34 protein-coding genes (1 of these 34 running past the window's edge) are annotated in these 43496 nt (G+C 71.0%); 20 read left to right on the top strand and 14 right to left on the bottom strand.

Annotated features, from left to right (window positions below; translation table 11 throughout):
* Positions 1-104: 104 nt before the first annotated feature.
* A complete protein-coding gene (locus ACFWDO_RS06750; protein WP_380315095.1) occupies positions 105-2450 on the bottom strand; it encodes a hypothetical protein in 2346 nt (781 codons plus the stop codon).
* A 436-nt stretch (positions 2451-2886) separates the two neighbouring features.
* Here ACFWDO_RS06750 and ACFWDO_RS06745 point away from each other — a divergent pair, with 436 nt between their 5' ends.
* The 10 genes from ACFWDO_RS06745 to ACFWDO_RS06700 all read left to right on the top strand — a co-directional run bounded on the left by ACFWDO_RS06745 (position 2887) and on the right by ACFWDO_RS06700 (position 20651).
* Positions 2887-3912 carry a LacI family DNA-binding transcriptional regulator gene (locus ACFWDO_RS06745; protein ID WP_380315098.1) on the top strand — a complete coding sequence of 342 codons (1026 nt, stop codon included), beginning with the start codon at positions 2887-2889 and terminating at the stop codon, positions 3910-3912.
* Positions 3913-4030: 118 nt separating this feature from the next.
* Positions 4031-7129: an alpha-mannosidase gene (locus ACFWDO_RS06740; RefSeq protein WP_380315101.1), complete on the top strand. Its 3099-nt coding sequence runs from the start codon at positions 4031-4033 to the stop codon at positions 7127-7129.
* Positions 7130-7133: 4 nt separating this feature from the next.
* Positions 7134-8441: an ABC transporter substrate-binding protein gene (locus ACFWDO_RS06735; RefSeq protein ID WP_380315104.1), complete on the top strand. Its 1308-nt coding sequence runs from the start codon at positions 7134-7136 to the stop codon at positions 8439-8441.
* A gap of 173 nt (positions 8442-8614) precedes the next feature.
* On the top strand, positions 8615-9427 hold the full coding sequence (locus tag ACFWDO_RS06730) for a carbohydrate ABC transporter permease (protein WP_380315108.1): 813 nt from the start codon (positions 8615-8617) through the stop codon (positions 9425-9427).
* Positions 9424-10260, top strand: a complete 837-nt coding sequence (locus ACFWDO_RS06725; protein ID WP_380315111.1) for a carbohydrate ABC transporter permease — start codon at positions 9424-9426, stop codon at positions 10258-10260. Before ACFWDO_RS06730 ends, ACFWDO_RS06725 begins: the two co-directional genes overlap by 4 nt.
* Entirely contained in the window at positions 10257-11558 is a 1302-nt protein-coding gene (locus ACFWDO_RS06720) for a glycosyl hydrolase (RefSeq protein ID WP_380315114.1), read from the top strand. The genes ACFWDO_RS06725 and ACFWDO_RS06720 overlap by 4 nt, the downstream gene beginning before the upstream one ends.
* Entirely contained in the window at positions 11555-13768 is a 2214-nt protein-coding gene (locus ACFWDO_RS06715) for a glycoside hydrolase family 3 N-terminal domain-containing protein (RefSeq protein WP_380315117.1), read from the top strand. Before ACFWDO_RS06720 ends, ACFWDO_RS06715 begins: the two co-directional genes overlap by 4 nt.
* 139 nt (positions 13769-13907) lie before the next feature.
* The gene (locus ACFWDO_RS06710) at positions 13908-16508 is read left to right on the top strand and encodes a hypothetical protein (protein WP_380346858.1); all 2601 of its coding nucleotides are present in this window, start codon (positions 13908-13910) and stop codon (positions 16506-16508) included.
* A gap of 161 nt (positions 16509-16669) precedes the next feature.
* Positions 16670-19834 carry a hypothetical protein gene (locus ACFWDO_RS06705; protein WP_380315123.1) on the top strand — a complete coding sequence of 1055 codons (3165 nt, stop codon included), beginning with the start codon at positions 16670-16672 and terminating at the stop codon, positions 19832-19834.
* Entirely contained in the window at positions 19827-20651 is an 825-nt protein-coding gene (locus tag ACFWDO_RS06700) for an SDR family NAD(P)-dependent oxidoreductase (protein WP_380315126.1), read from the top strand. Before ACFWDO_RS06705 ends, ACFWDO_RS06700 begins: the two co-directional genes overlap by 8 nt.
* Before the next feature lie 77 nt (positions 20652-20728).
* Here the strand turns inward: ACFWDO_RS06700 and ACFWDO_RS06695 are convergent, their stop codons facing one another.
* From ACFWDO_RS06695 to ACFWDO_RS06660, 8 genes are all read right to left on the bottom strand, one after another.
* Positions 20729-21772 (bottom strand): mannonate dehydratase, encoded by a 1044-nt coding sequence (locus ACFWDO_RS06695; protein WP_380315129.1) that lies wholly within the window; start codon positions 21770-21772, stop codon positions 20729-20731.
* An 87-nt stretch (positions 21773-21859) separates the two neighbouring features.
* On the bottom strand, positions 21860-22627 hold the full coding sequence (locus tag ACFWDO_RS06690) for an SDR family NAD(P)-dependent oxidoreductase (RefSeq protein WP_380315132.1): 768 nt from the start codon (positions 22625-22627) through the stop codon (positions 21860-21862).
* Positions 22624-23562, bottom strand: a complete 939-nt coding sequence (locus ACFWDO_RS06685) for a DUF4432 family protein (RefSeq protein ID WP_380315135.1) — start codon at positions 23560-23562, stop codon at positions 22624-22626. Before ACFWDO_RS06685 ends, ACFWDO_RS06690 begins: the two co-directional genes overlap by 4 nt.
* A gap of 2 nt (positions 23563-23564) precedes the next feature.
* Positions 23565-24227: an RraA family protein gene (locus ACFWDO_RS06680; protein WP_380315139.1), complete on the bottom strand. Its 663-nt coding sequence runs from the start codon at positions 24225-24227 to the stop codon at positions 23565-23567.
* Positions 24224-26710, bottom strand: coding sequence for a hypothetical protein (locus tag ACFWDO_RS06675; protein ID WP_380315142.1), 2487 nt, complete (start codon positions 26708-26710; stop codon positions 24224-24226). The genes ACFWDO_RS06680 and ACFWDO_RS06675 overlap by 4 nt, the downstream gene beginning before the upstream one ends.
* A gap of 14 nt (positions 26711-26724) precedes the next feature.
* Positions 26725-27564, bottom strand: a complete 840-nt coding sequence (locus ACFWDO_RS06670; RefSeq protein ID WP_380315145.1) for a carbohydrate ABC transporter permease — start codon at positions 27562-27564, stop codon at positions 26725-26727.
* Complete coding sequence (locus ACFWDO_RS06665) at positions 27561-28355, bottom strand: carbohydrate ABC transporter permease (RefSeq protein WP_380315148.1); 795 nt, start codon at positions 28353-28355, stop codon at positions 27561-27563. The genes ACFWDO_RS06670 and ACFWDO_RS06665 overlap by 4 nt, the downstream gene beginning before the upstream one ends.
* Before the next feature lie 167 nt (positions 28356-28522).
* Positions 28523-29812 (bottom strand): ABC transporter substrate-binding protein, encoded by a 1290-nt coding sequence (locus tag ACFWDO_RS06660; protein ID WP_380315151.1) that lies wholly within the window; start codon positions 29810-29812, stop codon positions 28523-28525.
* Positions 29813-29955: 143 nt separating this feature from the next.
* Between ACFWDO_RS06660 and ACFWDO_RS06655 the strand changes: the two genes are divergently transcribed.
* Positions 29956-30732, top strand: coding sequence for an IclR family transcriptional regulator (locus ACFWDO_RS06655; RefSeq protein ID WP_380315154.1), 777 nt, complete (start codon positions 29956-29958; stop codon positions 30730-30732).
* A gap of 278 nt (positions 30733-31010) precedes the next feature.
* Here the strand turns inward: ACFWDO_RS06655 and ACFWDO_RS06650 are convergent, their stop codons facing one another.
* From ACFWDO_RS06650 to ACFWDO_RS06630, 5 genes are all read right to left on the bottom strand, one after another.
* Entirely contained in the window at positions 31011-31943 is a 933-nt protein-coding gene (locus ACFWDO_RS06650; protein ID WP_380315157.1) for a DUF4862 family protein, read from the bottom strand.
* A gap of 69 nt (positions 31944-32012) precedes the next feature.
* Entirely contained in the window at positions 32013-32954 is a 942-nt protein-coding gene (locus tag ACFWDO_RS06645) for an NAD(P)-dependent oxidoreductase (protein WP_380315160.1), read from the bottom strand.
* 25 nt (positions 32955-32979) lie between these two features.
* A complete protein-coding gene (locus ACFWDO_RS06640) occupies positions 32980-34338 on the bottom strand; it encodes an MFS transporter (RefSeq protein ID WP_380315163.1) in 1359 nt (452 codons plus the stop codon).
* A 125-nt stretch (positions 34339-34463) separates the two neighbouring features.
* Positions 34464-35717, bottom strand: a complete 1254-nt coding sequence (locus ACFWDO_RS06635; protein WP_380315166.1) for a mandelate racemase/muconate lactonizing enzyme family protein — start codon at positions 35715-35717, stop codon at positions 34464-34466.
* A 65-nt stretch (positions 35718-35782) separates the two neighbouring features.
* Positions 35783-36451, bottom strand: a complete 669-nt coding sequence (locus ACFWDO_RS06630; RefSeq protein ID WP_380315169.1) for an RraA family protein — start codon at positions 36449-36451, stop codon at positions 35783-35785.
* A gap of 72 nt (positions 36452-36523) precedes the next feature.
* Between ACFWDO_RS06630 and ACFWDO_RS06625 the strand changes: the two genes are divergently transcribed.
* From ACFWDO_RS06625 to ACFWDO_RS06585, 9 genes are all read left to right on the top strand, one after another.
* Positions 36524-37243: a FadR/GntR family transcriptional regulator gene (locus ACFWDO_RS06625; protein ID WP_380315172.1), complete on the top strand. Its 720-nt coding sequence runs from the start codon at positions 36524-36526 to the stop codon at positions 37241-37243.
* 475 nt (positions 37244-37718) lie between these two features.
* Positions 37719-38630, top strand: coding sequence for a bifunctional DNA primase/polymerase (locus ACFWDO_RS06620; RefSeq protein ID WP_380315175.1), 912 nt, complete (start codon positions 37719-37721; stop codon positions 38628-38630).
* 397 nt (positions 38631-39027) lie between these two features.
* Positions 39028-39816, top strand: coding sequence for a hypothetical protein (locus ACFWDO_RS06615; RefSeq protein ID WP_380315178.1), 789 nt, complete (start codon positions 39028-39030; stop codon positions 39814-39816).
* Positions 39809-40813 (top strand): ParB N-terminal domain-containing protein, encoded by a 1005-nt coding sequence (locus ACFWDO_RS06610; RefSeq protein WP_380315181.1) that lies wholly within the window; start codon positions 39809-39811, stop codon positions 40811-40813. The genes ACFWDO_RS06615 and ACFWDO_RS06610 overlap by 8 nt, the downstream gene beginning before the upstream one ends.
* A 59-nt stretch (positions 40814-40872) precedes the next feature.
* Positions 40873-41526, top strand: a complete 654-nt coding sequence (locus ACFWDO_RS06605) for a hypothetical protein (protein WP_380346856.1) — start codon at positions 40873-40875, stop codon at positions 41524-41526.
* Between the two features lie 10 nt (positions 41527-41536).
* Positions 41537-42727 carry a M23 family metallopeptidase gene (locus ACFWDO_RS06600; RefSeq protein WP_380315187.1) on the top strand — a complete coding sequence of 397 codons (1191 nt, stop codon included), beginning with the start codon at positions 41537-41539 and terminating at the stop codon, positions 42725-42727.
* A complete protein-coding gene (locus tag ACFWDO_RS06595) occupies positions 42724-43017 on the top strand; it encodes a DUF6112 family protein (RefSeq protein WP_380315190.1) in 294 nt (97 codons plus the stop codon). Before ACFWDO_RS06600 ends, ACFWDO_RS06595 begins: the two co-directional genes overlap by 4 nt.
* A gap of 33 nt (positions 43018-43050) precedes the next feature.
* On the top strand, positions 43051-43359 hold the full coding sequence (locus tag ACFWDO_RS06590; RefSeq protein WP_380315193.1) for a DUF6112 family protein: 309 nt from the start codon (positions 43051-43053) through the stop codon (positions 43357-43359).
* A 1-nt stretch (position 43360) separates the two neighbouring features.
* On the top strand, positions 43361-43496 hold the start of the coding sequence (locus tag ACFWDO_RS06585) for a conjugal transfer protein TrbL (RefSeq protein WP_380315196.1). 1172 nt of this gene lie beyond the right edge of the window; only the first 136 of its 1308 coding nucleotides appear in the window; its start codon is at positions 43361-43363; the stop codon falls past the right edge of the window.

Genomic DNA, 43496 nt, shown 5'->3' with positions numbered 1-43496 from the left:
GGCTCGCAACGCCGCGACCCGATCCGCGAAGAGCCCTCCGAGTTGTTGCCGCCTTCCGAAGCCAGCGGCTGACGGCGCTTCATCCGCGAGAGCGCACGCCGTGGCTATCGGATAGTCACGACAGCCGGATTGCTCTCGGTACCGTCGGGAGCGACTGCCACGACCGCGACGCGCGTGCCGGGCTCGACGTCGTCGAGTACGTACGCGTCACCGGAGACCCGTCCCAACCACCGAGGAGACGTGGTGATGGTGCGCAGGTCGTAGTACCAGATCTCCGGGGTCGACCGCCACCGAAGGCCGGCGGTCAGGCCGCTCCCGCCGCTGCTCGGCGCGCTCGTGTCGATGCGGAGCCCCGCCGGCGGCGGAGGGGTCTGCGCGGTGCGCGGCGCGGCGATCCGCAGCTCGCCGATGTACACGCGATAGTCGTCGACGCTGACACCGGACGGCGCAACCACGCCCACGGAGACCGCGGTCACCAGCGTCCCGCGGCGCGGAGCAACCCTGAACTCGAGCCGTCGCCATCCGTTGGCCACGGCCCGCCGGGACCGCGCAGTCAGCCACGTGGTGCGTCCCGGGGCGTCGTCGTAGCTGACCCCCAGCCGTACGAGCCCGCTCGCGTCGACCGAACCGTCATGGACGATGAGCGACATCACCGCCGGTCGATCCGCGTCGATGGCGGTCTTGAACAACCGCACCTCGGTGCCCGCACCGTCGCCGACAGGACCGTCGAGGCGCAGCGAGCTGCCCCCGTCGAAGGCGACCGTGTGGTCGTAGTCGACGCGGAGGAGGCCCGGGACACCGGTCGCCCCGTCGAGGTCACGCGTCCACCACTGCCAGGTCGGCAGCACGTCCTGGACGCCCATGCTGTACCAGACACGCTGGTGGGCTGACGCGCCCCGGAGGAAGAAGCGGTGCCCCTGCCCGGTGTTGAACCGGGTGGTGAACGGCAGCTCGGCGATGACCGACCGCTCCGGGATGAAGTTGGCCACGCCGTACTGCGGCACCCAGTCCGGGCTCACTGCCTCCTCGACAGAGGGATGGACCGGCGCAGGGAGGACTGCCGGGTTCTCGGCCCTGCCGGCCCAGAACTTTCGGTCGGCGACGTGGATCGCCTCCTGCATGACCAGAGGGTCGGTCGCCTGCGCACCGACCTGGGCCTGGGTGCGCCGGACCACGCGGTCCGACTGGCTGTACAGCGCCAGGCTCGCCACCGGCGGACGTTCCCCGTTGAGGGGAACCACTTGGTCGGCGTAGTAGTCGAGGGCGTTGGCGTGCTTCCCGTCGTTCTCCTCACCCATGTCGAGCGCGAAGAAAAGTGTCTCAAACGGGTCCAGCCCGCGGCTCTTGGCAAGCGCCACCGACGGTGCGACGTAGTCCGCGTCGTGCGCCCAGTCCGGCTCCGCGAACTTCTGCGGCCATGCGTAGTTGATGAACATGCTGTCGACGACGCGCCCCGGGTCGATCCACCCCGCGTTGTCCTCGGTGAAACGGTTCCGATACTTGGCCGAGCCGTCACGCAGGAGCGCGTCGTAGATCTGCAGGTAGAAGTCGGGCATCCCCTTCTTCCTCGCGCGGTCGTGCATCGCGTCGAACATGGCCGCGAGGTCGTCGGCCTGAGCGCGGGTGAGCCTGGTTCCCTCGATGTTGAGGAAGTACCCGTCATACCCGAAGTGGTGCGCGAGGTCGACCAGCTTGTCCCCGACGACGAAGTGGCCCTCGGCATCCTTGGCGATGAAGTCCGTGACCGCACCCGGCGTCGCAGAGAAGTAAGGTTGGAAGACCGTGCCCAGGGCCAACGCGCCGTTGCGGTGCGCGACGTCGACCCGTGCCGGGTTCGGGATGGTGTCCAGGCGACCCGACAGGCCCAACCAGTCGCCCATGTAGTCGACGTACTGGGCGAACCTGCTGATGTAGGGGTACTGGTCGAAGCCGTAGCGCGTCTGGCGGAAGGACGGCGCGTCTGCGACGACCGGCCAGTAGAAGGTGTCGAGACTGAAGACCTCGGGCCTCGGGCTGAGGCGCGGGTTGGCCTGCGTGGCGGCCGGCAGGTCGATCCGGCGGGCACGCGCCACCTGGCTGCGCATGTAGGCCGCGTTGGGGTCGGAGGCGGGGTCGTAGTCCAGGAACGTCTGGAGCTCTTCAGGAGTCAGCAGCCGCAGCTCCGTCTGGGTGGGAGGGAAGGTCGGCGCCGCGCTGGGCGCCGTCGTGGCACCGGGCGCGGTGACGGCATCGGCCGCGGCGGCGGCCTGCCGGTCCCAGGAGCCCGTCGCGGTCAGTGCCAGCGTCGCCCCCGCAGTCGTGAGGAACGCTCGCCGATGCATGGTGAAGGTCAGGCGGGGATCGTTGGTGGTCATTTCCATCCGTTTCGTCAGATGAATCGGAGTCGTGACGGCGTGGGATCGGACTCCCGTTCGTGTCACCGCCAGCGCCTGGCCGCGAACGAAAGTCAAGGTCATTCCGTCGACATGCCGAGCCCGCAGCGCGACTCCGTTGAGGCGCTGGCGTGGCCTTCGGCCGAACATGTTGACAGCGACGTGTCGGTGTACACGCAGCTCCACATGGTCGAGATCCAGGGAACTAATCCCCTTTAGTTCGGCACGCTAGCGTCATTGCTTGAGGCAGTCAACGGCCACTGCGCCGCGCGTCGTTGGTATGGGCGTCGCCCTCGTAGGGGAAGCGCCGTAGCCTCGGATCGCTCCCGATGACCACGGCCACCGCCAAGGGGGTGGCCGCCGTCACCCGCAGCCCCGTCGGCGCCCTGGACGAGACGAGTCCGCATCCAGAAGCGGGCTCGGCTGCGCCCCACGTCGGCCAATCAGGCCCCAGAATGGCACCAAGATGTGGCCTGGGCACCGTGCCTGCCACGCGACGCACAAAGGGGACTCGGTGAGCTCCAACACGAAGCGCCCTCTGCTGCGGGACATCGCAGCCCGGGTCGGGGTCTCCGAGACGGCGGCATCGTTCGCGCTGAACGGTCGTCCCGGCATCTCCGACGAGACGCGACGGCGCGTCCTCGCCGTGGTCGAGGAGATGGGGTGGCGCCCGAGCTATGCAGCCCGCGTCCTGACGGGCGCCCGATCGCGAACGATCGGCCTCGTGCTGTCACGCACCTCGGCCACCGCCGACTCGGACCTGTTCTTCATGCGACTGATGACCGGAATGCAGGCGACGCTCCGATCCGCACAGTACGGGCTTCTCATCCAGGTCGCCGAGACGCTCGATGAGGAGATCGAGGTCTATCGCACTTGGCACGCCGAACGTCGCGTCGACGGCGTCGTGCTGGTCGACCTTCGCGCCGACGATCCGCGCCCCGGCGCCGTGGTCGACCTCGGCCTGCCCGCGGTCCTCGCGGGCGGACCGGACCCGGAAGGCCTGATCCCCTCGGTGTCCATCGACGACACCGCGGCGATGAACCTGGTCCTCGACCACGTGCGAGCTCTCGGCCACGAGCGAGTCGCCTACCTGTGCGGCCCGCAGGACCTGCTCCATGTGCAGCGCCGGGTCAAAGCGTTCGACGAGGCTGTGCACCACCACCGGCTGCGCCAGGGTCGCGTCGTCGGAACAGACTTCACCTCGCGCTCCGCCGCCGAGTCGACGCGAGCGCTCCTCGCGGACCCCGCACCCCCGGAGGTGATCATCTGCGACAACGAGGTTCTGGCCGTCGCCGTGGTCGCAACACTGCGCAACCTGGGCTTGAGCGTGCCCGACGACGTCGCGGTCGCCTCGTGTGAGGACACCCCCGTGTGCACGGCCATGCAGCCGCAGCTCACTGCGCTCCACCGCGACACCCACGGGTTCGGCACAGACGTCGCCCAGCACCTTCTGCGCATCCTCGACGGCGCCCCGCCGGCCGACAGCCAGGAGCAGACGCCCGAACTGATCGTGCGGGGCAGCACGGCCGCCGCCGACTGACCCGCCCGCACTCGCACATTGACTCCTCAGCCCACGACGGCTAGTGTCGCGCCAACTAAAGGGCATTAGTTGCTCTCGGTCCGGCACCGCCGCCTCCCCCCGAGCCACAGGAGTTCCCGTGCACTCGCACCCCCAGCAGACGCTCGACCGGCTCGAGCGGGTGCTGCGCGAACGCATCCAGCCGCAGGTCCATCTGCCGCTCGCCGGTGTCACCCTGCACGCCTGGCAGGTCGACGGGGACGGCGAACCCGTCCCGGCCGGGCACGCCATCGGTTTCGCACCGTTGCCGGGGCGCGCGACCCCTCGGTACGAGCCGTTCCAGGAGGGCTCCACCTGGGGTCCCGCGTGGAGCACGACCTGGTTCCGCGTCGAAGGCCGCGTGCCCGTCGACGCGCCAGAGGTCGTCGAGCTCTGCGTTGATCTCGGCTGGGAGGCACACTCCGTTGGAGGCCACGGCGAGGCGCTCGTCCACCGGGCCGACGGTTCCGTTGTCAAGGCGCTGCACCCTCGCCACGGCACGCTCCGGTTGCGCGGCCCCGGCGCGCACGATCGCCTCGTCGACAGCGACGGCTCATTCACCCTGTACGTCGAGGCTGCCGCCAACCCGCTCGTGCTCGGTCTCCCCCCGTTCGAGGTCACTGACGTCGGCGACAAGGACACAGCGGCGAGCTTCGCACCGTACGTGCTGCGCTCGGCCGCGGTCTGCGAGTTTCGGACCGAGACGTGGGAGCTCGTGCGCGACCTCGAGGTGGTGGGCGGACTGGCCGGCGAGGTGCCTTCCGAGGACCCACGCTACTGGCGCCTCGTCGACGCGCTCGGCCGGGCCCTCGACGCCTTCGACCACACCGACCCGGCAACCGCGACGGCAGCGCGCGCGGAGCTCGCCGAAGTTCTCGCCCAGCCGGCCCATGCCAGCGCCCACCGCATCACCGCCGTCGGTCACGCCCACATCGACACCGCGTGGCTCTGGCCGCTGCGAGAGACGCGGCGCAAGGTCGCCCGCACCGTCTCCAACGTCCTGGCCCTCATGGACTCGGACCCGTCGCTCGTCTACGCCATGTCGTCGGCGCAGCAGTTCGCGTGGCTCGAGGAGGACCAGCCTGAGCTGTTCGACCGCATGTTCGAACGGGTCCGGGAAGGACGGTTCGTTCCGGTCGGCGGCATGTGGGTCGAGTCTGACGCGATCATGCCGACCGGCGAGTCGATCGTGCGGCAGTTCACCTACGGGCGGCGATACTTCGTCGAGCGCCTCGGCGTCGAGCCCGACGGCGTATGGCTGCCCGACAGCTTTGGCTACTCAGGTGCCCTGCCGCAGCTCGCTCGGCGGGCCGGCTTCCGGTGGTTCCTCACGCAGAAGATCTCGTGGAACGACACGAACACGTTCCCCCACCACAGCTTCGACTGGGAGGGCATCGACGGCACGCGGATCTTCACGCACTTCCCGCCGGTCGACACCTACGCCGCCGAGGTCTCTGCCGCCGAGCTGCACCACGCGTCGGCTAACTTCCGGGACAAGGCCCGCTCGTCCCACTCCCTCGTACCCTTCGGCTACGGGGACGGCGGCGGCGGCCCGACGCGGGAGATGCTCGGCCGCGCCCGCCGTTTTGCCGACCTCGAGGGCGCGCCGCGCGTCGAGGTGCGCAACCCGTCGGAGTTCTTCGCCGAGGCCCAAGCGGAGTACATCGCCGCGGGCGGCCCACCGTTGTGGCACGGTGAGCTCTACCTCGAGCTGCACCGCGGCACCCTCACCTCGCAGCTCGCGATGAAGCAGGGCAACCGGCGCTCGGAGGCCATGCTCCGCACCGTCGAGCACCTCGCGACTCTCGCCGCTCTCCGGGGCGCCCCGTACCCCCGCGCGGAGCTCGACGACGTCTGGAAGACCGTCCTGCTGCACCAGTTCCACGACATCCTGCCCGGGTCGTCCATCGCCTGGGTGCACCGTGAGGCGCGGGAGACCTACCGCGGCCTGGACGAGCGCCTGCGCGCCCTCGCCGCACAGGCCGCGAGCGCACTCGCCGCCAACGGCGGCTGCTCCCCCGCGCGACTCACGCCGACGGCGCACGGGTCGTGGGCCGTGGAGCGCCCCTCCGAAGCCGACCCCGTCGTCGTGGAGACCACGGAGGGTCGCACCGTCCTCGACAACGGGCTGCTGCGCGTCGTCGTCGACGCCTCCGGCCACGTGACCTCGCTGCTCGACCTCACCGCGGACCGCGAGCTCGTCCCGGACGGCGCCCGTCTCGGTGCCCTCGCCCTGTTCCGTGACGTGCCGATCCGCTGGGACGCGTGGGACGTCGACCGGCACACCCTCGGCCTCGGCGAGGACGTCGAGACGGTCGAGAGCCTCGCCGTCGCCAGCGACGAGGACGGGGCCGCGCGCGTCACCGTCGTACGCACGCACGGCGGCTCCCGCTTCACGCTCACCCACGTGCTGCGCCCAGGTCTTGCGGCGCTCGACGCCACCCTCGACGTGGACTGGCAGGAGCGCGAGCACCTGCTCAAGGTCGCGCTGCCCCTCGACGTGCGGGCTCCCGGAGCGCGTTATGAGACGCAGTACGGTTGTGTCGAGCGTCCCGTCGGCACCAACACGTCATGGGACGAGGCGCGGTACGAGGTCAACCAGCACCGCTATCTGCACCTCGCCGAGCCCGGGTACGGCGTCGGCGTCGTCAACGACTCGAGCCACGGCGTGGACGTCACGCGACTCGACGCAGGTGGCACACTCGTGCGGCTCTCGCTGCTGCGCGCGGCCCGCTACCCCGACCCGGGTGCCGACCTGGGCAGGCACCGCATGGCCTGGTCCGTGGTGGCCGCTGACCAGCCGTCCACCGTCACCGCCGCCTACGCCCTGAACGCCCCCGTCCTCGACGCGGTGCCTCAGATCGACCCGGCGGTGAGCCTCGCACTCGACGCGGGCTCCGCCGTCGTCGACTGGGTCAAGCTCGCCGACGACGACAGCGGTGACGTCGTCGTTCGTGTGGCCGAGGTCGCCGGCGGGCGGGCCCGCGGCGCCCTCGCGGCAAGCCCCGACCTGCGGGGCGCGACCGTCGTCGAGACCGACCTCCTCGAGCGTCCGCTCGACGAGCACCCCGACGACCTCTCTCGGGCCCTGGGATCCACCGACCCCGCTCCCCTCGACGGAGCGCGGCTTCGGCTCGCCCCGTTCCAGGTCACCACCCTGCGGATCCGGCGCGCCGGATCCTCGACTACGAAGGAGTAATCACATGCGCAGGTCCTTCCCCAGGTTCGCCGCGGCGGGCGCCGTCGCGGCCGCCGCCCTCGCCCTCGGTGCGTGCGGCATCGCCGGCGGGTCGACCGACTCCGGCGGCTCGACCGACTCCGGCGACGGCGAGATCACCGGCGAGATCACGTTCCAGACCTGGAACCTCAAGGGCGGCTATGAGGACTATCTGACCGACCTCGTCGCGGCGTTCGAGAAGGAGCACCCGGGCACCACCGTCAAGTGGATCGACCAGCCTGCCGAGGGGTACCAGGACAAGCTCTCGGCGGACGCCGCGGCCGGCAACCTGCCCGACGTCATGGACATGGGCCCGGAGTCCGCCTACACGCTCGCGCAGGCGGGCACGCTCCTCGACATCGCGAAGGCGGACCCGGAGGCGAAGGATCTGTACCTGCCCAAGGCATGGGAGTCGATGACCTTCGCCGGGGTCGACGGGGGCACTTACGGTTATCCCTGGTACCTGAACACGGGCCCGTCCTTCTTCAACACCGCGCTCTTCGACGAGTGCGGCCTCGACCCGAAGGATCTTCCCGAGACGTACGACGACCTGTTCTCCCAGGCGGGGGTCATGGCCGAGAAGTGCGGCAGCGACCCGACGATGATCGGCCGCCTGCCGAGCATCGAGACGTTCGGCGAGTACGGCGTCGAACTGATGAACGACGAGGGCACCGAGTTCACTTTCAACAACGCCAAGGGCGTGGAGTACGTCCAGCGGTACGTGGACCTCTACAACCAGAAGGGCCTCTCGGAGGAGGCGGTCAACGCCCTGCAGACGGCCGAGGTGGACGGTTTCAAGTCGGGCGAGCTTGCCTGGATGCTGGGGAGCTCCTACACCCTGAACGACCTGAAGGACACCGCTCCGAAGATCTACGAGAACCTCGGGATGGGGCCGCGCATCGCCAACGTGGCGCCGAACATGTACATCGAGTCCCTGGTGATCAACTCCCAGTCGAAGAACACCGCGACGGCGCAGGCCTTCGCGAAGTTCGTCACCAACTCGGAGAACCAGCTCGCCTTCGCCAAGGCGGCGTCGGTCTTCCCGTCGTCGGCCGGGACCCTGGACGACCCGTTCTTCACCGACGACGACGGCACCGACCTGGCACAGGTCCGCATCGCTTCGGCCGAGCAGGTCGCCGACGCGGCGGTGTGGTGGCCGCCGGCGTTCTCGGGGGGCGCCGACTCGGAGTACCTGCGTGAGCAGATCGCGCAGGCCGTGCTCGGCAAGAAGTCCGCGCAGGAGGCCCTCGACGACGCCGTCAAGTACTCGAACGACCGGCTCGCGAATCAGTGAGCTCCGTGACCAACCCCTTGAGCACCACGGCGTCCGTACCTGGACGTGACGCCGATCGGCCGGGTCCCCTGCGACCCGGCCGGTCGGCCGGCCGCACGCGGCACTGGTCCCACGGCCCCTGGTACGCGCCCTGGATCTTTCTCTCCGTCGCTCTGCTGGTCGTCCTGACGTTCGTGATCTTCCCCTTCGTCAACACCCTGCTGCTCGCGTTCACGGACGCCACGCTCCTCAAACCTGGCAAGTTCATCGGGCTCGACAACTTCACGCGGTTGCTCGAGGACCCCCGCTTCACCACGGCGCTGCTGAACTCCACGCTCTACGTGATCTGCGTCGTGCCCGTGATGGTCGTCCTGCCCCTCGTGCTCGCCGCGCTCGTGGCGGGCAAGGGGCGCCTGCTCGGTTTCTTCCGGACGACGTACTACCTGCCGGTGGTCATGTCGCCCGTCATCGTCGGGCTCATCTGGACGAACCTGCTCGACCGCCGCGGGATGGTCAACCAGGTGCTCTCCTGGCTGTCGGTCATCACGGAGCCCGTGCCCTTCCTCACCGATCGCTGGCTGCTGCTGTTCAGCGCGATGTTCGTGACCGTGTGGATGGGCATGGGCTACTACATGGTCATCTACCTGGCGGCGCTGGCGAGCATCGACCCGACCTTGTACGACGCGGCGGCGGTGGACGGCGCGGGCACGGTGCGGCAGTTCCTGCACGTCACGATGCCCGGCGTGCGCAGCACGATGGGGCTGATCGGGCTGTTCTCCTCCATCGCGGCGTTCCGCGTCTTCGGCGAGATCTACGTCCTGTCGAACGGGACGGGCGGCCCGGGAGGGGGCGACCTCACCATGACCATGCTCATCCAGCGCGAGGGCACCGGCCTGCAGGCTCAGACCGGCTACGCCGGCGCGATCAGCCTCGTGATGTTCGTGATCATGGCCGCCTTCCTGGTGCTCCAGCTCGTCGCCCAGAACCGTCAGGGGAGGAAGCCGTGAACGCCACCAAGCGCATCCGGGGCGGTGCCGTCGTCCGGTACACCATCCTCGTCCTCATGCTGGTCCTGCTCGCAGGACCGCTGCTGTGGCAGCTGTCCCTGTCGTTCAAGGGTGCGGGCGACGATCTCTACGCGCAGCCCCCGCAACTGATCCCCGCCGACCCCACCCTGGAGAACTACACCGGGGTGCTCGACCGGGTGCCGGTGCTGAAGTTCGTCGCGAACTCCGCACTGGTCGCCGTCATGGTCGTGGGCGGCAACGTCGTCTTCGCCACAGCCGCCGGCTTCGCCCTGTCCCGGCTGCGGTTCCGCGGTCGCGCCCTGGTCACCACACTGTTCGTCGCGGCGCTGCTGGTGCCGGTCGAGGCGATCATCGTTGCGCAGTTCCTGCTGGTGCGGTCTGCGGGGCTGACCGACAGCCTCGTCGGCGTCGCTCTGCCCGCGCTGGTCGCGCCCCTGAACGTGCTCCTCATGCGTAACGCCTTCGCCGGAATCCCCGACGAGCTCGAGGAGGCGGCCGTCCTGGACGGGGCCGGCGTCTGGCAGCGCTTCCTGCGCGTGTGCCTGCCCCAGGTCAAGGGCGTGATGACGGTGGTCGCCATCTTCGCCTTCGTCGGCTCGTGGAACGACTTCCTGTGGCCGCTGATCGTGCTCTCCAGCGAGCAGAACTACACGCTCACCGTCGGGCTCAACATGCTCAAGGGCACCTTCTACGACGACCCGCGCCTCATCGCCGCCGGGACGATCGTCGCCCTCGTGCCGATCATCGTGTTCTTCGCGGCCCTGCAGCGGTACTTCATGCGCGGCCTCGAGCAAGGAGGAATCAAGGGATGACCACGCCGCGCTTCGGCGTCAACTATGTTCCCCGCCAGGGCTGGTTCTACTCCTGGCTGGAGCCGTCCTGGGACGAGATCCGCAGAGACCTCGACGCGATCGCGTCCCTCGGTCTGGACCATGTCCGCGTGTTCCCGTTCTGGCCGGTGCTGCAGCCCAACCGCACCCTCATCCGGCCACGCGCCCTTGCGGACGTGCGACGCGTCGTGCAGCTGGCGGGCGAAGCAGGGCTGGACGCGTCGGTGGACGTCATCCAGGGGCACATGTCGAGCTACGACTTCGTCCCGGCCTGGCTCACGTCGTGGCACGCCACGAACATGTTCACCGACCAAGGTGCGCTGACCGCCCAGGCGGAGCTCGCTCGTGCGCTGGACGCAGCCCTGTCCGATCAGCCGAACTACCTGGGTCTCACGCTCGGCAACGAGGTCAACCAGTTCTCGGGTGACCCGCATCCCAACCCGATGCGCGCCACCCCGACGGAGGCCGAGCGGTGGGTGCGGACGCTGCTGGACGCCGTCCCTGCGGACGGCGACCGGCTGCGCCTGCACGCCGAGTACGACGCGGTCTGGTATCTCGACGACCACCCGTTCCTGCCGACGCACGCGTCGCGCCTCGGCGACGTCACCGCCATCCACTCGTGGATCTTCAACGGCACCGCGCAACGCTACGGCGGGATGTCCACCGAGAGCCTGCGGCACGGCGAGTACCTGGTGGAGCTGTCCCGCGCGTTCGCGACCGACCCGAGCCGCCCGGTCTGGCTGCAGGAGATCGGGGCACCACTGAACTGCCTGGACGAGGCTGACGCTCCCTCGTTCTGCGAACAGGCCGTGCGTCACGCGGCCGACAGCCCCGCCCTCTGGGGAGTGACGTGGTGGTGCTCGCACGACGTCGACCGATCCCTCGCCGACTTCCCGGAGCTGGAATACTCCCTCGGTCTCTTCGACGCCGACGGGGAGGTCAAGCCGATCGGGCTGGCGTTCGCGTCCGTCGCCGAGGATGTGCGACGGCGAGCAACGAGCCCCGCGGTCCGCTCCGACGCCGTGGTGATCGAGGTCGACGAGAACGACGTGCCCCTGCGCCGGGCCGACCTCGCTCCCGGTGGCGCTGTGTTCGCCGCCTGGATGGACCTCGCCCGGGAGGGGCGCCGGCCCACCGTCGTGACCTCGCGGTCGGCGGCGTCGGCCGCGGATGTCGCGGCACGCGGCGTCACCGCGCAGCACCGCCCGGGACCGGGCGGCACCAGCGCCTACTCGGCGGTCAGTGACGCCGAGGCCCTCACCCCGGGCCGCGTGGTATGAGCCCACGTGTCGAGGCGCTCCTCGCCGCGATGACGGTCGAGGAGAAAGTTGGGCAGGTCAACCAGCGGCTCCTCGGCTGGAAGGCGCTGGAGCGCGACCCGCGCGGCGGCTTCCGCGTCACCGACGAGGGTCGCGATGAGATCGAGCGCTGGGGCGGCCTGGGTGCCCTGTACGGCCTCTTCCGGGCGGACGCCTGGTCCGGCCGGTCGTGGGCGAACGGCATACGACCCGAGGAGCGGGCCGAGGCCGCCCAGGTGGTGCAAGAGGCCGTCGCCGCCGTCGACCGGCACAGCGTCGGCACGCTCCTGGTGGAGGAGGCACCGCACGGCCACCAGGCCCTCGGCGGTACGCTGCTGCCCGTCAACCTCGCGGTAGCGGCGGGCTGGCACCCGGAGCGGTTCGCGGAGGCTGGCCGCGCGGTCGCGGCTGAGCTCTCGGCGAGCGGCGTGCATGTCGCCCTCGTGTCTGCTCTCGACGTCCTCCGCGACCCGCGTTGGGGCCGCGCCGAGGAGACCTTCGGCGAGGATCCCTTGCTCGCCGCCGAGCTCACGCGCGCTGTTGTCGAGGGGATGCAGGGGCCCGACCGATCGCGGGTCGGCGGGGAGGGCGTCGCCGTCGTCCTCAAGCACCTCGCCGCGCAGGGCGAGGCACTGGGAGGCCGCAACGGCCAGTCCGCCCACCTGGGCCCCCACGACCTCGCCGAGATCCACCTGCCACCTGTCGCGGCGGGTGTGGCCGCCGGGGTGCTCGGCGTGATGGCGGCCTACAACGACATCGACGGCGTGCCCTGCTGCGCCAACCCGGACCTGCTGACGACCTACCTGCGCCGCGAGCTCGGCTTCGACGGCATCGTCATGGCCGACGGCCACGCCGTGGACCGGCTGGAGGGGACGACCGGCAACCTCCCCGCGGCCGCCCGTGCGGCATTGCTCGCGGGCGTCGACCTCTCGTTGTGGGACACCGCCTACACGATGCTCGCCGACCTCGCGGTCGAGGACGCCGAGGTCTCGTCGGCGCTCGACCTCGCCGCGGGGCGGGTCCTCACGCTGAAAGAACGGCTCGGCCTGTTGGGCAATCCGGGCGTGCCGACGGCACTGGACGCCGAGCGGTCCGTCGTCCGACTCACCCGGGCGCGCCAGGACGCCGAGAGGTCGTCGCGCCAGCTGGCTGCCGACTCCCTCGTCCTGCTGAGCAACAACGGTCTCCTCCCGCTGCACCCGGGCGTGCGCCGGGTCGCGGTGGTGGGCCCGTACGCCGACGATGTCCCGGCCCTCCTGGGCGACTACGTGCCGCCGCTGCCCGCAGGCTCGGCAGCGACCATCGCCGGCGCGCTGCAAGCCGCGCTGCCGGACGCCGAGGTGGCCATGGGCGAGGACGTCACGGCGCCGGACGGCGACGTTCTCGAGCCGGCCTTGCTCCGGGCAGCCGACCTCGTCGTGGTCGTGGTCGGCGGCACCAGTCACCGTTCGTACGACGACGCGTTCGCCGACAACGGCGCGATCGTCGGGCGCCCCGGAGAGGCCACGGGCGGGGAGGGCGTGGACCTCGCCGACGTCTCGCTGCCCGGCGGGCAGGACGACCTGATCCGTGCCGTCCGCGCGGCGACCGACGCACCCGTCGTAGCCGTGGTCGTCTCGGGTCGGCCGCACGTGCTGACGACCGTGCTGGACCTCTGCGACGCCGTGCTGTGGGCCGGGTACCCGGGCCCGTGGGGCGGCGAGGCGGTGGCCGACGCCCTCACCGGGCGGGCCGAACCCACCGGCCGGCTCCCCATGACCCTCCCCCGGTACCCCGGTGTCGTCCCGGTGCGCTACAACGATCGCCAGTCCGCCGCCGACGTCTACCGTGACGCGCCCGACCCGGTTCTCTTGCCCTTCGGGCACGGGCTGCGCTACCTCGATGTCGCCGTCACCGACCTCGAGGTGTCCACCGGTGCGGGAACCGTGCGCGTCACGGCGACCGTCGCCAACCGCTCCGACGAGCCGGCCGACGCCCTTGTCCCCGTCGTCGCGCACCGGACGGGCGGAACTCGCGTGCCGCGTCTGCGCGAGCTGGTCGCCTTCGGCCACGTCGACGTGCCCCCGGGCGACACAGCCCAGATCGCATGGGAACTTCCCGCCGAGCGTGCCTTCGCCGGGACCTCGCCCCTGGCGGTCACGACCGTGCACGTCGACGGCCTGAGCCGGACGGCGGGTCCCTGCGTTACCTGACTCCGGCCCTGTGCCGGTGACCATCACTCACGAAGGAGAGAGACGTATGGCCAGGCAACGACCAACTCGCCGCGCCCGTGGGGCGCGGACCGGAACGACGCTCGCCGCCGCCCTCGCGGTCACCCTTGCCGGTGCCGGCGTGGCCGCCGCGAGCGACACCCTCCCCTGGGAGGGCGACAGCGCGAAGGGCCCGAACCAGCCCTACCAGCACGGCTACAACCCGGACGGGCTGCTGGACTGGGATCCTCGCACGGACTCGGGCGCCGAGCTGTTGCGCGCCCGAGTACCCCTGCAGGAGCGCGCCGACACAGATCCGTCCACCCAGCGGGACCCGTCGCTCCCCGCGGACACTCAGATGCTCGCCCTCAGCGGCGACTACGGCAACGCGTCCTTCGAGTCGCACCCGTACACCAACGAGTTCAGCCAGCACCTGTTCAGCTTCTGGCAGTACACCGACGTGTACGCGGCCTGGCACGGGATGCCGACCGAGGGGGTCCCCGAGGACCTGTACGACCCGAGCGCCATCTGGACCCAGCGCTGGTTCGAGTTCGGCGCGGTGAACCTGCCCAACCCGGGGTACACCAACGCCGCGCACCGCAACGGCGTGCGCTCGCTCGGCTGCATCTTCTTCTCCGACAACGACCGTGGCTCCCAGACGTACAGCGAGTTGCTGGTGCGGGATGCGAACGGCGACTTCCCCGCGGCCGGCAAGCTCGCCGACATCGCCGAGTACTTCGGCTTCGACGGCTGGTTCATCAACCAGGAGCAGAGCAAGGTCGCGGCCGAGGACGTCGACGACTACCAGGACTTCCTCGCCGCGCTGCGGGCGGAGGGTCTCTACGTCCAGTGGTACGACTCGGTGGACGCCGCCAACGGTGACAAGCTCTACGAGAACGAGTTCACCCCGCGCAACAGCCCGTTCGTGCGCGATGCGGAGAAGGGCGACCTGGCCGACTCGATCTTCCTCAACTACTGGTGGAACCCGGCCAAGCTCACGGCCTCTGCCCAGCACGCGAGGTCGCTCGGCCTGGATCCGCGCCAGACCGTCTTCGCCGGGGTCGAGGCGGGCATGTACCAGTTCGACCAGCCCTACGACCTGCAGGACAATCTCGGAGCCGACGGCACCCCGATGAACGCGATCGCCACCCTCGGTGCCGACTTCGTGCACTCCGACTTCGCGGACAAGACCGACGACGCCGCACAGTCCCAGGTCTTCGACCGCGAGCGCCGTTGGTGGACCGGGTCGCCCACCGGCACGGACGCCACGCGCCCGGCGGACGGCGAGTGGCAGGGCATCTCCTCGTACGTGGCCGAGCGCACGGCCGTCACGGGCCGCACGTTCGCCACGACGTTCAACACCGGACACGGCCTCGGTTACTGGCACGAGGGCGAGCTCTCCTCCGACGCGGAGTGGGGCAACATCGGCGTGCAGGACCTCCCCGTGACGTGGCAGTGGTGGGTCGAGGCGAAGGACGGCGCCGACCCGCTGCAGGTGGACTACGACTACGGCCCGGACTACGTCGCTGCCGACCGGTTCGGTTACGAACACCTGGGTGCGTACGAGGGCGGCAGCTCCCTCGCGGTCTCCGGCGACCTCGCGAGCGACAACCTGCTCCGCCTGTTCAAGTCGGACCTCGAGGTGTCCCCGGGGACCGACGTCGAGCTCACCTACGCGAAGCCGAGCGCCGACGACGGCTCACAGCTGACGCTCGCGTTGGTCCTCGCCTCCGACCCCGACCGGGTGATCGAGGTGCCGGTCAAGCGCTCCGGTGCGCAGACGGACGGCTGGCGCACCGTGCACGTCGATCTGTCGCGGTTCGCGGGCGAGACGATCACGACGTTCGGGCTCGGCTTCCGTGCCGGCGACGGCCCCGTCGCGGACTACCAGGTGAACGTCGGCAAGATCGCCGTCACCGACGGCAGGGACCACACCCCCGACCGTCCGCGCGGCTTCGAGATCGACCGCGCGCTCACGTCCACCGACGAGCTCTTCCTGCGGTGGGACCTCGCCGACTACGACGACGTCGCCCGGTACGACGTGTACGCCGACGGCGAGTACCTGGGTGGCGTGTACGACGACGTGCTGTACGCCAAGCACTTCACGCGCTCGCGCGGCACGCTCGAGCTCGTCGCCGTGGGGCACGACGGCAGCGAGAGCACGCCGGCCGTGCTGCGGTACGACTTCTCCCGAGGGCCGGGGGACGTCACGGCGGAGGCCTCCGAGGACGGCACCGTCACGGTGTCGTGGAAGGAGCCGGTCGCGTCACCCACCGTCGTGACGCTCGCCGCCGAGGACGCCGGCCGGCGCGGCTACGAGGAGCAGACCGTGGCGCGTCGCGGCTCGACCGAGGTGACCTTCCGTCGGGCTCCCGTCGACGGCGGCGGCCTCGTCGCCACGGTCGCCCCTCGCTCCGGCACCGCGGTGTCGGCCACAGGGTCGTTCGCGGACACCCAGATCGAGGCCTACCCGGCTTCGGCGGCCGCTCTGGAGGGCACCTCGCTGAGACTCACTCGGCCCGCGCTTGCGGACTGGCACACGCTCACGGTGTACGAGGACGGCGAGCCGGTGCCGTTCGACACCACGTACAGCCAGGGCGAACGACCGCAGATGATCCGCGGGCGCACGACGTTGCCTTCACTCACCCGAGAACTGGCGAGTGAGCACAGCGAGGTCGTCGTCAGGATCGAGGACTACGCCGGCAACGTGGCGGACACCACGCTCCGGGCCGCCACGCGCTAGCCCCAAGAAGGGGGCGGGGCCGCCGTGCGCGCGCCCCGCCCCCAGGCTCCGCGGCGTCGCCCCCGCTCGTCGCCGCTCCATCCCCCCGAATCCAGCACCGACGCACGTGTCGAAAGAGGAAACTTCTCATGACTGCCAAGGCCCTCATCACGAGGCTTCCGATGAGCGGCGCATTCGCCATCGCCGGACTGCACGACTACGCGAGCGCCGTCCGCGTCGAGCGTGACGGCATCACCGTCCGCATCACGCCTGAGCAGCTGGCGCGCGGCAACGGCGCGGACCGCGAGCGCCCGATCCGTGTCGAGGTCACCGGGCCGGTCCGACCGACCGTGGCGCACGTGACGGTCGACGGCACCGACCTCGGCGGGGTCGAGCTGGTGGACGGACCCACCGGGTGCCAGCGCGTGTTCGTCCCCGCCGGCGACGAGGCTGCGACCGTCCAGCTCCGGCTTCCCGAGGTCCGGGACGAGGTCTACACGTTCCCGATGCCGCCGGTGCGTGACTGGACCATCCACCTCGTCCATCACAACCACTTCGACCTCGGCTACACCGACCCGCAGTCGGTCGTGTTCGAGAACCAGCGGTCCTACCTGGACTCCGTGCTCGACATCGTGCGCGCCACGCACGACGACCCCGACGACTCGCGATTCCGCTGGGTCGTGGAGTCGCTCTGGGCGTTCGAGCAGTGGGCGCAGAGCCGCCCCGAACACGTCGTCCAGGAGTTTGTCGACTACGTGCGGGAGGGTCACGTCGAGCTCACCGCCATGCCCTTCAACCTGCACGCGGACACCTGCTCCACCGAGGAGCTGCACGAGCTCCTCAGCGGAGCGCGTGCCATCGCCGACCGGTACGGCGTACCGTTCGACACCGCCATGCAGACCGACGTGCCCGGCACGCCGGTCGGTCTGCCCGACGCCCTGTCCGACTTCGGCGTGAAGTACCTGTCGGTGGCCCACAACTGGGCCGGCCGCTCCGTACCCGAGCGGCTCGGTGGGCAGCTTCTCCCCCGCCTGTTCCGCTGGGCGGCGCCGTCGGGCAAGTCGGTCCTGGTCTGGATGACGGACAGCCCGCACGGGCTGGCCTATCAGGAGGGCCCGATCCTCGGCTTCCACGAGGGGATCGAGCGGGTCGAACGGATGCTGCCGGTCTACCTGCAGTCGATGGTGACCAACCCGTACCCCTACCCGCCGGGTTCGCTCGGCTGGGCAGGCTACGAGGAGGCCGAGGGGCGCGAGCCCTACCCGTGGGACATCGTCCACCTGCGCACGCAGGGCTGGGGCGGCGACAACGGCCCCGCCCGCCTGCAGGCCTCGGACATCATCCGGGAGTGGAACGACACGTGGTCCTCCCCCCGGCTCGTGCACTCGACGAACGCGGAGTTCTTCCGCGCCGCCGAGGAGCGCCTCGGCGACGAGATCCAGACGTACGAGGGCGACTGGGGCGACTGGTGGGTCGAGGGCGTCGGCTCGTCCGCCCACATGATGAAGCTCGTGCGCGACGCACAGTTCCGGATGCCGGAGGCGCATGTCCTCGCGTCCCTGTACACGCATCGGACCGGGACGTGCCTCGCGGGCACGCGAGCAGACATCGACCGCGCCTATCGCAAGATCTCTCTGTTCAACGAGCACACCTGGGGCGGCGGTGAGTCGTGGCTCGCCCGCGACCACGGGTTCGAGTCTGGCGAGGTCCAGTGGTACTGGAAGGCCTCGCAGGCCCTCCAGGCGCAGGAGAACGCCCGCGCCTACCGCGAACGCGCCGCGGCGTATCTGGGCGAGACCCTCGGCACCGCCGACGGAGCCCTCGCGAGCTACTACGTCGTGAACGGTGACGGAGTGCGTCGCGACCGCGAGGTGCGCTTCCTGGTCCGCGAGAGCGTCGTCCCGTTCCGCGTGGGGTTCGAGGTCCGGGACCCCCGCACGGGCGAGAGCGTGCCGTTCCGCGTGGACCACCAGGAGCACCGCGAGCACCGCGAGGCCGGCCGCTGGGTCACGCTGCGTGCCCACGACCTGCCCCCCGTCGGGTTCTCGCGGTTCGACCTTCACCAGGTGTCCGACGACCCGGTCGACGCTGTCCCGTTCACCCTCGGCACCACCCCGGGCGGCGCCGGGCGGCCCGACGCGGCGGCCGTCGTTGAGGGTGGGGATGCCGCCGTCCGCGCCGGAGACCCGCTCGTGCTGGAGAACGAGTCGCTCACCGTGACCGTCGACCTTGCCCGGGCAGGCATCGTGTCGGTGATCGACCGCCGGAGCGGCCGCGAGCTGGTGAACCAGGACTCGTTGTTCGTCGGGAACGAGTACCTCTACGACGCGTACACGACGGCGCCCGGGTTCAACCACCACTCCAACCGGTCGTTCTCCGGCCCTGACCTGCCGTTCATCGGTACCCGCACGCGAGCCCGCACGGCGTCGTTCATCTCGCGCAGCGTGGACGACGTCGAGCAGCGGCTCGTGTACGAGTTCGTGGCCGACGGCGTCGACCGGGTCACGGTGACGCTGCGGCTGGCGCACGACGCGCGCCACCTGGTCGTCCAGAATCGGGTGGCCAAGCCCGCCACCACCGCGAAGGAGAGCGGGTACTTCATCTTCCCGTTCGCGACCGACGACGCCACGGTGCGGTACGAGATCACCGGAGGCGTCACCGGCGACGACCTACCGCACGTGCCCGGCGCTCCCGAGCACATGCGCGCGGTGCGCAGCTGGGTGACGGTCGACTCGCCGTCGGACGGCGTGCGCGCCGTGTGGGTCACGAAGGACGCACCGCTCGTACAGCGCGGCACCATCGCCCAGCCGTACGCCCCGTTCTACCCGAGCACGGCACCGAACGAGCCGGGCACGGTCATCTCCTGGTTCCACAACAACGTGTGGGACACGAACTTCCCGAACCAGCAGCGATTTGAGACGGACTTCACCTATGCCGTCGCCGCGGCTGACGAGCACGAGTCGCTCCCCTCGCTCGCCCTGGCGACTGCCTCGGCCGTGACGGGAGAGACCGTGGCCGTGCTGGGCGCTGCTAGAGGGAGTGCCGACGCGCCGGAGCAGGCGTCGCTCGTCGAGATCGACCGCGCCGACGTCCAGGCCGTGAGCGTTCTCCCCACCGACGACGGCGAGCTCCTTCTCAGGCTCCAGTCGTTCGTCGACGGCGAGGCCCCGGTGCGCCTCACGAGCGCCGCGGGGATCTCGTGCGCGCGCCGGGCGACGTTCCTGGGTACGCCCGGAGAACCCCTGGAGGTCACCGACGGCGTCACCGTGACGGTCCCGCGCCTGGGTACGATCGGCGTCCTGCTGCGCCTCGGCGACATGTCCGGACAGGTGGCAGGGCATGCCTGACCGCGGTCGACAGCATGCCGCCTGGGCCGGCCGCACCGCGGTGGTGACGGGTGCGGCCGCCGGGATCGGCGGCGGCGTCGCCGACCTCCTCGTGGAGCTCGGCGCCACAGTCGTCGGTATCGACCGTGACGGCGCCGCGCTCGAGGTCGCCGAGTCCCGGCACGCCGACAGCCCCGGCCGGTTCGTCGGCCTGGCGGCAGACGTCGCCCGCCCTGACGTGCTCGACGACGCGGCCCGCCGCGTGCGCGCCGAGCACGGCACGCTCGACGCCGTCGTCTGTGCGGCCGGCGTGCAACGCTACGGCGCGGTGGACGATACCGACCCCGCCACCTACGACGAGGTGATGGGCGTGAACGTCGGCGGGGCGTTCCACACCTGCCGCGCCATGGTGCCGCTGCTGCGCGAGAACGGCGGCGGCGCGATCGTCGTCGTGTCCTCGGCGCAGGCCTACGCCACCCAGACCGGTGTCGCGGCCTACACCGCGAGCAAGACCGCCCTGCTGGGGCTTGCCCGCGCGATGGCGGTCGACCACGCGGCCGACGGCATCCGCGTCAACAGCGTCAGCCCCGGGTCGATCGAGACGCCGATGCTGCGCTGGGCCGCCGGGCTGTTCGCCGGCGAGCGGGCCGCCGACGACGTCGTGGCCGAGTGGGGCCGCGCGCACCCGCTCGGCAGGGTCGGCACACCGTTGGAGGTCGCGGAGGTGGTCGAGTTCCTCCTGTCGGATCGCGCCGCTTTCGTGACCGGCGCGGACGTCAAGGTCGACGGCGGGCTCAGCGCCCGGCTCGCGGCGGCCCTGCCAGACGCGGACGCGTGAACCGTGGTCCCGGGCCGAGGTTCTCGTCAACCTCGGCCCGGGACGCGGCCGTGCGGCTTCGTTTCCTGCCGGTCAGCTCACGAGAGCCGCCCGGCGGGGTGCCCGTGGATCGCGTGCTGCAGGCCGCGCACGTACCCGGCGGCGAACAGTCGGCCCAGGACCGCGTAGCCCGGACGGTCGTTGACCTCGCCCGACATCGTCGGCACGTGGTCCGGGCGCATCGGCCCGTCGAAGCCCACGGCTGCATAAGCTCTCATGCACTCGGCCATGTCCGTCTGACCATCGTCGTGGAACGTCTCGACGAAGTCGTCCGCCGTTCCTCTCACGTCACGGAAGTGGACGAACGCGATGGCCCCGTCCCGCCCGAGCTCCCTGATCACGTCCGGTACGTCTGGCGTCATGAGCGCGAAATTCCCCTGGCAGAAGGTGATGCCGTTGCTGGACGATGTGTTCAGCGTCAGCAGTCGTCGGTAGGCGTCCACCGAGCTCATGATGCGAGGCAGGTCGCGCACGTTGGGGAGCGGCGGGTCGTCCGGGTGCAGGGCGAGCCTCACACCGGCGGCCTCGGCCTCCGGAACGACGGCGTCGAGGAAGTAGTCGAGCGCCTCCCACATCTGGTCGGCCGACACCTCCCCAGCGGGCACGAGCGGCCCGAGGGCGTCCGCGTCGGCGGCGCGGAATCCTGTGACGAGGGCCCCGCCTCGGGCCGGGATGTCGTTACGTGTGCGGGCCCAGCTGGAGCGGGCCATCCAGTTGTAGCAGAGGACCGGGATCCCGAGCCGGCCCATCGACCGGACCTGCGTGATGACGTGCTCGATCTGCTCGTCGCGGCCCGGCAGCCCGAGGCGGACGGCGTCCATCGGGGCCGTGTCCTCGACGGCGGTCACGGTGAATCCGTGCTCGGAGAACGTCGCCACGTCGGCGGCGAGCGCACGCTCGCCCCAGGGCTCCTCCCCCGGCTCGAACGTCGGGACCGGTCGGGCGCCCCCGACCGAGGCGAAGATACGCTCCTCCTGCTCCGCGCCCCGCATGATCGCGACGACGTTCTCAACGCCCGCCTGCCGGATCAGCGGCCACCACGGCTCGGGTCGGGGCGCGAGGAACTCGCTGAGCTGGAACATCAGACCTCCGTGTCACAAGGATGGTTCGCCGTCGACCGTCAGGAGCGGTCGCGGACACGCGGCCCCACAGGGCGGCCGCGCCGTGGACTAGGACGCGCCCGGGTCGGGTGCGTACCGGACAAGATGGTTCGAGTAGCCACCGTCGACGGTGAGCGTCGTGCCGGTGACGTAGGCGCTGTCGGCGCCGGCGAGGAACAGGGCCGCCCGGGCGACGTGGTCCACGCTTCCGGGGGCACCCAGCGGGATCCAGCGGGCGAACCGCTCGTGGCCCACGCGGGCGATGAGCTCGCGATTCATGTCGGTCACGATCGCGCCGGGCGCGAGGTTGTTGATGCGCACCCGGCGAGGTCCGAGCTCGACCGACGCCGTCCGCGTCCAGGCCGCGAGCGCGGCCTTCGCGGCGGCGTACCCGCCGTTGCCCGCGACGGGCACGGACTCGTGGATCGAGGTCACGTTGACGACCGTTCCCCGCCCGGATGCCTCGAGGAGCGGGACGGCGAGCCGCACGGTCTCGACCGGCGCGAGGAAGTTGACACGCATCAGGCGTTCGAGCGTCTGGCCGTCGAGATCGTCAAGGATCGCATGCTCCTCGAAGCCGGCGTTGTTGACCAGGATGTCGAGACCGCCCGTAGCCCGGGCAGCGGAGACCAGGGACGCGGGGGTGGCGGGGTCGAGCAGATCGCCGACGACGACGTCACCGTTGATCTCGGCGGCGAGCGCCGCCGCCCGTGAGGCGTCCCGCCCGTGGACGAGGACCCGCGCCCCCGACCCGGCGAACGCCCGGGCGATCGCCTCGCCGATGCCGGCGGTCGCACCGGTCACCAGCGCTCTCATGCCGCGCAGCTCCGTCGTCATGACTCCTCCACCAGGATGCTCAGTCGAGTCGTCCGCGACTCGCCGGGCACGAGCGCGGGCGCGCCCCGCCCCGGCTCGTCGACGCCCCCGACGACACAGTTCGCGGGCTCGATGCCCTGCACGTACGCGCCGGGCCGCCAGTTCCGCCAGGAATGGCACAGGGGGAGCTCGGCAGTCCTCCAGCGGACCGTGACACGTTGTCCGCGCGCGGGGGAGGTCACCGAGACGGCGGACCACCCGTCCACGGGCTCTGCCGACCAGGTGCGCACTTCGTCGTCGCGGCGCCGGGGCTCGCCCATCGGCCCGCACTCGACGTCCGCGCTTCCCACCACCCGTGAGCCGGGCTCCAGGAAGGGGTACCCGAGGTTGACGTGATAGAGCATCGGGACGATCACGGGCGCACCGGACTCGTTCGTCGTCACGTCCTGCAGCTCGACGTGCCCTTGCCCGAGGTGGAACGTCCATTCCCTACGCACGACCAGGAGTCGGCCGACGCCGTCGTTCTCCCGCACCACGCCTCGTACCTGCACGGTCCCGGCCTCGAGGTCGGTCTCCACGGCCACGCCCTGCGCGGCGTTCTCGGTGTACCGGCCGTGGCGGGGTTGACCAGCCAGTGGTTCCCCGACGTTGCGCAGCCCGCAGGTCGTGACCAGGCCGCCCTCCCAACCGCGGTGCCAGCCGTCGTCGTCGGTCGCGCCGTGCGACGTCACGCGCGGCCCGGCTGCCGACGTCCAGGAGATCGCCCGGCCCGCGTACCAGGCCCGGCCCAGGTCGAGCCCGTGGTCCAGGAGGATCCGGGTGTGCAACCCTCCGTCGGGCGCGACGGCGAGCACGCGACTTCCGACCCCGGTGCCCTCGACGTGCGCGAAGGTCGCGACGTCGGCGAGCTGGGCGTCGTTCGCGGTGAGGGCGCGCAGGTCCGTGCTGCTCGGCACGGCTAGAGCACCCCGAACGTGGCGAACGCCTCGGTAGCGGGCATGCCCGCTGCCACCGCGGCGCGGAACTCGCGCTCCCCTTGCCGCTTGGCCGCCGCCTCGGCCACCGCCTGTCCCGCGAGCCGGGCCGGCACGACCACGACGCCATCGGCATCGCCCACCACGAGGTCGCCGGGCTCGATACGCACCCCGTCGATCTGGCACGCGACGCCGTGGGCGACGATCTCGTGGCGCCCCAGGCTGTCGTAGGGAATGGTGCCTGCCGAGATCACGGGGAAGCCCAGCTCACGGACCTGGCGGGTGTCGCGGACGAGCCCGTCGGTGATGGCGCCGGCCGCCCCGCGCGCTGTGCAGGCCGTGGAGAGCAGTTCCCCCCACACGGCGATATCGGTGGCTCGAGCCGTCGGGGTCACGAAGACCTCGTCGGGCCCGATCGCATCGAGCGCGGTGACCAGTCCGCGGAACGGGCGGTCGGGCACGTCCGAAACCCGCTGGAGCGCCACCGGGAACGCCCAGCCCGCGACCACGTCGTCAGGACCCAGCGGCGCCAGGCCTGCGGCGAGGCACTGGCGGCGCAGGCCGTGCGCGTCGAGCACGTCGGAGAGCACGGCAGAGCCGAGCTGTGACCGGACGAGGCCCAGATCGACATCGCGTCGGGCGCTCATCGGGTGCCCTCCGTCCGTCGCGCCCGCAGCCGCAGGGTCTGGATGCGCCAGGGGGACAGCTCGACCGGTAGCCGGCCCTCACGCGCCTCGACCACCCCGAGGACGGTGTCGTCGAGGTCGACGAGCTCGGCGCCGTCGCGGGCGAGGTCGCCCGCGAGCGACACCCGTGCGAGGCGGTCCGACTGGTTCACGAGGCGGACGCAGGGCCTTCCGTCGTCGTCGACGTAGAACGCGGAGACCCGCACGTCGTCACCCGCGTTCTCGAGCACCGTCGTGGGGACGGCGCCGCCCGCCACCAGGCGGGCACGCCGCCAGCGCCGGTCCGCAAGCCGTGCTGCCTCGCCGGCGTGGCCGACCACCTGCAGCCGCAGCTGCCACGTCGTGCGCCCCGGGTTCGTCCAGTGCATGCGCGGGTCGCCGCACGAGGGCGCGGTGCGCAGCAAGACGGCGCTCGTCTCGCCGTCGGCCGATCGCCACGCCGGGTGCTCGGTGAGGACGGCCAACGTCAGCTCGCCCTCCTGCGCGGTGAGCCAGTGCTGCACCTCGCGGTAGGACTGCTGGTCCTCCGGCGCGATCTCGTCAGGCTGGAACGGGCGCGAGCCCTCGGGCACGTCCTCCCAGTCGGAGCCGTGGAACGGTGTGCCGTACCGAACGGTGTCCCGTGGTGCGCGCGGCACCACCGGCATGCGGACCTGCCAGTCCTCCAGGGCGGGCCACTCGACGTCGACCTCGACGTCGAGTGACGGCTCGTGGGCCCACACGGTGAGCACCTGGTGCCACCTGACGTCCAGCAGGTCCCAGCCGATCGCGACCTGGGCGCACAGCGGACCGGTCGACAGGACCTCGACGCCGGTGAGGAGGGCGTCGACCCGCACCGACTCGTCGGTCCGCAGGGTGACGTCGTTGCCCAGCTCGCGCACGGCGTAGGGCAGCTCGAGCGCACGCACCGCAGGGCCGTCGGCAGCGAGCTCGACGGTCCCGTCGGTCTTCGAGACGACGACCCGCAGCCCTGCCGACGTCAGGACGACGCGTCCCGGCTCGTCGACGACGTCGACGCACCCCTCGGGCTCGCGGGTGACGAGCGCGTGCAGGCCGATCCCATCGGGGACGTGCGCCGTCACCGCGACCGACGTGGAGCGGTCAGCGTGGTGCAGCTCCTGCCGCCGGCCCGCCGGGACCTCCTCGAGGAGTCCGGTCAGGGGGCCGACGTCCTCCGGGTCCACCGTCAGCACGGGGTCGTCGCCGAACCGGGTCGAGAGCACGAGCAGCCGCTCGGCGTCATCACCGGCGGCCACGTGCTCGACGACCTCCCTCGCGTACCCGCGGGCACGGTCGTGGCGCACCTTCTTCTGGAAGACGGACAGTGCACCGTCCTGCCCGCCGCCGTTGTGGTCCTGCGTGAACGCCTGCATGCGCCAGAGCCACTCGAACTCGCGCCCCACGGGCGCGAAGTCGTCCGGCTCGAAGAAGGAGTCCTCGCCATAGACGCCACGCCACCGCGCAGCCGACTCGGGCACCGCGGCACGTCCGCCTGCTGCGGCGATCACCGCCGACGTCTCGGCGTCGAGCAGGTCCCGCTCGAGCATGCGGACCCGATGGAAGAACCGCATCTCCTCGTCGGGGGCCACACCCCAGACGCTCGGGAAGGAGCCATCACGTTCAGGCAGGTCCACCGGGTCGTCCAGATAGGGCTGCATCACGGTCGAGGGGACGGCGTAGTCCACCTCGATCTCGGGGAACTCGGTACGGAACTGCTGCACGTATGCGCGCTGGTCCTTACCGTACCGGGTGATGAAGTCCTCAGGGCCCGTAAGGTCGCCGGCGCCGCCGGCCATCGCCACCGTCCCGTGCGGGTACCGCTCGCGCAGTTCGTCGTGCGAGAGGGAGTGGTCCGCGACGAAGTGACCCGACCCCTCAGGCTCGATGGCCCCGGGCCGGAACGGCACGAAGACGTAGTGCACGGGCCAGGTGATCATGTGCAGCGGTGTTCCGTCCGGCGCGACGTGCCGCCAGATGCGTCCCTCGTGGAAGATCTTCCGGGACGTCACGTAGTAGCGGACACCCGCCTGCGCGTAGATCTGAGCGGTCTGCGCGTTGAGGCCCGGAAGGTCGGGGTGCGCCGCGAGGCGCGTCTCGACACCGAGCCGGTCGCGAACCCACCGGCGGCCGATCTGGATGTTGCGGATGAGCGACTCCCCGAGGACGAGGTTCTCCCACCGGTCGATGTAGGCGCCGCCGATCTCGAGACGGTTCTCGGCAATCAGCTTCCGCACCAGCGGCTCGTAGTGAGGATGGGTCCGCAGGAAGTGTTCCGCGAAGATCGCGGTGTCGATGACGAAGGTCTCGTCGCCGGACTCCTCCGCCCGGTCGAGGTAGCGCCGGATGAGGGCGTCCCCCCGTGTGAGGCAGTTGCGGTAGTCACCCAGCCAAAAGAGGTCCAGGTGGGAGGTCGGGATGATGCTGATGCGGTCGATGTCGAGCACGTGTGCCTCTCGTGTTAGCCCTTGACGGCGCCGGAGATGCCGTTGGCGAAGTACTTCTGCAGGAGGAAAAAGAGGATCAGGGGAGGGAGCGCGGCGATCGTCGACGCTGCCAGCACGAGACCCCAGTCGGTCGTGTGCTGACCCACCATCCCCGCCAGCGCGACGGGCACGGTCTGTGTGTCGCTCGACAGCAGGATGAGGGCGAACATCAGCTCGCTCCAGCACCCGATCACGGCCCAGATGGCGACGGCGGCGATGCCCGGAGCGGCCATGGGAACCACGATGCGGAACAACGTCCGCAGCGGCTTGCTCCCATCGACGGAGGCCGCCTCGACGACCTCGGTCGGCACGGACGCGAAGTGGCCGGTGATGATCCAGACAGCCACGGGTAGCTGGAACCCGATGTAGGCCAGCGTGAGTCCGGGCAGCGAACCCACGAGACCGAGGCTGGTCCACAGGATGAACACCGGGACCAGCGTCGCGGCCTGGGGTAGCAGCTGCGTGACGAATCCCATCGTCAGCATGTGAGAGGAGAACCGGTAGCGCAGATGGGTCGCGGCGTACGCCGACATCGACGCGAGCACCACCACGCACGCGGTGGTCACCAGCGCGATACCCAGGGACCGCGCCGAGGCCGACGGGATCTCTCCCGCGCTCCACACCTGACGAAAGTTGTCGAAGGTGAGGGAGTGCGGGAAGAGCGTCGCCGGGATCTCCGAGATCTCGGTGGAGGGCTTCAGTGACGAGGTCACCAGCCAGTACATCGGGAGGAGCGTCCCGATGAGCACGAGCGTGAGGATCGTTCCCGCCGCCCACGGACGGCGGTGTCCACGTCGGGCCGGGATCGCAGTCATCGGACGCCCCTTCGCGCGACTCGCATGTAGAACGCGATCGCGATGCCGGTGATCAGGACGGACAGGACCGAGTACGTGGCGGCTTGGTCGAATCTGTTGAACTTCAACGACGACTCCCAGATGGCGAACGGCAGTGTGCGAGTGGCGTTGTCCGGGCCTCCGTTCGTGAGCAGATAGACCAGGTCGAAGTAGTTGAAGGTCCAGATGAAGGCGAGCAGCCCGGTCGTGACCACCACGGGGCGGATGCCGGGGAGCAGGACGTGCCAGACGATGCGCCAGTACGGGGCACCGTCCACGCGCGCCGCCTCCTCCAGTTCCTTGGGGATGGTCTTCAGCGCCGCCGAGATCATGAGGATCCAGTACGGTGCCGCCTTCCACGTGTTCACCACGATGAGCGACCCCATGGCGAGCGCGGGGCTGGACAGCCACGCCACGGGGCTGCCGCCGAACACGGCCAGGACCGCGTTCGCCATCCCCGTGTTCGTGTCCAGGATCGAAGCCCAGATGGCTCCCACCGCGACCGCGGGGATGACCCACGGAGCGAGCAGTAGCGGACGCATCGCGCGGCTGGCGCGGGGGAAGAACTCGAGCGCCAGCGCGGCCACGAGGCCGATGGCGAACTGCAGGACCATCGAACCGAACGTGAAGACGAGGGTGCGGCCGATCGTCCCGGCCAGCTCGCCCTGGGTCAGGACGTCCACGTAGTTCTGGAGTCCGACGAACTTCCCGTCGTCGGCGCTGAGCCGGTCGATGTGGAGGCTCAGCCAGATGTTGTATCCGAGGGGATACACGAGCAGCAGGCCGAGCGCGATGAAAGCTGGCGTCGCATAGGGCCAGGCTGTCGGTCGGCGCACACCCTGAGCCCGACGGCCTGCCGGGGCGATGGCGTGGTCCCCGGCTCGCGTGTCGATCGTCTGAAGAGTCATGAGCTGCCGTTCGTTGGCCAGGTCACGTCGACCTACTTGATGATCTCGTCGGCCTTGGCGTCGAACTCCGACAACGCGTCGGGCACCGAAGCACCGGGCTTGATGACGGCCGGTTCCAGGATGTTCTCGAACGCCGCGGAGACCTCGGCGAGCCGCGCGACCGGGGTGATCGGGACCCGCGCCTCGGGGAGCACGGCCTCGAACGCGTCGTAGAACGGATCGTCGCTCCACGGGGAGACCGTCAGTCCGTCGACGGTCGGGGGAAACGCCTCGGTCTTGTTGATCGCCTCGAGGTTCTCGGGCTTGGTCATCCACCCGACGAGCTTGGCGGCCTCCTCAGGGTGCTCGGAATTCTTGAACGCCCCGACCTGCCAGCCGCCCGCCGTCGAGGACGACGCGTCGCCGGCGTTCTGCACCGGTACGGGGACGGTCGCCCAGTCCTCGCCGTACTTCATGTCGGGGTTGTAGCCCTCGATCTGGGGTCGGACCCACGGGCCACCGAGCATCATTGCGAGCTTCTTCTTCGCGAACAGCTGCGACACGGTGTCGCCGGAGAGGTTGTCCAGGCCCGGCGGCACGGCACCGGTCGCGACGATGTCCTGCAGGAGCTGTACTGCGGCACCGGTCTGCGCGTCCGAGCTCGCGACCGCCTGCGTGCCCTCCGCGTCGAGAATGAGTCCGCCTGCAGTGTTGATATAGGGCCCTGCCGACTCGTAGGACAATGCGTAGTCGCTGTCCGTCGTGAAGCCATAGCCGTACTCGTCGGTGCCGGCGAACGCCTTGACGTCGGCGAGCAGCTCGCTCCACGTCTCCGGCGCAGTGTCGATCCCGTGCTCCGCGAGCATGTCGAGGTTGACGTAGAGGACTCGGGCGTCGGTGGTGAGCGGCAGCGAGAGTTGCTTGCCTCCGACCTTGCCCACGTCGACCGGGCCTGGGATCAGGGGCTTGGTGTCGATGTCGCCGGCCGCGATCGCATCGTCGAGCGGGAGCAGGAACCCGGCTGCGGCGTAGGTCTGCACGTCGGTGTGATTCACGCGGCCGACGTCCGGGCCGGCACCGCCGCGCATCTCCGTCTGCAGCTTGGTGTTGTAGTCGCCGAAGGCGATCTTCTCGACCTCGACCTTGATGTCCGGGTTCGCCTTCTCGAACGCCTCGATGACAGGCCCCTCCCCCGCGGCGAGCGTGTCCTCCTCGACGCTCGTCCAGTAGGTGAGGGTGACCTGGCCATCCTCGGAGCCGCCTCCGCCGGACCCGCACGCAGCGAGCCCGGTGGACAGGGCGACGACACCCAGGACGGCCGCGACACTTCTACGAGCAACCACGTCGAGCTCCCTTGCTCTGTTCCTGTATGTGAACTTCGTTCGCTATGCTGACAACGCTAGGGACGCATGCTTGCAGTGTCAAGAGTTCTGGGCGACTCATGTGAACTGAGTTCCTCAATGTGAACGCTGCTAGCATCGATCGCATGACAGCCACCGGCCCAGCGCCTGAAGGCGTGAAGTCGTCCGAGCGGACGCTCGACGTCCTGGAGCTCCTCGCGCGAGCACAGGTGCCCATGACGTTCACCCAGATCCTCCAGGCCCTTGGGGTGCCGAAGAGCAGCCTCCACAAGCTCTTGGGCACGCTCGAGCGACGAGGCTGGGTCGAGACCGACGACCTCACCCACTCGCGCTACCGCGTGGGTCTTCGTGCCCTGCAGGCCGGTACGAGCTACGTCGACGCCGATGAGATCGTGCATCTGACCGAGCCTGTTCTGACCACCCTGACCGACCGCTTCGGGGAGGCCTCACATCTGGGTCGCCTCGACGGGTCTGACGTGGTCTACCTTGCAAAGCGCGAGTCGACCCACCCGCTGCGCATGTTCAGCGCCGTCGGCCGTCGGCTCCCCGCCCACGCCACAGCGATGGGCAAGGCGATCCTCGCCACGTACACCTGGGACGAGGTCGTCCGGGTCGTCGGCGACGATCTCGACCGCTTGACGCCTTCGACCATCACCTCGTTGTCGGCCCTTCGCGACGAACTCGACCGAACGCGCGAGCGCGGCTACGGCGTGGACGACGAGGAGAGCGCCGACCTCATGCGCGCCGTCGCGGTCGCGTTGCCCGGCTCGGACGCCCACAACGCCGTGAGCGTGTCCGCGCCAGTCGTCCGCATGCCCCAAGAGCGCATGCCGGACGTCGCGAACGCCATCTCCGAGGCCCTCACTCAGATCTGGCCGCGGGCTGTCCGGCGGTCCGTCTGATTCGAGCTGCAACGGCCGGACGCAGCATGGATCTGGTGCGAGCCGCGGCGCGCAACCGAGGCCGGCTCATCGACGTCGCGAGCGTACGCCTCGGCGACTTCCCAGAGGTCCCGGCGCGACCCGCCACACGACGCGGTCTGCTGCACGGGCTGGTGACGCCGACCCAGAAGGGGGCAGAACCACAGCAGCCCGTCCAGCGCGACCGCGATGGCAACGATACGGGCGAGCAATCGGATCGGCGGATCCGTTTTCGCTCCTTCCCATCCATCCGAAGATTGTCACCGGAATCCGGCCGGCGAGTCCCTTGGATGTCGCCTCCGCTCCAATGCGCATTTCGCGACCCGCACCGACGCGCGTATAAGCGCCAACCGGTCCGTCATCGGCGCGGCCGGGGGCGCGGCAACCTTCACCCCCAGGACGGCCAGGTGACCGCAGGCAACGACGAAGTCCGTCGCCTCCGCAAGCCCGAGGCGGGTGCCGCCGCCGTCCGGCGGGAGGGGCGGTGCGCCGTATGGCGGCACGTGCACGTCTCTCCAGGCCTCGCCCCAGGGACCGGCCGAGGAGGACGTGCCCGAGAGGACGGCCGTGGCGAGCAGGCCCGACGCGGCCGCTGTGCGCGCGTGCTCGACGGGGGTCGAGGTGCTGCGCCCCTCGACGGCGGAGCGACCCCAGTTGACGCCGAGCCGCACCGGGTGGCCCGAGGCTGCGGCGGCGGCCCCGGCTGCACGCACCTCGTCCTCCAGGCGCAGGTATCCCTTGTCGGGCGGCCCGTTCCCGCTCGGTGCATCGCAGTGCTCGACGACGAGTGGAACCGGCACGGGGGCCGTCGCGGCGAGCTCGGCGAGGCTACGGACGAGGGACTCGGGGTCCCCGTGCGCCGGGCCCGGCGCCGTGTGCAGCTCGATCCCCGTCACCCGTCGCCTCCCGGCGGCCTCGTCGACACGTGCGGCCGCGTCGAGGCACGCCCGCACGTCGTCGACCGCCTTCGCCCTCCCGTCCTGGTCCCCCGAGGCAAGCCCGTATGCGGGACGCCCGGCGAGGCGGGAGCTCGTCATGGGCGCGGTCGTGAGCAGGAGATCCCAGGAGGGCGGGAGGTTATGGGCGAGTGTGAGGAGCGCATCGGGGTCGTCGGCGTGGACGGGGTGCTCGAGCCCCGTGACCCCGTCGGCTTCGAGCGCGGGGTACCACTCGGGCGGCCCCCCCGCCGTCATCGCACAGCGCGTACGCCCCCGCGAACACCCGCGGGCGCGCGGGCACTTCCCTGCTCGGGGCAGACGCTCTCATCGGGGCACCACGTTGCGCAGGTTCTCCCCGGCACGCAGCGCGCGGAGGTTGTGCGCGATGAGCTCGTCGGCGCCGACCGGCCGCCCTCCCGCCGCGTGCGGCGTGAGGACGAGCCCGGGCGCGTCCCAGAGGGGCGAGCCGGCCGGCAACGGCTCGGTCGCTGCGACGTCGAGTGCGGCGCCCGCGAGCCGCCCCGCACGCAAGGCGTCGACGAGGGCCTCCTCGTCCACCGTGGACCCGCGCCCCACGTTCACGACGTACGCGCCAGGCGGGAGTGCCGCGAGGCGACGCGCGTCCAGCGCTCGATCGGTCGCCCGGGTCGTGGGAAGGATCATGACGAGGACGTCCGTGCCGGCGAGCTCCTCGTCGAGATCGGCCTCGGCCACGACGGGGACGCCACCCCGTTCCCCGGCAGACCGGGCGACGCCCCGCACGTCGGCCCCGAGCTGGCGGAGCAGCGGTGCCAACGCGCCCCCGATGCTCCCGAGCCCCCAGATCAGGACCCGGGCGCCGAGCAGGGTGGTGACGGCGCCGTCGGGGCGCAGCGGCTGCAACCCGCCGAGCTCGGACGCCCACCGGTGCTCGGCCTGCGCGCGCCGCATCCGCGGCATCCGCCGCACGAGGCCCAGCACGAGGGTCAGCGCGTGCTCGGCCACCGTCCGGGAGTGCAGCCCGGTGCCGCACGTGAGGACGACGTCGGACGCGAAGCCGGCGGCAAGGACGTCGTCCGGGCCGGCCGCGAGGGTCTGCACCCAGCGCAGGTCGGGCATCCGTCCGGCCACCGCGGCCAGGTCCTGTCGGGTGCTGCCCCAGGTCACCAGAGCGGTTGCGTCCAGATGGTCGTCCGGGACGGGCGACGATGCGTCGTACACGACGGTGCGGACGTCGTCGGGCACCGACGGGGCGAGCGGGAGCGCGTCGGGCAGGAGGAGCTTCATCGCGGGCCTTTCACGGGTGGGCGGATCAGTGCGCGGGGGTGACGGCGTCCTGCTCGAGACGCAGGTCTCTGCCGCGGGTCTCGGGCGACAGGAGGGTGGCGACGATGGAGGCTCCGACCATGAGCATCATGTAGATCGCGACGGGCCACCAGGAGCCGGACGCCCAGGTGATGAGGGCCGACGCCACCATCGGGGCGATACCGCCTCCCAGGACGGCTGAGAACTCCCGGGCGATCGAGACGCCGGCGTACCGGTATCGAGAGCCGAACATCTCGGCGTAGAAGGCCCCCTGGGAGCCCACCGTGCCGTAGACCATCATGAAACCGATGACCACCACGAGCCCGACGAGGAACGTGTTGCCGGTGTCGATGAGCAGGAAGGCCGGGATCGGGAAGGCGAGGAGGAACACGAGGACGCCGAGGATCACCGGCTTGCGTCCCAGGGTGTCGGTGAGGCGCCCGCTGATCACGGTCACGGCGCACGCCCCGATCGCTCCCCAGAGCAGCACCTCGGGGATGAAGCTCGCCTCCACCCCGACCCACGTGACGAGGTAGCTCCCGAGGAACACCTGGTAGATGTAGCTCTGCCCGTTGGAGCCCATGTTGATGAGGAAGACACGCCACAGGCCGGGGCGCCCGTTCTTCAGGACGTCCTTGATCGGGGTGTCCGCCGCACCGATGCGCGCCTTCTCGGTCTCCTTGAAGACCGGCGACTCGTGGAGCCTGCGCCGGAGCACGTAGGCGGCGATCGTCACGAAGATGGAGGAGAAGAAGACCAGGCGCCAGCCGTACGTCTGCAGGGCCTCCTCCGGCATCCGCTGCGCGAGCAGCCACGCGAGGGCGCCGAGCACGGACCCGAGCGCGGCCCCGACGAAGACCAGCGACGTATAGAACCCCCGGCGGCTCCTCCGCGCGGTCTCCGCGAGCAGGGTCACGCCACCGGCCTGCTCCGCCCCGGCGCCGAACCCCTGGAGCAGCCGGCAGACCACGAGCAGCGCCGGGGCGAGGATGCCCGCCTGGTGGTAGGTCGGCAGGAGCCCGATGGCGAACGTCGCGATCCCCATGAGGTAGAGGGTCGCGACGAGGACCCACTTTCGGCCGAGCCGGTCGCCGTACCGCGCGAAGAAGAGGCCGCCGAGCGGACGTGCGAGGAAGCCGACGGCGTACGTACCGAGCGAGGCGATGACTCCCATCGCCGGGGACGCGTCGGGGAAGAACAGCGAGTTGAAGATGATCGCGGCGGCGGTGCCGTAGATGACGAAGTCGTACTGCTCGAGCGCGGTGCCGACGAGGCCGGCCAGCGCGGCCCGGCGGACATTCGCCTGGTCGACGACGGGCTCGTCGTGGTCCTGCGTCACGTCCGTCGCCGTTGGCGGGTGAGACATCGTTCCTCCTCGATGAGGGAATCATGGTGGCTGCCGTGACGGTCGTCCGTCCGGCGGGGCGGCAGGCCGAACCCTGCCAGGCCGAGGGCGGTATCGCCGCCGGCCCGTGTGCCGTCGTGCGCCCGTCAGGCGGCAGGTTCCCCGAAGACGGGCTCGCCCGCCTTCGCCCAGCGGCGGACGACGTCGAGGTCGGGCTCGACGCCGATGCCTGGCCGGTCGGTCACGGCGATCTGGCCGCCGACGAGGAGCGGCTCTGTGACGAGCTCGTCGAAGAACGGCACGTCCTGGGCGTGGAACTCGAGCGCGAGGAAGTTGGACCAGGTCGACGAGAGCTGCGCCGCGAAGGCGGTTCCGACCGGTCCGGCGATGTTGTGCGGGGCGATCGACAGGCCGCGGTCCGCGGCGGCGGCCGCGAGGCGTCGAGCCTCGGAGACCCCGCCAAACTTCCCCAGGTCGGGGGTGACCACGGCCAGGGCGCCGCCCTGGACGACCTCCTCGAACGAGCGGTACCCGATGAGGTTCTCGCCTCCGCCGAGGGGCGTGCTGGTCGACCGCGCCAGGGAGAGGAGACCCGCGACGTTCTCCGGCGGCATGGGGTCCTCGAGCCACAGGATCGGCACGTGCGACACCGCCTCGGCGAGCCGGGCCGCGGACCCGTAGTCGTAGCGCCAGTGCAGGTCGAACGCCAGCTCGACGTCGGGCCCGGCACCCGCCCGGATGGCGTCGACCATGTCGCGCGCGAGCGACTCGGCCCCGGGCGGCATGGTGCGCGACCCCGGGCGGACCGGCAGGAGACCCGGGACGTCGAGATCGAACTTCAGCGCGTCGAACCCTCGCTCGACGGCCTCCGCGGCACGCCGCGCGAGCAGGTCGAGATCCACCGGTTCGGTCTCGGCGTCGATGTCGAACAGGCTGCGCCCGATCGTGCCGTCGGCCACCGCCTCGCCGGCGGCCCAGCGGGGCCGACGGATGTCGAGCATTGGGCCCAAGCTCATGAGGCCGGACCCGCCGTGACAGTCGGCGTACACCCGGACGCTGTCGTGGAAGCGGCCGCCGAGCAGCCGCCACAGCGGGACGCCGAGCGCCCGCGCGTTGAGGTCCCACAGCGCGGCGTCGATGCCGGAGAGCGCGTTGTGGATGATCCCGCCTACCGACCCGGCACCCGACGCGGCCGCGCGAAGCCGCGCGAGGACCGCTTCGACGTTACGCGAGTCGTCCCCGACGGCGAGCTCCGCCATGTGGTTGACGATGCGTGTGAGCCCGGGAGCGAAGAAGCATTCTCCCCAGCCGACCACGCCGTCCTCGTTCTCGACCCGGACGATGGTCCAGTCGAAGTTCGCCTCCACCACCGCGGTGGTGATCGACCTGATTGCGCTCATCGCGCTGTCCTTCCTGATCGTCGTCGGCCGTGCAGGGCCGAGCGGTGGAACACGGTTCGGGGTGCTCAGAGCACGCCGAAGGTGGCGAACGCCTCGGTCGTCGACATTCCGCCTCGAACGGCGGCCAGGACCCGGTTCTCGGTCGCAACCTTCTCGAGCGCCCTCTCGACCACCTCGACCTCGACGTCCTGCGGCACGACCACGACCCCGTCACGGTCGCCGAACACGAGGTCGCCCGGGGTGACGAGCACGCCCCCGACCTCGACCGGCGTACGGAAGTCGAGGACCGACTTCCGCGCGCCGGCATCCTGCGCGTACCCGCCCCGGCTGAAGACCGGGAACCCGTGCTCGAGCACCCCCGCGGTGTCACGGTGGAACCCGTCGATGACCGCGCCCGCCGCGCCGCGCCGCGTGGCCGCCACTGTCAGGATCTCGCCCCACCCCGCGGCGAGCCCCGCGCCGTTGTACGCCAGGTACACCTCACCGCGGCGCAGGTCGTCGAGGGCCTCGGTGAGCCGCCCGAACGGGTTGCGCTGGACCCCGAAGACGTCGGCGATCAGGACCGGCATGGCGCGTCCGATCACGACCATGTCGGTGGCGATCGGCCGGATCTCGGGCGGGAGGAACTGGTGGTGACGCCCGATCTGGTCCAGGACGTCGCAGATCACCGGGGCATGGAGGGCACGCAGGTCGGACGCGGACCATCGGCCCGCCACAACAGCTTCCGTAGTCATATTTGCAACTTATCAGAGAAGCAGTGAAGCGACCAAGATGTTAGGTTGGGGCATCCTGACGAGAGAGGACCCATGGCCGAGTCGCAGTCGAAGCCGCTACGCCGTTCGTCGCTCACCGACCAGGCGACCGCCGCCCTCCTCGAACTCATCCAGGACCGCGGCCTCGCCCCCGGCGACCACCTGCCCCCCACCAACGAGCTCGCCGCGACCTTTGACGTCAGCGTGCCGGTGGTCCGCGAGGCGGTCTCCGGGCTCGCGGCGATGGGCGTCGTCCGCCGGCAGCAGGGCAAGGAGAGCGTGATCTCCGTGCCCGACGCCTCCCACCTGAGCCTGCTGCTCCGGTTCCGGGTCCAGCACCCGGACGGCGACGACGACCAGGTGCAGGAGTTCCGGGAGGTCGTCGAGGTCGGCAACGCACGGTTGGCCGCATCCCATGCCGACGAAGCATCGCTCGCAGACGTTCGCGCTGCGTTGGCGCACCTTCGCGCCGTCGAAACAGAAGAGGAACTCCACACCGCCGACGTCGGGTTCCACGCCGCCGTCGCGCGCGCCGGCAAGAACGACCTCCTCGTCCTGACACTCGGGGCCCTCGAACCTCTGCTGCGGCGCCAGCGCGAGCACGTATGGCGCGGGTGGGTGCAGGCCGGAGGTGACCTGCAGACGATCATCGAGGCGCACGCGAGGATCCTGGACCGCATCGAGGCCCGCGACCCGGAGGGCGCCGCAACGGCGATGGCCGACCATCTGTTCCACCACGCTCGCGTTGTGCTCCCCCCGGCCGAGACCGATTAACACCTCCGGGTCGGGACGCGCGACCATCACCGCGTTCCGCAGACCGGAAACACCAAAGGTCCCGCCCTCGCGGGGGACGGGACCTTTCGGGCACGAGCGGTACGGCGTCTAGGTCAGAGGTTTGACGCGACAACCGTGCTCTGACTGTGAGGATCGCGTTCGCAGCCTGATGGTGCTGGGCTGGGTCGGTGGTGGCGAGCACGACCTGGAATTCCGTCGGGTAGGCGTCGGCCCGGTGAACTTCCCTTCGAGAGCGGCGTCGCGACGACCGCACTTGGGATGTCACGTCTCTGTGCAGAGACCCGGGGGATGGTCCGCCAGCAGTACCCAAGGGGATCGGCGCAAGCATTCTTGAACCTCTCCCCGTACGCACCCTGACCTGCCCCGACGGCTCCCCCTCGAGTGCGTACGGGGCGCGTACGGGGTGGGGTACCCCGTACGTTTTCGGTAACGCACCCGGCCCAGCGTGGGGTGCATGGAACGCACCACCACTTCCGCGGGTTGGTCGCCGGCGACGGTCGTCGCGGCGTCGGCTGCACCGACGCTCGGGGAGGCAGCACTCGTCTATGTGCGGGCGGGGGCGGTCGTCTTCCCCTGCCGGCCGGAGGGGAAGGCACCGCTGACGCGGCGTGGCTTCCACGAGGCCTCCCGCGACGAGGAGCAAGTGGCCGCGTGGTGGCGGCGCTGGCCCGAAGCGAACATCGGCCTCCCGACCGGGGCCATGTCCGGGGTGGACGTCGTCGACGTCGATGTGCACGACGGCGGCAGCGGGTTCGGCGGGTTCGAGCGCGCCCGACGGGCGGGCCTCGTGGCCTCGTGGGCGTGCCTGGTGCGTACGCCGTCGGGCGGCGTGCATGCCTACTTCCCGCACGGGCTCGAGCAGCGGTCGTGGACGATCGCCACGGCGCACGTCGACTTCCGTGGGGACGGCGGGTACGTCGTCGTCCCGCCGTCCCGGTGCCGGACGGCGGACCGTGTCGTACGTGGGTATGAGCTGCTGGTAGCAGCCCACCACGAATCGGCGCCGGTGGACGCGGCCGCGCTGCGGGGCCTGTTGGTGCCGCCGCGCCGGGGTCCTGTTGTGGGCGCCGCGCCGGTCTGGGATGCGTCGCCGCGCTACTTGGCCGAGTGGGTGGCCGCGCGTCCGGAGGGTGGCCGCAACGGCGGGCTGTTCTGGGCGGCGTGCCGGATGGTCGAGGGCGGCTTCGACCGCGACTCGGTGTTCGGCCTGCTCGGCGAGGCTGCCGAGCGTGCCGGGCTCGGCCGGCGGGAGGCGACGGCCACGATCAGCTCGGCGTTTCGCCGCACCGGTCCGCGTGAAGCGGGCGCCCGAGGACGCAACCACTCACACGCACAGTCCCGGTCGAGCGAGGCGGTGGCCCGATGAATGAAGACGAGCGCGAGCGGGACGACGACCAGCGCCGTCCGCTCCCCCGCCCCACGAGGCCGCCGCGGCACCCTCAACTGGCCGTGCGCGACCACGCACCGACCGGGCCCTCCGACGTCGAGCCCACGGCGGACACTGAGGCTCCGGCGGGGCCGGAGGTGCCGTGGGTGCGTCCGTCCGAGCTGCCGTTGACTGTGGTCGCTCCGGTGCTCGGCAAGGTCGTCGATCGGAGTCTGGCGGCGCAGTCGAGAGCGACGCGGCCCGTCGTTCTCGCCCCGGCCGTGGTTGCGCGTGCGGCAACACGGCGGCTGCGGGCCCGGCGGGCGGCACGCCGGCCGAAGGGGCTGGACCGATGAACGCGACACCACGGTTCACGCGTGCGTCCGGGCTGCGGCGGATGCTGATCGAGCTGCACCGGCGCCCGGCCGGGTGGGAGGAGACGGAGGCTCGGGAGCTGCTGCGCCATTGTGTCGAGCGGTACCGGGGCCTGGCCCGCAAGTACGGGCAGACGGGTGAGGACGCTGCCACCGCGGCCTATGAGGCGCTCACCGCGCCCGCGACACGCTGGGCGCGGGATCCGTGGGGTGTGGTGACCCAGGCAGTGCAGCGCACGCTGCAGGCGGAGCACCGGGCGAACGGTCTGTTGTGCGGGGTCGAGCAGGCCCGGCACCTGATGCATGAACCGCTGTTCGATGCTCAGCGGTTCGCCGAGCACGTCTCGGTCGAACGCGAGCTCGCCGCCGACGACACCGGCGTCGACAACTCCGTCCTGGGCGCCGCAGTTGTCGAAGGGCGGTCGGCACGGTTCGTGCCGGCGGCCGATGCGCTGGCCGAGGCGGTGAGGGTGTTCTCGTTCTGCGGCTGGCCGGCCGACGTCGCGCGGTGCGCACTCGAGCTGATCTGTTCGCGTCTCGTCGAGGCCGGGCAGCGCCGTCGTGCGTTCGAGTACCTCCGACGCCACCGGGAGGGGTGGGGACACCTTGATCTGAGCCAGGAGCAGTGGACGCGGGTGCTGACGGTGGTGCTGGGTGCGCAGAATCCCGACCTTGCCGCGACGGACCTCGGACGCGGGCTGCTGTGGCGCCTGGTCGTCGGCCAGTCGCGGGAGGAGATCTGCGAGGACGTGCGAGTCACGAGCGCCCTGGCGATGTCGGCGCCCCCGTGCCTGGAGGTGCGGTATGCGTGAGGCGAAGGACTACCTGGGGGCCGAGCGTTCCGTCTCCTCGATCACGGTCGGCATCCGCCACCGGTCCGAGCTCGGTGACCTCAGCGCGCTGATGGCGTCGATCGAGCGGGTCGGCCTGCTCCAACCGATCACGGTCACCCCCGACGGGGTGCTTGTGTGCGGGCGACGGCGCCTGGAGGCGATCATCCGGCTCGGCTGGACGAGCGTGAAGGTGTGGGTCCGGGCCGGGATCTCCGATCCGCTATCCGGCCTGCTCGCCCAGCAGGACGAGAACGCGCTGCACAAGCCCCTCGCCCCCACCGAGGCCGCCAGGCTCTACCGGGAGCTGAAGGCGGTCCTGGCCGAAGACGCACGCCGCCGGCAGGAGGCCTCGCGCTTCGGCACGGACGGCGACGTCGGGGAAGAGAACGGTGGTGGGGACTCCCCACCACCGCGCAACGACCACACCCGTAGCCGGGCTCGGGCCGCGCACATGGTCACGGGTTCCGAGTCCTACCAGCGTCTGGAGCAGATCAGTCGCATCCAGAACGTCATCGACGACGAGTCCTACCCGCTGGAGGTCCGCCGTCTCGCCGAGTCCGAGCTCGACAAGATCAACGACGGCGGCCCGGTCGACCCCGCATACCGGACCGTGATCGAGGCCGTCGCGCTCAGCTCGGCCGCTCCGAGATCGGCTGACGAGCCCTGCCTCGATGACGAGCCGACGCCGGAAGAGATCGCCGAGCTGAGCACGAAAGCGTTCGCGCGAGCCAAGGAGGAACGCAAGCGCCGCGTCGAGCTGCTGTCCTCGCACCGCACCCCGCCGACGCCGGTGAAGCGTTCGGTCACGGCGCTGGTGATGTCGTGGGCGGACCTGGACGGCTGGACCCAGCACTACGACCCGGCCGAGGTCGCCGCCAAGCTGAGCGACTCCGACTGGGCGATGCTCGAGCGGACCGTCGCCGAGTCCACCCGCTTCGTCGACCTCGTCCGCGCCGCGCGTGCGGGCGCGGCGTGAGGAGGCCGACGATGCTCCCGCTCCGGTGGTCCGCCGCCCGGCCGCTACGCCGGGGACGAATGGTCCTCGGTGTCGCCCTGCTGCTCGCCGCGATCGCACTCACCGCCTTCGTGCTCCTCCCGCGCGGCGATGCCCCCGCAACGTCCATCCCGCGCACGGCCCCACCCTTCCCGGGGCCTTCGACGGCCACGTCCGCGTCGCCCCGGCCGACGTCGGACGAGCTGGCCCCCATCCCAGCGACCACCGACGAGGTCGCGTTCGTCACCGACGTCGCGCACGCCCTCTTCGACTGGGACACGACCGGCCCGCACACGCTCGCCGACCACAAAGGTCGCCTGCTCGCCGTCGCCGACCCCACCGGTGTCGACTCCCCCGGCCTGGTCGCGGACCTCGACGGCTATCTGCCCAGCACGCGGGCGTGGGAGTACCTCGCCGACTACGAGACACGGCAGTGGATCCACGTCACGGACGTCGTCGTGCCGGACCAGTGGGCCGACGTCCGGGCCGACGTCGACGCGGCAGCGGGCGACGGCGACGCTACCGGGCTGACGGCGCTGACCGTCACCGGGGTCCGGCATCGCGCGGGCCTGTGGGAGTCGCGCCCGGTCAGTGAGGCGTTCGATGTCGCGTTCACCGCGGTCGTCGTCTGCGAGCCGGCCTTTCCGCGCTGCTACCTGCTGCGTCTGTCGCGTCTCGATGAGCCGCTGCGGTGAGGAGCCGATCATGAAGCGACTGATCCTCGCCGGTGCCGCGGCCGCGGTGGTGGCTGCCCCGATGGCCGCGGTCCCGCTGGTGGCCCTCACGATGGCCCCCGGTGCGACAGCGTCGTGCCTCGCACCCGAACTCGTCGTCGGGACGGTTCCGGACCACCTCGACGTCACCACGGCTGACGGAACACACGTGCGCCTCGGTCGACACCAGCTCGGCCACGCGGCGACGATCGTCACCGTCGGCGTCCAGATCGACGGCGTCGGGCGGGACGGGGTGCTGGTCGCGCTGATGGCGGCGCTGACCGAGTCGCGGCTGCTCATGTACGCGAACACGACCGCCTACCCCGAGTCGGCGTCGTTCCCGCACGACGCGGACGGCGCCGATCACGACTCCCTCGGGATCTTCCAGATGCGTCCCGCGGCCGGGTGGGGCACCGTCGCCGACCTGATGGACCCGGCCTATCAGGCCCGGGCGTTCTTCGGCGGACCGTCCGGCCCCAACACCGGCAGCCCGCGCGGTCTGCTCGACGTCCCCGGCTGGGCGTCGCTGCCGAAGGCCGCCGCGGCGCAGGCGGTGGAGGTCTCCGCCTACCCCGACCGGTACGCCGCCTGGGAACCGGCCGCCCGGCAGATTCTCGCCGAGCTCACCTCCGAACCGAGCTCGCCGGGGACGGCTTCCCCCGCCCCCGGCGACAGCCGGGCCGCCGTCCTGCCTGTCGTCACGGCGACGGTGTTTCCGCTGCCGGCCGGGACGTGGACCCGCACCAGCGGGTATGGGATGCGCCTGAACCCGGTGCTCGGGATCCGGCGGCTGCACGCCGGCGTCGACCTCGCCGCGCCCGCGGGCACCCCGGTGCTCGCGACGGCGACCGGGCGGGTCACGTATGCCGGGACCAGTAGCGGCCTCGGCAACCACATCATCGTCGAGCACCACGTCGACGGGCAGGAGATGGCCTCGGTCTACGGGCACCTGCGCGACGGCGGCATCCACGTGCGCGCCGGGGACGTCGTGGCCGCCGGGCAGCGCATCGGCGACGTCGGGTCGACGGGAAACTCCACCGGTCCGCACCTGCACTTCGAGATCCGGCCCGGCGGGGCGACCGGTGCCGCCGTCGACCCCGACGCATGGCTCGCCGCCACCGACGAGACACAGGACGCCGAGCGGGCAGCCGGTGCCATCGGCCCGTGTCAGGTGACGCCATGACGGCTGTCGCCGAGACCCTCACGGGCGCCGTCGCGCCCGACTTCGGTGCCGTGACCGCCTCGGGCGAGCTGACCCGGATCATCGGCGCTCTGCTCACCATCACCCTCGTCGTCGCCGTCGGCGCGCTGGTGGTCTGCGCGGTCACCTGGGCCCTGACCGCGTCCAGCGGGCACTGGCACACCGCGATGCGCGCCCGCACCGGTATGTGGGTCGCGCTTGGCGCCGCCGGCCTGGCCGGTGGCGGGACGGCCTGGGTGAACCACCTCCTCGACATCGGGGCCGGCATCTGACCGCCCCACACATCACGGATGCGGAGACCAGTCATGGACATTAACCACGCCGCCGTCGCGCTGGTCGCGGCGCATGTCGACATCGACCCGAACACCGACGGACTGCCCGGCATCGCGCAGCTGCGCACGATCGTCGGCGCCGTCATGACCGTCGGCCTGATCCTGGCGGTCCTGGCTCTGGTCGTCGCGGCGATCGTGTGGGCAATGGGCGCCAACTCCTCCAACCCGCACCTGGCCGGCCGCGGGAAGACCGGCGTGCTCGTCGCACTCGGCACCGCGATCCTGTGCGGCGGCGCGGTCACGCTCGTGAACTTCTTCTGGGACGTGGGGCAGGCGGTCTGACATGGGCGCGTGCGACCTGCCGGTCCTGAACGCGGTCTGTGCAACAGCCGGCGAAGCCGCCGCAGCAACGGTCATCGCCCCGTTCCGCTGGCTCGCCGACGCCGCCGTCGCCGCCGCGGCCTGGACCGTCGACGTGA

The organism is Isoptericola sp. NPDC060185, assembly GCF_042728595.1.
GTDB lineage: Bacteria > Actinomycetota > Actinomycetes > Actinomycetales > Cellulomonadaceae > Isoptericola.
This window is presented reverse-complemented; position numbering and strand designations above follow the sequence as displayed.

Excerpts from the sequence above, each read along its gene's own strand:
- ACFWDO_RS06735 (WP_380315104.1), top strand. The coding sequence starts at position 7,134 with ATGCGCAGGTCCTTCCCCAGGTTCGCCGCGGCGGGCGCCGTCGCGGCC.
- ACFWDO_RS06720 (WP_380315114.1), top strand. The coding sequence starts at position 10,257 with ATGACCACGCCGCGCTTCGGCGTCAACTATGTTCCCCGCCAGGGCTGG.
- ACFWDO_RS06715 (WP_380315117.1), top strand. The coding sequence starts at position 11,555 with ATGAGCCCACGTGTCGAGGCGCTCCTCGCCGCGATGACGGTCGAGGAG.
- ACFWDO_RS06705 (WP_380315123.1), top strand. The coding sequence starts at position 16,670 with ATGAGCGGCGCATTCGCCATCGCCGGACTGCACGACTACGCGAGCGCC.
- ACFWDO_RS06700 (WP_380315126.1), top strand. The coding sequence starts at position 19,827 with ATGCCTGACCGCGGTCGACAGCATGCCGCCTGGGCCGGCCGCACCGCG.
- ACFWDO_RS06695 (WP_380315129.1), bottom strand. The coding sequence starts at position 21,772 with ATGTTCCAGCTCAGCGAGTTCCTCGCGCCCCGACCCGAGCCGTGGTGG.
- ACFWDO_RS06690 (WP_380315132.1), bottom strand. The coding sequence starts at position 22,627 with ATGACGACGGAGCTGCGCGGCATGAGAGCGCTGGTGACCGGTGCGACC.
- ACFWDO_RS06680 (WP_380315139.1), bottom strand. The coding sequence starts at position 24,227 with ATGAGCGCCCGACGCGATGTCGATCTGGGCCTCGTCCGGTCACAGCTC.
- ACFWDO_RS06670 (WP_380315145.1), bottom strand. The coding sequence starts at position 27,564 with ATGACTGCGATCCCGGCCCGACGTGGACACCGCCGTCCGTGGGCGGCG.
- ACFWDO_RS06655 (WP_380315154.1), top strand. The coding sequence starts at position 29,956 with ATGACAGCCACCGGCCCAGCGCCTGAAGGCGTGAAGTCGTCCGAGCGG.
- ACFWDO_RS06650 (WP_380315157.1), bottom strand. The coding sequence starts at position 31,943 with ATGACGGCGGGGGGGCCGCCCGAGTGGTACCCCGCGCTCGAAGCCGAC.
- ACFWDO_RS06645 (WP_380315160.1), bottom strand. The coding sequence starts at position 32,954 with ATGAAGCTCCTCCTGCCCGACGCGCTCCCGCTCGCCCCGTCGGTGCCC.
- ACFWDO_RS06640 (WP_380315163.1), bottom strand. The coding sequence starts at position 34,338 with ATGTCTCACCCGCCAACGGCGACGGACGTGACGCAGGACCACGACGAG.
- ACFWDO_RS06635 (WP_380315166.1), bottom strand. The coding sequence starts at position 35,717 with ATGAGCGCAATCAGGTCGATCACCACCGCGGTGGTGGAGGCGAACTTC.
- ACFWDO_RS06630 (WP_380315169.1), bottom strand. The coding sequence starts at position 36,451 with ATGACTACGGAAGCTGTTGTGGCGGGCCGATGGTCCGCGTCCGACCTG.
- ACFWDO_RS06625 (WP_380315172.1), top strand. The coding sequence starts at position 36,524 with ATGGCCGAGTCGCAGTCGAAGCCGCTACGCCGTTCGTCGCTCACCGAC.
- ACFWDO_RS06620 (WP_380315175.1), top strand. The coding sequence starts at position 37,719 with ATGGAACGCACCACCACTTCCGCGGGTTGGTCGCCGGCGACGGTCGTC.
- ACFWDO_RS06615 (WP_380315178.1), top strand. The coding sequence starts at position 39,028 with ATGCTGATCGAGCTGCACCGGCGCCCGGCCGGGTGGGAGGAGACGGAG.
- ACFWDO_RS06610 (WP_380315181.1), top strand. The coding sequence starts at position 39,809 with ATGCGTGAGGCGAAGGACTACCTGGGGGCCGAGCGTTCCGTCTCCTCG.
- ACFWDO_RS06605 (WP_380346856.1), top strand. The coding sequence starts at position 40,873 with ATGGTCCTCGGTGTCGCCCTGCTGCTCGCCGCGATCGCACTCACCGCC.
- ACFWDO_RS06600 (WP_380315187.1), top strand. The coding sequence starts at position 41,537 with ATGAAGCGACTGATCCTCGCCGGTGCCGCGGCCGCGGTGGTGGCTGCC.
- ACFWDO_RS06595 (WP_380315190.1), top strand. The coding sequence starts at position 42,724 with ATGACGGCTGTCGCCGAGACCCTCACGGGCGCCGTCGCGCCCGACTTC.
- ACFWDO_RS06590 (WP_380315193.1), top strand. The coding sequence starts at position 43,051 with ATGGACATTAACCACGCCGCCGTCGCGCTGGTCGCGGCGCATGTCGAC.